Annotated in this window: 41 protein-coding genes, 4 tRNA genes and 3 pseudogenes (1 of these 48 running past the window's edge); 34 read left to right on the top strand and 14 right to left on the bottom strand. The window is 68.8% G+C overall.

Annotated elements, in window-relative coordinates; all coding sequences use genetic code 11:
• The 4 genes from B5D80_RS16445 to htpX all read left to right on the top strand — a co-directional run.
• A protein-coding gene (locus B5D80_RS16445; RefSeq protein ID WP_088644763.1) for an NADH-quinone oxidoreductase subunit 5 family protein crosses the window boundary here: on the top strand, window positions 1–1,741 show its 3' portion. Its footprint begins 161 nt before the window's first position; the window shows 1,741 of its 1,902 coding nt (coding positions 162–1,902); the start codon falls outside the window, past its left edge; it ends in the stop codon at window positions 1,739–1,741.
• Between the two features lie 55 nt (window positions 1,742–1,796).
• Window positions 1,797–3,326, top strand: coding sequence for a complex I subunit 4 family protein (locus B5D80_RS16450; RefSeq protein ID WP_088644764.1), 1,530 nt, complete (start codon window positions 1,797–1,799; stop codon window positions 3,324–3,326).
• Between the two features lie 191 nt (window positions 3,327–3,517).
• Window positions 3,518–5,008 (top strand): NADH-quinone oxidoreductase subunit N, encoded by a 1,491-nt coding sequence (locus B5D80_RS16455; RefSeq protein ID WP_088644765.1) that lies wholly within the window; start codon window positions 3,518–3,520, stop codon window positions 5,006–5,008.
• Window positions 5,009–5,206: 198 nt separating this feature from the next.
• A complete protein-coding gene (gene htpX, locus B5D80_RS16460; protein WP_088644766.1) occupies window positions 5,207–6,085 on the top strand; it encodes a zinc metalloprotease HtpX in 879 nt (292 codons plus the stop codon).
• Window positions 6,086–6,146: 61 nt separating this feature from the next.
• On the opposite strand, the gene B5D80_RS16465 is transcribed toward htpX, so the two are convergent.
• Both B5D80_RS16465 and B5D80_RS33390 read right to left on the bottom strand, forming a co-directional pair.
• Window positions 6,147–7,367 carry an MFS transporter gene (locus tag B5D80_RS16465; protein WP_088644767.1) on the bottom strand — a complete coding sequence of 407 codons (1,221 nt, stop codon included), beginning with the start codon at window positions 7,365–7,367 and terminating at the stop codon, window positions 6,147–6,149.
• Window positions 7,367–7,504 (bottom strand): hypothetical protein, encoded by a 138-nt coding sequence (locus B5D80_RS33390; RefSeq protein ID WP_158224196.1) that lies wholly within the window; start codon window positions 7,502–7,504, stop codon window positions 7,367–7,369. The genes B5D80_RS16465 and B5D80_RS33390 overlap by 1 nt, the downstream gene beginning before the upstream one ends.
• Before the next feature lie 188 nt (window positions 7,505–7,692).
• On the opposite strand from B5D80_RS33390, the gene B5D80_RS16470 reads away from it, so the two are divergent.
• Window positions 7,693–8,952: an MFS transporter gene (locus B5D80_RS16470; RefSeq protein WP_088644768.1), complete on the top strand. Its 1,260-nt coding sequence runs from the start codon at window positions 7,693–7,695 to the stop codon at window positions 8,950–8,952.
• 86 nt (window positions 8,953–9,038) lie between these two features.
• Here B5D80_RS16470 and B5D80_RS16475 read toward each other — a convergent pair whose 3' ends face one another.
• Window positions 9,039–9,533, bottom strand: coding sequence for a YajQ family cyclic di-GMP-binding protein (locus tag B5D80_RS16475; protein WP_088644769.1), 495 nt, complete (start codon window positions 9,531–9,533; stop codon window positions 9,039–9,041).
• 148 nt (window positions 9,534–9,681) lie between these two features.
• On the opposite strand from B5D80_RS16475, the gene B5D80_RS16480 reads away from it, so the two are divergent.
• The 4 genes from B5D80_RS16480 to B5D80_RS32965 all read left to right on the top strand — a co-directional run bounded on the left by B5D80_RS16480 (window position 9,682) and on the right by B5D80_RS32965 (window position 14,194).
• A tRNA-Tyr gene (locus tag B5D80_RS16480) sits at window positions 9,682–9,765 on the top strand.
• Window positions 9,766–10,606: 841 nt separating this feature from the next.
• Window positions 10,607–10,807, top strand: coding sequence for a hypothetical protein (locus tag B5D80_RS16485; protein WP_088644770.1), 201 nt, complete (start codon window positions 10,607–10,609; stop codon window positions 10,805–10,807).
• Window positions 10,808–11,501: 694 nt separating this feature from the next.
• A complete protein-coding gene (locus tag B5D80_RS32960; protein ID WP_144081690.1) occupies window positions 11,502–13,169 on the top strand; it encodes a hypothetical protein in 1,668 nt (555 codons plus the stop codon).
• Window positions 13,170–13,435: 266 nt separating this feature from the next.
• Entirely contained in the window at window positions 13,436–14,194 is a 759-nt protein-coding gene (locus B5D80_RS32965) for a hypothetical protein (RefSeq protein ID WP_158224197.1), read from the top strand.
• A gap of 19 nt (window positions 14,195–14,213) precedes the next feature.
• On the opposite strand, the gene B5D80_RS34360 is transcribed toward B5D80_RS32965, so the two are convergent.
• The 4 genes and pseudogenes from B5D80_RS34360 to B5D80_RS35125 form a co-directional block, all read right to left on the bottom strand.
• A complete protein-coding gene (locus B5D80_RS34360) occupies window positions 14,214–14,888 on the bottom strand; it encodes a hypothetical protein (RefSeq protein WP_245854649.1) in 675 nt (224 codons plus the stop codon).
• Between the two features lie 357 nt (window positions 14,889–15,245).
• A pseudogene (locus B5D80_RS35120) lies at window positions 15,246–15,488 on the bottom strand (DNA methyltransferase); the annotation flags it as partial.
• 60 nt (window positions 15,489–15,548) lie between these two features.
• Complete coding sequence (locus B5D80_RS16505; RefSeq protein WP_158224198.1) at window positions 15,549–16,916, bottom strand: protein kinase domain-containing protein; 1,368 nt, start codon at window positions 16,914–16,916, stop codon at window positions 15,549–15,551.
• 474 nt (window positions 16,917–17,390) lie between these two features.
• A complete protein-coding gene (locus B5D80_RS35125; protein WP_158224199.1) occupies window positions 17,391–17,810 on the bottom strand; it encodes a GntR family transcriptional regulator in 420 nt (139 codons plus the stop codon).
• A gap of 146 nt (window positions 17,811–17,956) precedes the next feature.
• Between B5D80_RS35125 and B5D80_RS16515 the strand changes: the two genes are divergently transcribed.
• Both B5D80_RS16515 and B5D80_RS16520 read left to right on the top strand, forming a co-directional pair.
• A complete protein-coding gene (locus B5D80_RS16515) occupies window positions 17,957–18,304 on the top strand; it encodes a site-specific integrase (protein ID WP_245854651.1) in 348 nt (115 codons plus the stop codon).
• Between the two features lie 69 nt (window positions 18,305–18,373).
• Window positions 18,374–18,892, top strand: a complete 519-nt coding sequence (locus tag B5D80_RS16520; RefSeq protein ID WP_088644776.1) for a hypothetical protein — start codon at window positions 18,374–18,376, stop codon at window positions 18,890–18,892.
• Window positions 18,893–19,322: 430 nt separating this feature from the next.
• Here B5D80_RS16520 and B5D80_RS16525 read toward each other — a convergent pair whose 3' ends face one another.
• On the bottom strand, window positions 19,323–19,634 hold the full coding sequence (locus B5D80_RS16525) for a hypothetical protein (RefSeq protein ID WP_281253466.1): 312 nt from the start codon (window positions 19,632–19,634) through the stop codon (window positions 19,323–19,325).
• Between B5D80_RS16525 and B5D80_RS16530 the strand changes: the two are divergent.
• Both B5D80_RS16530 and B5D80_RS16535 read left to right on the top strand, forming a co-directional pair.
• Window positions 19,613–20,213 (top strand): annotated as a pseudogene (locus B5D80_RS16530) (GntR family transcriptional regulator); the annotation flags it as partial. The gene B5D80_RS16525 and the pseudogene B5D80_RS16530 overlap by 22 nt on opposite strands.
• Window positions 20,183–20,887, top strand: a pseudogene (locus B5D80_RS16535) (HAD family hydrolase); the annotation flags it as partial. The pseudogenes B5D80_RS16530 and B5D80_RS16535, both read left to right, overlap by 31 nt.
• A 205-nt stretch (window positions 20,888–21,092) precedes the next feature.
• On the opposite strand, the gene B5D80_RS16540 reads toward B5D80_RS16535, so the two are convergent.
• The 3 genes from B5D80_RS16540 to B5D80_RS16550 all read right to left on the bottom strand — a co-directional run bounded on the left by B5D80_RS16540 (window position 21,093) and on the right by B5D80_RS16550 (window position 23,782).
• Window positions 21,093–21,962, bottom strand: coding sequence for a protein phosphatase 2C domain-containing protein (locus B5D80_RS16540; RefSeq protein WP_245854654.1), 870 nt, complete (start codon window positions 21,960–21,962; stop codon window positions 21,093–21,095).
• Window positions 21,963–22,116: 154 nt separating this feature from the next.
• Window positions 22,117–23,019, bottom strand: a complete 903-nt coding sequence (locus B5D80_RS16545; protein ID WP_211291530.1) for a DMT family transporter — start codon at window positions 23,017–23,019, stop codon at window positions 22,117–22,119.
• Entirely contained in the window at window positions 23,009–23,782 is a 774-nt protein-coding gene (locus B5D80_RS16550; RefSeq protein WP_088644779.1) for a GntR family transcriptional regulator, read from the bottom strand. The genes B5D80_RS16545 and B5D80_RS16550 overlap by 11 nt, the downstream gene beginning before the upstream one ends.
• Window positions 23,783–24,234: 452 nt before the next feature.
• Between B5D80_RS16550 and B5D80_RS16555 the strand changes: the two genes are divergently transcribed.
• Together B5D80_RS16555 and B5D80_RS34365 are read left to right on the top strand one after the other, a co-directional pair.
• Window positions 24,235–24,633 (top strand): hypothetical protein, encoded by a 399-nt coding sequence (locus B5D80_RS16555; RefSeq protein ID WP_144081693.1) that lies wholly within the window; start codon window positions 24,235–24,237, stop codon window positions 24,631–24,633.
• Window positions 24,634–24,691: 58 nt separating this feature from the next.
• On the top strand, window positions 24,692–25,522 hold the full coding sequence (locus tag B5D80_RS34365; protein ID WP_245854655.1) for a DapH/DapD/GlmU-related protein: 831 nt from the start codon (window positions 24,692–24,694) through the stop codon (window positions 25,520–25,522).
• 111 nt (window positions 25,523–25,633) lie between these two features.
• Here B5D80_RS34365 and B5D80_RS16565 read toward each other — a convergent pair whose 3' ends face one another.
• From B5D80_RS16565 to B5D80_RS16575, 3 genes are all read right to left on the bottom strand, one after another.
• Window positions 25,634–26,089 carry a hypothetical protein gene (locus B5D80_RS16565; RefSeq protein ID WP_088644781.1) on the bottom strand — a complete coding sequence of 152 codons (456 nt, stop codon included), beginning with the start codon at window positions 26,087–26,089 and terminating at the stop codon, window positions 25,634–25,636.
• Window positions 26,090–26,216: 127 nt separating this feature from the next.
• Entirely contained in the window at window positions 26,217–26,735 is a 519-nt protein-coding gene (locus tag B5D80_RS16570; RefSeq protein ID WP_088644782.1) for a hypothetical protein, read from the bottom strand.
• 107 nt (window positions 26,736–26,842) lie between these two features.
• Window positions 26,843–27,355: a GyrI-like domain-containing protein gene (locus tag B5D80_RS16575; RefSeq protein WP_088644783.1), complete on the bottom strand. Its 513-nt coding sequence runs from the start codon at window positions 27,353–27,355 to the stop codon at window positions 26,843–26,845.
• 480 nt (window positions 27,356–27,835) lie between these two features.
• Between B5D80_RS16575 and B5D80_RS33705 the strand changes: the two genes are divergently transcribed.
• From B5D80_RS33705 to B5D80_RS16665, 19 genes are all read left to right on the top strand, one after another.
• Entirely contained in the window at window positions 27,836–27,982 is a 147-nt protein-coding gene (locus B5D80_RS33705; RefSeq protein ID WP_169733070.1) for a hypothetical protein, read from the top strand.
• A gap of 63 nt (window positions 27,983–28,045) precedes the next feature.
• Window positions 28,046–30,565, top strand: a complete 2,520-nt coding sequence (locus B5D80_RS16580; protein ID WP_088644784.1) for a putative bifunctional diguanylate cyclase/phosphodiesterase — start codon at window positions 28,046–28,048, stop codon at window positions 30,563–30,565.
• A gap of 96 nt (window positions 30,566–30,661) precedes the next feature.
• Window positions 30,662–30,734, top strand: a tRNA-Thr gene (locus tag B5D80_RS16585).
• A 26-nt stretch (window positions 30,735–30,760) separates the two neighbouring features.
• Window positions 30,761–30,833, top strand: a tRNA-Met gene (locus B5D80_RS16590).
• Between the two features lie 132 nt (window positions 30,834–30,965).
• On the top strand, window positions 30,966–31,133 hold the full coding sequence (gene rpmG, locus B5D80_RS16595; protein WP_013288652.1) for a 50S ribosomal protein L33: 168 nt from the start codon (window positions 30,966–30,968) through the stop codon (window positions 31,131–31,133).
• 133 nt (window positions 31,134–31,266) lie between these two features.
• Complete coding sequence (locus B5D80_RS16600) at window positions 31,267–31,713, top strand: MaoC family dehydratase N-terminal domain-containing protein (protein WP_088644785.1); 447 nt, start codon at window positions 31,267–31,269, stop codon at window positions 31,711–31,713.
• 1 nt (window position 31,714) lies between these two features.
• Window positions 31,715–32,107: a MaoC family dehydratase gene (locus B5D80_RS16605; RefSeq protein WP_088644786.1), complete on the top strand. Its 393-nt coding sequence runs from the start codon at window positions 31,715–31,717 to the stop codon at window positions 32,105–32,107.
• Window positions 32,108–32,234: 127 nt separating this feature from the next.
• Window positions 32,235–32,307: transfer RNA gene (locus B5D80_RS16610), tRNA-Trp, on the top strand.
• Window positions 32,308–32,520: 213 nt separating this feature from the next.
• Window positions 32,521–32,940: a preprotein translocase subunit SecE gene (gene secE / locus B5D80_RS16615; RefSeq protein WP_088644787.1), complete on the top strand. Its 420-nt coding sequence runs from the start codon at window positions 32,521–32,523 to the stop codon at window positions 32,938–32,940.
• Window positions 32,941–32,978: 38 nt separating this feature from the next.
• The gene (gene nusG, locus B5D80_RS16620; protein WP_088644788.1) at window positions 32,979–33,701 is read left to right on the top strand and encodes a transcription termination/antitermination protein NusG; all 723 of its coding nucleotides are present in this window, start codon (window positions 32,979–32,981) and stop codon (window positions 33,699–33,701) included.
• Between the two features lie 186 nt (window positions 33,702–33,887).
• Entirely contained in the window at window positions 33,888–34,319 is a 432-nt protein-coding gene (gene rplK, locus B5D80_RS16625) for a 50S ribosomal protein L11 (protein WP_088644789.1), read from the top strand.
• 80 nt (window positions 34,320–34,399) lie between these two features.
• Window positions 34,400–35,116 (top strand): 50S ribosomal protein L1, encoded by a 717-nt coding sequence (rplA, locus tag B5D80_RS16630; protein ID WP_088644790.1) that lies wholly within the window; start codon window positions 34,400–34,402, stop codon window positions 35,114–35,116.
• Between the two features lie 82 nt (window positions 35,117–35,198).
• Window positions 35,199–36,038 carry an ABC transporter ATP-binding protein gene (locus B5D80_RS16635; RefSeq protein ID WP_088644791.1) on the top strand — a complete coding sequence of 280 codons (840 nt, stop codon included), beginning with the start codon at window positions 35,199–35,201 and terminating at the stop codon, window positions 36,036–36,038.
• Window positions 36,035–36,721 carry a hypothetical protein gene (locus B5D80_RS16640; protein ID WP_088644792.1) on the top strand — a complete coding sequence of 229 codons (687 nt, stop codon included), beginning with the start codon at window positions 36,035–36,037 and terminating at the stop codon, window positions 36,719–36,721. The genes B5D80_RS16635 and B5D80_RS16640 overlap by 4 nt, the downstream gene beginning before the upstream one ends.
• Before the next feature lie 301 nt (window positions 36,722–37,022).
• On the top strand, window positions 37,023–37,571 hold the full coding sequence (gene rplJ / locus B5D80_RS16645; RefSeq protein ID WP_088644793.1) for a 50S ribosomal protein L10: 549 nt from the start codon (window positions 37,023–37,025) through the stop codon (window positions 37,569–37,571).
• Between the two features lie 54 nt (window positions 37,572–37,625).
• Complete coding sequence (gene rplL, locus B5D80_RS16650; protein ID WP_088644794.1) at window positions 37,626–38,015, top strand: 50S ribosomal protein L7/L12; 390 nt, start codon at window positions 37,626–37,628, stop codon at window positions 38,013–38,015.
• A gap of 591 nt (window positions 38,016–38,606) precedes the next feature.
• Window positions 38,607–42,038 (top strand): DNA-directed RNA polymerase subunit beta, encoded by a 3,432-nt coding sequence (gene rpoB, locus B5D80_RS16655; protein WP_088644795.1) that lies wholly within the window; start codon window positions 38,607–38,609, stop codon window positions 42,036–42,038.
• An 81-nt stretch (window positions 42,039–42,119) separates the two neighbouring features.
• Entirely contained in the window at window positions 42,120–46,010 is a 3,891-nt protein-coding gene (locus tag B5D80_RS16660) for a DNA-directed RNA polymerase subunit beta' (RefSeq protein ID WP_088644796.1), read from the top strand.
• Window positions 46,011–46,122: 112 nt separating this feature from the next.
• The gene (locus B5D80_RS16665; RefSeq protein ID WP_088644803.1) at window positions 46,123–46,491 is read left to right on the top strand and encodes a hypothetical protein; all 369 of its coding nucleotides are present in this window, start codon (window positions 46,123–46,125) and stop codon (window positions 46,489–46,491) included.
• Window positions 46,492–46,678 lie beyond the last annotated feature (187 nt).

The raw sequence follows: 46,678 nt of genomic DNA on the forward strand, positions 1-46,678 counted from the left end.
GCTGCTGGTGCGGGTCGGCGACCCGGTGGAGACCAGCACCACCTGGATCGACCTCGGCGGGTTGCGGGTCACCCTCGGGGTGCGGCTGGACGGCGTCGCCGCGCTGGTCGCGGTCGCCGTGGCCGCGGTGGCCCTGGCGGTGCAGGTCTACTCGGTGGCCTACCTGCGGCGCGGCCCGCACGACGACGTCGACGTGGACCACCGCTATCCGCCCTACGCCGCGCAGATCAGCCTGTTCACCGCCGCGATGCTGCTGGTGGTGGTCAGCGGCGACCTGATCCTGCTGCTGGTCGGCTGGGAGGTGATGGGCCTCTGCTCGTACCTGCTGATCGCCCACGACCGCCGGCTGCCCGAGGCGCCTGCCGCCGCGATGAAGGCGTTCCTGGTCACCCGGGTGGGTGACGTCGGGTTCCTGCTCGGCATCGCGCTGCTCGGCGTCTCCGCCGGGAGTTTCCGGATCGCCGACGTGCTCGCCCACGACCACTCCACCGGTACGCTGACCGCAGCCTGCCTGCTGCTGCTCGCCGGGGTGGCCGGCAAGAGCGCCCAGTTCCCGCTGCACACCTGGCTGCCGGACGCGATGGCCGGCCCGACCCCGATCTCCGCGCTGATCCACGCCGCGACCATGGTCGCCGCCGGGGTGTACGCGGTGACCCGGCTCTACCCGCTGTTCACCCGCGCCCCGGTGGCGCTGGCGGTGCTCGGCGTGCTCGCCTCGATCACCCTGCTGCTCGGCGCGCTCGCCGCCACCGCCCAGGACGACCTGAAGCGGGTGCTCGCCTGGTCGACTGTCTCCCAGCTCGGCTACATGACCGGCGCGCTCGCCGTCGGTGCCCCGGCCGCCGCGCTGTTCCACCTGCTCACCCACGCCGCGTTCAAGGCGCTGCTGTTCCTCGCCGCCGGTGCGGTGATCCACGCCGTCGGCACCACCCTGCTGTCCCGGATGGGCGGGCTGCGGCGCAGCATGCCGGTCACCTTCTGGTGCACCCTGATCGGCCTGGGCGCGCTGGCCGGGGTGCCGCCGCTGTCCGGTTTCTGGAGCAAGGACGGCGTGCTCGCCGCCGCCGAGGCCGCCGCGCTCGACGGCACCGGTCCCGCTCCGACCTGGGTCGGCTGGCTGGTCTGGCTGTCCGGGCTGCTCGGGGTGCTGCTCACCGCCGCGTACGCCACCCGGCTGCTGCTGCGTGCCTTCTTCGGCGAGCCCCGGCTGCCGCTGCTGCACCCGCACGACCCGCCGGCGGCGATGCGCTGGCCGGTGCTGCTGCTGGCCGTCCCGGCCGCGCTGCTCGGCCTGGCGGGGTTCTGGCCGCCGTTCACCGACCGGCTGCGGGGCACCGCCGCCGACGTCGACCTGGTCCACCTGGCTCCGGCGGTGCTGTTGCCGATCGTGCTGCTGCTGGTCGGGGCGGGGCTGGCCTGGGCCGGTTGGCGGCGGGACCCGGCCGCCGATCCGGCCCGCGCGCTGGGTCCGCTGCGGCCGGTGTTCGCCCGCGCCTTCCGCCTCGACGACCTGCAACACACCCTCGTGGTACGCCCCACGACGGCGCTCGCCCGGGTGACCCGTACCGGTGACGAGGTCGGGGTGGACGGCCTGGTGGAGGGGGTCGGCCGGGGCGCGTCCACCCTCGGTGCCGGGCTTGCCGTGCTGCACCGGGCGGCGCTGCCCCGCGCGACGGCGGCGGTGCTGGCCGGTGCCCTGCTGATCGGCCTCGCCGCCGCCCTGATCGGAGTCTCCTCATGAGCGCGAGGAGTGCAGCGCAGCGGAGCCCCGCAGTCGCGAACGGAAGGTCAGTCCAGTGAGTGTGGGGCAGGTGTTGCTGGTTGCGGTGCTGGTGCTGCCGGCGGTGGGGGCGGCGCTGGTCGCCGTGCTGCCCGGTGAGCGGGCGGCCCGGGCTTTGGGCACGGCGGTCGCCGGCCTGACCCTGGTCGGGACGGCACTGCTGGTGCTCGGCGACCACGGCTGGTTCGGGTACGGCCCGGCTCCCGCCGTGCAGCCCTGGCACGAGGTCGACCTGCCCTGGGTGCCCGGCCTCGACCTGCGTTTCCACCTCGGGGTGGACGGCATCTCCTGGCCGCTGGTGGTGCTCACCGCCCTGCTCACCCTGCTCTGCTGCGGCTACACCGTGCGCCGGGTGCCCGAGGGCCGGGGGAGCGGCCGGGCCCTGGTGGCGTTGCTGCTGGTGGTCGAGGTGGGCATCCTGGGCACCTTCCTCGCCCTCGACCTGGTGCTCTTCTTCGTCTTCTTCGAGGTCGTCCTGCTGCCGATGTACGCGATCATCGCCGGCTGGGGCGGCACCGGCGATGACCTGCCGGCGCGCGACGCGGCCCGCGCGGCGGCCCGCAAGTTCGCCCTCTACACGCTCTTCGGTTCGGTGCTGCTGCTGGTCGGCGTGTTCGTGGTGGTGGCCGCCGCCGGCACCGCCGACATCGTCGCGCTGACCGGCGGGGCGGGGCTGTCCCGGGGCACCCAGTTGGCCGCGTTCGCCCTGCTCGGGTTGGCGTTCGCGGTGAAGGCCCCGCTCTGGCCGCTGCACACCTGGCTGCCCGACGCGCACACCCAGGCACCCACCGTCGGCAGCGTCATCCTCGCCGGGGTGCTGCTCAAGATGGGCACGTACGGCCTGATCCGGGTCGCCGTCGGGGTGGCCCCGGAGGGTGCCCGCTGGGCTGCGCCGATCCTGGGGGTGCTGGCCGTCGCGGCGATCCTCGTCGGTTCCCTGGTCTGCCTGGCCCAGGACGACCTGAAGCGGCTGATCGCCTACTCCAGCGTCGGGCACATGGGGTTCGTGCTGCTCGGGGTGGCGACGCTGACCGCCACCGGCATCCAGGCGGCGCTGATCGGCAACGTGGCGCACGGGGTGATCACCGGGCTGTTGTTCTTCCTCGCCGGGGCGGTCAAGGACCGGGCCCACACGGGGGCGCTGGCCGAGCTGTCCGGGCTGCGGGAGACCGCGCCCCGGCTGGCCGGTCTGCTCGGCTTCGCGGCGGTCGCCTCACTCGGCCTGCCCGGCCTGGCCGGGTTCTGGGGTGAGGCGTTCGCGGTGGTCGCGGCCGTCGAGCGGGGCGGGCCGCTGTGGACCACGCTGGCGGTGCTGGCGGCGGTCGGTGGGGCGCTCACCGCCGCGTACTTCCTGCGGTTGCTGCGCCGGGTCACCCACGGTCGGCCCAGCCCGGCGGTGGGCCGGTTCACCCCCGCCCTGGCCGGGGTGGAGCTGACCGCCTGGGTCCCGCTGGTCCTGCTCGCCCTCGCCGTCGGCCTGGCACCCACCCTGGTGCTCGGCTACGCCACCGGCCCGGTGGACGCCCTGGTGGGGATCGTCCGGTGAACGGGGGCGGCCCGGTGAGCGTGAGGAGTGCAGCGCAGCGGAGCCCCGCAGTCGCGAGCGTAAAGGTGGCGCGGTGAGCGCGAGGAGTGCAGCGCAGCGGAGCCCCGCAGTCGCGAGCGGAGGGGTGGTTCGGTGAGCGCGAGGAGTGCAGCGCAGCGGAGCCCCGCAGTCGCGAACGAAAGGTCCGACTCGTGAGTGTGGTGCAGAGCGTCCACAACGTGGCGTTGCTGCCGGCGTACCTGGCGGCCGGCACCGCCGTACTCGTGCTGTTGGCGGATCTGCTGGTCGGCCGGGCCGGCGCGACGGTGGCGGTGGCCTGCGCGGGCGTCGTCGCCACCGGGGTAGGCGCGGTGGTGGTGGGCGCGGCCGGCACCCGGCGGACGTTCTGTGTGGGTGCCGACTGCTCCTGGGTGTTCGACGGCCGGGCGGCCCTGGTCGCGGGGGTCTTCGCCCTGCTCACCCTGGGCGTGCTCGGGCTCTCCGGTCCACTGCTGCGCGGCGGCCCGACGCCCGTCGGCGAGTACTGCTTCCTGCTGGCCTGTTCGATGACCGGTGGCGTGGTGCTGGGCGCGGCCGGTGACCTGATCACCCTGATCGTCGCCCTGGAGACCCTGACCCTGCCGCTGTACGTGCTGGTGGGCCTGCGTCGGGGCAGCCTGGCCAGTGCCGAGGCGGCGGTCACCTTCTTCGTGGTGAGCGTGGTGGCCACGACGGTCACCCTGCTCGGCGCGGCCCTGCTCTACGCGGCGACCGGCGGCCTGCACCTGGACCGGCTCGGCGGGCTGGCCGACGCGCCCGACGTGCCGCTGGTCCCGGCGGCGGTGGCGCTGGTGGTGCTGGGGCTGGCCTTCAAGGTGGCGGCGGTGCCGTTCCACGCCTGGGCGCCGGCGACCTACGACGGGGCACCGCTGCCGGTGGCGGCCTACCTGTCCACCGCGTCGAAGCTGGGCGGGGTGGTGGCCCTGTTGGCGGTGGTGCAGCGGGCGCTGCCGGCCGAGGTGACCGGTCCGGTGCTGGCCCTGCTGGCGGTGCTCACCATGACCGTGGGCAACCTGGTGGCGCTGCGCCAGCGGCGTACCGTCCGGTTGCTCGCCTGGTCGTCGGTGGCGCAGGCGGGCTACATCCTGGCTCCGCTGGGGGTGCTGGTGTCGGCCGCTGGCCGGGCCGACGACGTCCGGGCCGGGGCGTACGCCGCCGCGGTGGCGTACGCGGTCTTCTTCGTGGTGGTGGAGCTGGCGGCGTTCGCGGCGCTGGTGGCGCTGCGTCCGGCCGGTGCGGACGGCGGCGCGCTGGCGGACCTGCGTGGGGCGGCCCGGCGGCGGCCCTGGGCCGGGGCGGCGTTCGCGCTGGCCCTGGTCGGGCTGGCCGGCCTGCCGCCCGGGTTGGCGGGGCTGTTCGCCAAGGTGACGGTGGTGCGGGCGGTGCTGGACGGCGGGGCCGGCTGGCTGGCCCTGGTGGTGGCGGTGAATGCGGTGATCGGCCTGGCCTACTACCTGCGCCTCGCCGCCACCCTGTACGCCGACCCGCCCGCTCCTGCCTCCGCCGGGGAGCCGGCCGCGTCCGTCAGGGTCGCGCCGGCACGGGCGGCCTGGCCGGTTTCCGTGGCGCTGGCCGGGGCGACCGCGCTGGCCGTGGTGATCGGCTTCGCCCCGCAGTTGGTGCTGGACCTCGCCTCCCGCTGACCGCCCCGCCGGAGCTTCCGCCCCGGCGGGCGGGGGCCCCTGACCTGGTGTCCCGGGCCGTCCCCGGTGTCCGGTCCGTTCAGCGGGTTCACAGCTTCTGTCAGTCAACTGCCAGTCATGAGCTGGATGGTTGACGGGTACCGGTGACGTTGTACCGGTCAGCGGGTCCCGCGCGACCCGCGCACCGAAGGAGCGATCGTGCATCACAACCGTCTGAAGACCGCAGCGCTGCTGGGCCTGCTGACCTCGCTGATCCTCGCGGTCGGCTACTGGTTCGGTGGGAGCGGCGGCCTCGTCATCGCCGTCGTCGTCTCGTTGCTGATGAACGGCGTGACCTACTTCTTCTCCGACAAGCTCGCGTTGCGCTCGATGCGGGCGCAACCGGTCAGCGAGGCCCAGTTCCCCGAGCTGTACCGGATGGTGCGTGAGCTGGCCACCGAGGCCCGGCAGCCGATGCCCAGGCTGTACGTGAGCCCCACCTCGCAGCCCAACGCGTTCGCGACCGGTCGTAACCCGGCCAACGCGGCGGTCTGCGTCACCCAGGGGATCACCGAGATCCTCGACTACCGCGAGCTGCGCGGGGTGATCGGCCACGAGCTGTCCCACGTCTACAACCGGGACATCCTGATCTCCAGCGTGGCGGCCGGGCTGGCCGGCATCATCACCATGCTGGCGAACCTGGCGTTCTTCATCCCGCTGGGCGGCAGCAACGACGAGGACGGCCCGAACCCGGCCGTGCTGCTGCTCACCATCATCCTCGGTCCGATCGCGGCCACCGTGATCCAGTTGGCGATCAGCCGGAGCCGGGAGTTCCAGGCCGACGCGTCGGGTGCGCAGCTCACCCGGGACCCGTTGGCCCTGGCCAGCGCCCTCCGCAAGATCCACCTGGGTACCCAGGCCCGGCCGCTGCCCGCTCAGGGACAGCTCACCAGCACCGCCCACCTGATGATCGACAACCCGTTCAAGCGGGGTGGCGGCATCGCCGCGCTCTTCTCCACCCACCCCCGGATGGAGGAGCGGGTGGCACGGCTGGAGCAGATGGCCCGCAACACCGGCCCGATGCAGTTCCAGCGCTGACCCCGACCGGCACCGCGCCCGCGTCCACGTTTTGGACGCGGGCGCGGTCGTGTCTGACGGGTCAGGGGGTTGGGCCGGTCGGGTGCGGCCCGGCGTCGGCGGGCAGCCGGTCGGGGCGGGTCAGCAGCACCACGACCAGCAGCAGCACCCCGGCCAGCAGGTAGGCCACGGCCGGCCCGAACAGCGCGGCGGCCGACCCGAGCAGGAAGATCCCGCAACCTGCCACCACGATGTTGGCGGCCACGATGGTCGCTTCCACCTGCCCCATCCGTTCCACCGGGGCCAGCCGGGCAAAGGTGGCCTGTGCGCCGATCAGCCACCCCCCGCCCGCGCCGATCAGCGCGTTGGCGCAGGCCAGCGCCCACACCGGGGAACGCGTGGCGACCAGCAGGGCGGCCAGCAGCAGCGCCCCGGCCAGGGCGGCGGCCACGGTGACCTGCCCGGTCAACCGGCCCAACCAGGTGCCCCGCCCCAGCACCAGCACGAAGACCGCGCCGCCCAACGCCGACGAGGCCAGCACCACGGGCCGCCAGGCCCCGTCGGCGAGGTCCGGGGTGAGGGTCTCGGGCAGCGCGCCGGAGACGACCGTGGCGAGGGTGAGCAGGGCGACGCCGCGCAGCACCGGGTGCCCGGCGATGGTCCGTATGCCGGCGGTGGCCGGTGGGCGTGGCCCGCGCCGCCGCTGCTGCCCGGTCGGCAACCCGGCCAGCACCACCGCCGCCACGAGGAACGAGACCAGGTCGATCAGGAGCGCCACCCGGGGGCCGAGGGCCACGGTGATGCTCGCCCCGGCCAGCAGCCCCACCACCTGGCCGACCTGGTTGGCGAAGGCCGACAGGCCGAACAGCGGCAGCCGCAGCGGGGCGTCCACCGACTCGGCGGCGACCGCCACGTTGACGCTGGAGTAGGCGGCCCGGACCGCACCGAGCAGGCCGGCCGCGACGATTGCCGGCACCGGCCGGGGCACCGCGAGGGGGGCCGCGATCAGCACCGCACCGGCCACCGAGAGCCAGACCAGCAGGGTACGGCGGGCCGGCACGTCCAGCCAACCGCTGAACACCGTGGCGACCAGCAGGGCGGGCAGGGCGCGGGCGGCGTACACGGCGGCCGGCCCGAGGACCGACTGCGTCTGGTCGTAGGCGAGCAGCAGCAGCGCGGCGAGCCCCACGAAGTCGCCCAGCTCGGAGATCCCCCGGGCGGTGACCAGCCGGGAGGCGACCGGATGGCGGAACAGGGCCAGGTAACCGGGGGGCGGTGAGAGCCGCTCGTCGGCGTCGGTCATCAGGTCGTCGGTTCCGCTTCCTCGACCCCGTTCTGCTGGTGACCGGGGCTCTCCCGGAGCACCGGGGCGGCTGCCCGGTGACGGCCGCCCCGGGACGCCGGGCCGGGCCGGCGGCGTTCGGTCGTCGTGCCGACCATTGGACCTCCTACGACATCGGGGGCGATCCAGCGGTGTATGTATCTGGGTCGATCAGCAAGTTACCCTCTCGCCGCCACCGGGTCAGCGACCCCGGGTGTGAGTGAATCGACCATTCCCGGAGCGACCTGCGGCGTTAGGGTCTACAGGGTTCTGAGTCGTTACCTGATCGTCTCCTGGGAGGTCCGCCGTGTCCGCACTGCGCCAGTACCTGGGCGTCTGGCGGATTCCCGGCGCCCCACTGCTGCTGCTCCTCGGTGTCGTCGGCCGGCTCGGCATCGGCATGACACCGCTGGCGTTGCTGCTGGTCGTGGAGCAGGTCACCGGCCGGTACTCCCTCGCCGCCGTGGCCGGCGGGATCTATGCGCTGTCCGGTGCCGCGCTCAGCCCGGTCGCCGGCCGGATCGCCGACCGGGTCGGACCCACCCCGGTGCTGCTGGTCACCGCCGTGGCCCACCCGCTGGCCCTGTTCGGGCTGCTCGGGGCCAGTCGCGCCGAGAACGCCGACCTGCGCCTGATCTACCTGGCGGCCGGGCTGGCCGGGGCCACCTACCCGCCGCTGACCGCCGCCATCCGGGGAGCCTGGAACGACCTGACCGCCCCGGCGACCGGCCGCTACCAGCTGCGCAACACCGCACTGGCCGCCGAGACGTCGCTGTTCGAGGTCGTCTTCGTGCTCGGCCCGCTGCTGGTGGCCGGGTTCGTCCTGGTCGCCGACGCCGCCGCCGCGCTGCTCGGTGCGGCAGTGGTGACCCTGGTCGGCACCGGCGGGGTGGCGCTGGGCCGGGTGATGCGCGCCTGGCGTCCGCACCCCCGCGAGCACCACGCCCGAGGGCTCGGCCCGCTGCGGGTGGGCGGCTTCCCGGCGCTGCTGGTCTGCGTGGCGAGCCTCGGCATCGCGTTCGGCGCGGCCGGGGTGATCGTGCCGGCGTTCGCCGGCAGCCAGCCCACCGACGACCCGCAGAGCCTGGCCGGCCTGCTGCTCGCCGTCTGGGGGGTGGGCAGCGCCGTGGGCGGTTTCTGGTTCGGGGTACGCCGCCCGGCGGCCAACATGACCCGCCAGTTCGCCTGGCTGCTCGCGGCGGTGGCCGGCACCCTGGCGATCTTCGCGGTGATGCCCGGTCCGGTGTCCCTCGGCATCGCCCTGGTGATCGGCGGGGCCACCATCGCCCCCGCGTTGACCCTGGAGAACACCCTGGTCGGGCGGATCACCCCGACGGGCATGCTCAACGAGGCGTACACCTGGGTGGTGACCATGTCGGTGGCGGCGAGCGCGGCCGGCGGTGCGGTGGCCGGCCTGATCGTCGACCACGCTGGCGGGGTGCCCTGGGCGTTCCTGTTCGCCGCCGGGGCGGTCGGCGTCGGGGCCGCCGTCGCGGCGCTGCCCGGCGGCCCCATCGCCCGCGCCGAGGCCGCCGCCGTCCGCGCCGAACACCCCGTCACGGTCTGAACGGGGTACGCGGCCCCGCTGTCTTCCGGGGTTCGTGCGGCGGGCGGCCGTCCCCGTCGGGGGACGACCGCCCGGCCGGGGCCGCTCTACCTGTAGTTGGTGAACTGGAGGGCCACCCCGAAGTCCTCGCCCTTGAGCAGCGAGATGACGGCCTGGAGGTCGTCCTTCTTCTTGCCGGTCACCCGGAGCTGGTCGCCCTGGATCTGCGCCTGGACGCCCTTCGGGCCCTCGTCGCGGATCTTCTTGCTGATCGCCTTGGCCTTCTCCGACTCGATGCCCTGGATCACCTTGGCATCGATCTTGTAGACCTTGCCCGAGGCACGGGGGTCACCGGCGTCCAGGGACTTCAACGAGATGTTCCGCTTGACCAGCTTCTCCTTGAACACGTCCAGGGCGGCGCTGACCCGCTCCTCGGTCTCGGCCTGGAGGCTGATCGCCTCCTCACCCGACCAGGAGATCTCGGCGCCGGTGCCACGGAAGTCGAACCGCTGGGCAAGCTCCTTCTCCGTCTGGCGAAGGGCGTTGTCGACCTCCTGCCGGTCGACCTTGCTCACGATGTCGAACGACGGGTTCGCTGCCATGCTGATGCTCCTGCTTGTCCGGCGGTCTGTCAGGGTCGTCGCGGTGCTGACCAGCCCCACGACCCTCTGACGGTACCCGGTTGCCACGCCCCCGGGGGCGACCGCTATCCTTGCTCCGCTGCCGCGTTACGACGCGGCGGCGTGCCCTGGCGGGTTGCCCGAGCGGCCAATGGGAGCGGACTGTAAATCCGTCGCGAAAGCTACAGAGGTTCGAATCCTCTACCCGCCACCAGGCGCAGATGCGGTCCCTGACCAGCAGGAATGCTGATCGGGGACCGTTGTCGTTTGTCTGGCCGGGTCCGGCTGAGTCCAGCCGATGACGACTGGTTGTGGGCAGATGGTGGGCAGGTCGATCTTGCCGCTGAGAGCCCTTCTGGGGCTGCGAACGCTGGTGTTTGTCCGGCCCGGTGGAGTGCGTGCGTGTAGCGATCGGCTGAGGGGTCCGCGGTGAGGTGCCGCCGGCTGCGGGAGAGGGGCCGGTGGCAAGCCAGTCCTGGGGTTGGACTGGCGCGGCAGTCGGAAGCCCTGACCGCCGATGACGCAAACCCGGTTCGGCTTCCGTTTCGCCTGGCCGTGATCGTGCCGGTGGCCGGATCAACAGACTCGGGGCGGCGGTCCGGCGGCAGTCGGTGGCTCTCCGCCCCGGCGCCGCAGGCGGCCGGGGCGGAGAGCCACCGGCCGGGTTACCGCCCGGCGCCGCGCGGCGCCTTGATCCAGAACAGAGGAAATTGGCAACGACACGTAGGCAGGACACCTGCTCAACTGCTCTGGACCGCCCTTGCCCTCTCGATTCCATGCCCTCTTGCTTCCTCCCCGCTGCACAAGTCTGCCCTTGCCGGCACTGATGTGTACGGGTAGGCGAGCGCAGCCGGTGGACCGAAGTCCAAAGCCAGGCGCCGGGGCCTACGCCGCTCAGGGTGCTTCCGTTAAGGGCGAGATTGACCGCTGCACGTCAATTGCACGACTCTGATCCGCTGATCAGCAAAGTTGACCCGCTGTCGTGGGGCAGGCGCTGCCGAGCGGGTCCCGGGTAGTATTTGGGGTCTCGGCGAGGACGACGGTTGGGTTACGGGATGACTGATCTGGGAAAACGGGCCGTTCAGGTCGTGGAGGAACTGACGGCAGTCCCCTTGGGGTCGGGCAATGACTACCTGGGCGAGGCCGAGTCTGAGTCGACTGCGATAGATGTCGAGTTGATTCGGGTGCTTGCGTCGGAGCCGTTCGAACTTTCGGACGCGGCCAAGGAGGTTGTGGCTCGTGCACATCAAAATTGACGCAGAGACCACCCGTGGACTCCGAATAATCGAAGAGATTCCCGACTTTCCAATCAGCAAGATCGAAGGGTATAACGGAATCGGTAAGACCAACGCCATAAAGCTGCTTCGCCTTTGTACAGGTGATCAGCCCTTCGAAAACGACATACCAGCGTGGCAGACATTCTGTCGACACCTCGCGTCTGCGTGCGTGCAGGTGACAGGACTGCATGGCGGTCGAACGATTGAGATAAACCTCAATCCCGAGCGATGGCCAGAAAAGCCGGAACCCCTTGGCAACCTATTAGGATCTGTCAAGATGGACGGGAAGTCTGCGCTAGCGACTGATATCCCAGACGTTCTAAGAGTCTCGCATATCCTAACGACAGAGACTCCCCTAGACATATTAGCGAACAGGGTCCTCAGGGCAGAGCGCGACCTAACGTCTTGGCTCGAACACGAGGCTGGCCGCCGCCAAGAGGAGTTGGACAAGCTGATAGGGGCAATCCAGGAAAGAATTAGCGACTGCTTTCCCTCCCAGTTGCCACAGGAGTTACATGCAGCGGACTCGGCCCGAAGGGCGCTGGACGCTGCAACGGCAGACCTCGAAGAGGGGAAGAGGCTCGCTAGCCTCCTGGAAAAGGCTGTTGAGGTTGCGGGTCGCCTAGATCAGGTCCGCGGGCGTGGGCCGGAAATCGATGCGAGGATCCGCGAAGTGCGTCGGCGACTCGACGAGCTGGACGGGCAAAAGCGCGCCATCGATGAGCAGATCGAACGGGCCAGCGCTTCGCAGACAGCTAATGAATCGGCGGAGCACAAGTTTGTTTTAGCTCAAAATCACCTTGTGCGACAGGACAAAGCTCTTCGACTGGTGCAGACGTCTTTGGAGAAGGTGGCTGCCGCCGCGGGTGTTGCCCCGGACCGGCACTCTATATCTGAATTGAAGTCGACGTTGAGTAAGCGCTTGACAGAGATGGCGGAGCTTCTCCCTCAAGTAAATGCGACGCCGATGCTCATCTCGGTATTGGCCGACATTGCCGATAGGCTGCAGGACGGAGAACGCCATGATCTCGCAGCGAACGTTCTGATCGACGAGACCGAATCTTTCCCTGCAATCACGGTATCGGAACTGCGCCGCTTGTGCCAAATCCAAGCGGAGAAGCTCGCCCGGCGTCGACCCTCTGCCCAAGCAGAAGAGCTTGAGTCAGAGATGGACAGCATTCGAAATCAGCTCGATGCTCTGTCGCAGATGGCTGAGAAGCTCGATGAGCTTGATGCGGCCACGGTCAATCTTCATCGCGCTGAGGAGCGACTGCGAAAGGCCGTCGAGAAGCTGCCGGAGCAGGCAGCGCGTACTGTCGAAGAGCTCGTTGCCACGCGCAACACGCTCGACGAAGAGAGCCGGTCGTTGCAAGGGGACGAAGCACGTCTAAGTCAAGCCCGAGACCTGCTGGGTGGAGGACTCGACGAGGCGGCGCTCGCCGCAGAGCTGCAACGGCTTTGCCAAGAGGCGCAGGTCGAACCTGGACGCGTCCGCGGACGGAGAGAGCGCCATCTCGCGGAGCTCGACGAGCTGACCCGCCGGCAGATCGCAGTACAGCAGCAGTTTGAGAAGGCGAGCCGAATAGCAGAAGCACGGGCCGCTCAGCTCCTTCAACTTGGCAAGGAGCTTGCGACCGACGAGGCACATGGGTGGCTTCGAGCAGCTCACCAAGATCTGAGTCAGCTCCATCAAAGTGATAAATTGGGGCACGCCGAGATCCTGGAGGGTCTGTCTACGAAGCTTGCAATCGCACGAAATCGGCTTGACGCCAGCTACCGTGCGACGTCTTCGATTGCCCAGGCGTTCCAGCGACTTCACGGTGTCCTTCGTGCGCCCTCTACCGGCCCAACCCGTACTTCGCGCTGGGACCTGGCTGCGCGGTCATGGCTTGCGGACCAGGTTCGCGGCTGGTTTAACAATGATTTTCTCAGCACGGCATTGTTCGATGGCGCCAGTGATATTCGGCTAGATTCAACCAGTCTTACGGTCACTTGGACTGGGACGGAAGGGCCGAAGGAGATTCCCCTCGCCGCTTTCTCTAGTGGGCAGCAGGCTTTCGCATACACGCATGCCAGGGTCGCCCAGTTGGACCAGGGGCCTGTATCCGAGAACAGACTCATTGCTCTGGACGAGTTCGGATCGTACCTCGATGCGGCGCGAATGCAAGCTTTGCTCGATTACCTCGCGGCTCGTGCTAACGCGAACCAGTCTGATCAGATCGTCGTGATTCTGCCACTCGAAAGGATGCCACAGCTTACCCCCGCCTCCAGCGAGCAGGATCGGCAGAGGGTTGTAAAGCTTCAACAGCGTGGCTACTTAGCGGAATCGGTATCGTTGTGACGTCCCAAAATAAAGGAAGCCGCTCGATCTTCGGTGTGCCGGTGGTCCTTGCCTCGTCAGAAGTCTCCGTATTGACGCGCGATCTGACACAGTTGTGGGCGCTTACCTATGGGGCATTGCCGAGCACGGTAAAGGGCGATAAAGAGCTTTGCCGACGGTTTTTTGACCCGCTTGTACGCGGTCAAAGCCTTCGAGACAGGCTGGCGGCTATTCCACCGACTCCTCAAGACTTGGTTCGGCGCCTCAGTAGGTTCGGAAGTCCTTTAGTGACCGACGTGGGAGAGGGTACGCTATTGGTAGGTGCGGAGGCGAGGATTGTGCTTGAGATCTTAATGCACGAAGATTTGTCAGACGGCCTTGTCGTTTTATCGCAGTCTGTCACCGCCGCCGCTGAACGTGAGGCTTTGGAGCTCTATCGAGAATGGAGTACCGGCCGACTCGTCCAGGTCGTTAAGCTGCGGACGGGCCAGGGGCGCGAGGTGATGCAAGCAATCGCTGTGGGCCTCACCTTATCTATTCTTGTGAACCGCTCGGATACGCCAGAGCGGGCCGTGCCCCAATGGGATAATCGGGATCCCGAAGGCGGGCCCCTTAATCGCGCGATCTTTGCTGGAGCCGAGCGATTCGCGGAGCTGATATCTGGCAACAGTCGCGGCAGATCTCAGCACCAACAACAGCTGGTGAGCGGTTACGCATTAACAGAGGCTCGTCGTCGTTTGGCGCACAGAATGGTCATCGAGAAGAGGGGCCGCGAAAAGCGAGGATGTCTGTATATTCCTCAGAGTTACCGCGACGATGTTGTAACTTTTCTAGGCCGCGACCTCGCTAGGCGTCCAAGCCTTAGCCACGACAGGCTGGCTTCGGCCTTCGATCAACTCGTTGCCGCATTCCGTGCTTCCGCGGGGCAGTTAGCCTACGAGTCTGTTGCGTTCGATCGGCCGGCAGAGACTCATTTGCTTCGCGGTAAACTGCTAAATGCATTCGACCATGCGCGAGATGAAACGCGGCCGTCGCGCGGTGAATAGCTGCCGGACTGACCACCGCTCATTCGCGACGAAGCACGATCAGCCTCTCCGAAAGCTCGACGTTGTGCCGGGCCGAATTGCCCGACCATCTCTGGCCGCGTTTACGCAACTTAACATCTTGCTCCAGGCTGAATCCGTGTTCACGCGCCAGCCTGCCGATGATTCCGGGAGTGTCGATATACACTCCGTAAGGCGCGCTATCGCCTACCAGCCACACTGCACTCGAATTTGCGCCCAAAGCTGAAGACAAGTTGGCCAGTACCTGGCTCATTGATGCGAAGTATTCAGGAACGACTCGGTCATACTCCTTCCCACGTGGACGCAGCAGGCGTTGGTCTCGGAGGTTTGCTACCAGCGCCTTGATCTCGTCCGCTACCTTTTTATGCTTCGCAAGGAAGTCCTCTGCCGATCGGGCCGCAACGACGCTACTTTGTTGGGTAGTGGCGGTGACCATGCCTGCGCGGACCGTCGAACACATCTCTGCCCAGGTCTTTACCTCTCCCCAGAAATACAGCTCCAAGCGTGTCGCGTCGGCATAGTCGAAGTTATTCAGGTAGGGTGGCGAGGAAACGCAACCAGCGGCCGACGCTGGGGCGATGCTCTGCCAGCTGGAGCGCAGGGTGGAGTCTCCGGCTACAACGGCATGGCTTTGACCGGAAGTAGTCCAGTCCCACTTCCGGATATCTTCGGCCATCCACTCAAGTCGTCGCACGAATCGCAACAGGGGATCCGAGTGTCTCGGTTTCCGTTGCATATTCGGGTTTTGATAGGGCCAACCGACTCGTACAGACGCAACGTCCCGGAGTGTACTGAGCAGTCCCCACTTTAGGTAGGTGCTCCACGGGCTGCCGCTAGCGCATATTGTTTCCCGTAGACTAATAAGCGTCGAGAGTACCTCGGAGGTAAAGCACCGCCTTACCAGATCAGGCAAATTATCGGCAGCGTAGACAAGCGGTGCTGCGCTGACCTTCTCCACCAAGAGGCGTCCTGTCTCTACGAGCAGGTTTGGCTCGCCTGGCGGCTTTTGAAGCTTGATCGAAGCGAGCTCAGCTATCGCTGGGTGCGCTTCAATCCCGATGAAGGAGTGCCCCAGACGTCGAGCTGAAGTTCCGGTTACCGCTGTGCCAGCAAACGGGTCGACGATCAGGCTGCCCTGCTTGAGGCCCAACTGTTGGAGTAGAAGCGCGACATAGTCAGACGCAAACCCAGCCGGGTAGCGAAACCACCGGTCGAACGGTTCGCTGCTGCTTGTGCCGTGGCTCCTACCCTTGCCAGAGCCAGGCTCTGGCGGCATGGCGGTGCTAGAGGCTGTCTTCTGCGTCGTTCCCGGCCCGTCGGTGGTCTGCTGCACAGCCTATTCCACCACGGCGGTTGGCTGGCTCGCCACTGGCCCCCTGTTGCCGACAGCGTCAGCAGGGCTTGGGGCTGGCGTCAGCAGGGCTTGCAGGACGACGCTGCGAGGGTGCCAGCCGGCCTCCCGGTAGTATTCCACCAGTTCAGGGCGAGGGGCCATGGTGCGGCTGATTGGACGCGCCGCGGCTTCGTCTAGTTCCGCCAGCCACTCCAACGTCCTAGCCCGTTGGCCGGCGTCGCCTCGTTGGGCATCTGCTGTGAAGTAGTAGGGCGCCGCGTCCTGTGCGAGCCCGAGAGACTGTACGTCAACCAAAGAGCGAAGCACGGTCAGGACGAACGTGAGGGGGGTGGCAGCGTATTCGGGGTCACGGTCATCCCAAGGGCCTGATATCAAGTGATTCGCCATCACGGTAGCGATATTGGCAGCCCTTTCCCGGTGCTTCGCGGTCCAGGCGGGTAGTTGGCTAGTTGGAATCCGGGCTACGTAGTCGATGTAAAGCGCGAAGTCTTCCGGGTGCGTCGCTGCAAGGGAGAGAAGGGCATCAAGGTTTTCGACGTCTCCGAATAATAACCCTTCAATCAGTCTGGCGGCCTGGACATGGAGCGGTACGTCCCGATTGTCAGAGACTTGGCGCAGCGTCTCCTCTAGGTCGTCGACTGTCTGGAGTCGAAGCCCTACCTCCTGGAAAGTGCAGGCCCGCACGAAGGGTCGCCAATGAATATATTCGTCGTCTGGAAGTGGTGGGAAGGCTGATTGCGCCGGCTTTCCCGAGACAAACCATGCTGCAATTCTTCCGAGGCTAAAGACATCAGCGGCGGGGGTGGCGGCGCTGGGATCTACATCAAGTTCCGGTGCGTCGAAGCCTGGCGTGCCCATTCGGTCACCGGTTCTTGTCAGCGGTCTCGAAGCCATCTCCGGTGGATGTTTCACCATACCCCAGTCGCCAACTAGCCATCGAAGACGGCTACCGGTTCCCGTCCGCATCCCGAAAATGTTTCCCGGAGAGATGTCTCTATGTATTAGCCGTTGCTCATGTGCCACCTTGAGGCCGGCCGCGACATCTAGGAGTATGGTCTCCAGGTCGTCCTCAGTGAGGGTCTTACGGAGATCGGCGAGGGAACCCAGCGCTAACGGCATCGCATACCAGCTGAAGGTTTCGTCATGGTCAAAAATCGGCATGACGTTTGGATGCGCTAACTGCTTTTGCGCTTCGATTTCACGCTTTATTCGATCTTTGGCTGCGGTGAAGCGCTTTGCTCGCTTGAATGCGACGGCCTCTGCGCTTTCACGATGCTCTGCCCGGAACACCTCCGCGTAACTGCCTACGCCGAGAGCACGGATTATTCGGTATCGCTCGCTGGCCGCCACGCGTGACCCTTCTTCAGCCATCCAGGTTGTGAGGGCTAACGGTACCGGTAGGTAGTTGGCGATGGGAACCAGCCAATCCGATGATCTGTCTCCATGGTCGCCGATCGCTATGTGAGCGTGCCCTAATAGTCCGCTATGTGCCAATCTTTGGCCATGGCGTCAGGAGCTTCGACCCGCAGAAGGAGCCGCTGCGGGCAGCGTCAGCGCGAACGCCAGGGAACTGCGCCGTCTACTCCGTTTGGAGTCTGACCAGGGCGATTGTCCCGCCTACTCGCTCTTTACCGACTGCTCGCGGGTGGCGGTGTCTAGTGCATCACAGCGTTTCTGGGATGACCCATCTGGGTGCTTGTGGCTCTAGTCCGGGGTCGCTCCAGCGACTTCGAGGTAAGGGACTTCAGGCAGTCTGGCTGGAGCGATGGATCCGAGTGGGTGCCTTTAATGCAACCGGGCGTGGCTCAGCATCTTCCGACGCCTCTACTGGCTCGGACGGAATAGTCGGTAAGTCCGAACGACTGCCCTAACGGTTCCATTGGTTCGCTCGATACGCTGCTGCTCGACAAGAGTCGCGCCCGCACCGATGTCGAAGAGAGCCGCAAGCTCGGCGTCCGCGGGGAGCGTTCGTTCTCGTGCGCCCGAGTCCGACCTCCGCGATTCTCTTTCATGTCGCCCGACGCTTGCGTAGGTGCCGCGCCCATGTTCGGTAGCGACGAGTTCCGCGTCCCGCAAGACCGCTATGGCCTGGCGGATCGTTCCGCGGGCTGCTTGGAATTCAGCGCTGAGGGCGCTCTCGGCGGGAAGCAGAGCCCCTGCAGGGATGAGCCCGGTCTCGATGCGCTTCCTCAGTTCGTCGGCGATGACGCGGTAGCGGGGCAGGCCGTAGTGCGGGGTGGGCACCTGCTCACCGTACCTGGCACTTGTCTTACCAAGTGCCAACCAAGCGACACGTTTCGACGTATAGACAACACGTCCACTTGTAGGTACGGCGCGGACTCAAGCACCGGGGGAGGGCCGAGACTCAGACGGTCCCGATCCCGCCCCGGTTGGTCGAGCTGCTGTGTGCGCACGTCGACAACCACGGGGTCGGCCCGGACGGGCGCTTCTTTCGGGGCCTGCACGGTGGGCCGCTCTCCGAGTCGGTCTACGACCGCTGGTGGAAGCTCGCCCGCGAGAAGGCGCTGACCGAATCTCAGATCGCCTCGCCGCTCGTCCGCCGGCCCTACGACCTGAGGCACGCAGCAGCCTCGCTCTGGCTGAACGCTGGTGTTCCGCCGACCGAGGTCGCCCGGCGCCTGGGCCACGGCGTCGCTGTCCTGCTCCGCGTCTACGCCAACTGCATCGACGGCGGAGGCGACACCATGAACGACAAGATCGGGAATGCCCTCGAATGACCGGTTGTTGACCGCAGGGCTGAGGCTGGTGAGGACAAAGAGGCATGACTGAAGGGCGACGGGCGCTTCGTGGTTGATCCGAGGAATTTCCTGCGCGACTTCGAGCGGCAGGCGCGCGAGCGTGAGCAGTGGCGTATCGAATCCGAGCGGATGATGGACGACCTTGAAGAGGCCGTGACCGCGAGGGAGGCCGAGAGGGCGGAGCGTCACGAGCGGGCTGAGCAACGTGAGACGGAGCTCCTGAAGTGGAACGCTGCCTTGGCACAGCAGTTCGCGGACTTCGTGTCGAAGGTCGAGCACGACCGGGCCGACGACCAGCAACGGCTTGAGCGTGCTGAGCAGAGAGAGCTTGAGGCTCTCGGGGTGGCCAAGGACAGTCGGCGCGTGGCTTGGATCTCAGCGGTGGTTGCGATCTTTGCTCTGCTGGTCGCGATCGTCGCGATAGTTGTGCCCCTGGTCTGGTCCTCTAACCAGTCGGGCGCTCCGGCGGTGACGCCTTCCATGTCGGTGCCTACGCCCACCAGTTCTCCCACCCCGCCGGGGGAAGTCGGCAGGCCGTCTGGTTCGCCGTTGCCCTCGGCGTCCTGAGGGATTTGGCGAACCTGGTGGGCGTGGGCAGATGGTGGGCGGCTGACCGGGTCGCCTCTGTCCGGACGAGCAAATCGCCAGTTCGCAGGCGCTGAGGCGATCAAGATCACGGGCGCCCTGTAAATCCGTCGCAAAAGCTACAGAGGTTCGAATCCTCTACCCGCCACCAGGTGCACAAAGTGGCCCCTGAACAGCGAGAACGCCGGTCAGGGGCCGCTTTCGTGAGTCTCACTCAGTCCCGCTTCAGCCCGATCGATCTCGCTGGCTGTGTCGCATACGTGTCGCCATCTGATCGTGCTTGCGAGGGCTTGCGGGCGATCGTGCTTGCCGAGGCGGGGGCACCATCCATCCGTAGGGGGAGCGTGTCGAGCGCCTTCCGTACCAAAGTAGCGTCGGTGAGTGCCGTCAGATCAACGGTGTTGGCCTTGAGTCAGCGAACAGCGGCGGCCAGGTGAGTGGGCGGATCACCAGCTTCGCGGCGAGTCTTGTTGAACACCCACCCGAAGAGCGCGGCTCGTAGCGCCTTGTCGCTGGGTACGCCCCGGTCCGTCGCCATCAGCGCCGGTGTGACGGTGGCCAGCGTCTCGGCAATGCCCTTGCGATGCTTTGCCGACGCGCGAGGCCACTTCATGTCGACGTAGGCCGCTGCGTGTTCGTACCACGAACGGGCGTTGAGAGCGCGGGCCATGGGTTCGGGCAGGCCGCTGGCCTTGTCGAACGCGAGCCGTAGATCTGCGGCCACACATCAAAGCCGCATTCGAGAGGCCGCACGTCACCATCGACTTCGCCGGATTCTCGGCGAGACGCTGCGAGTCGCGCTCGCCGAGACGCTCGACAAGGTGCGGGTAGGCAGGCTCGCGCCGGAAACGATCGCGGTACGGGTGTTGATCTCCGACATGACGGTGCCTATGGCGCTGCCCGCTCGGGCTGAGACTCAGGCGGACGATCCGGCTGTGCGAGAGCGAGCCGAGCGCATCACGCGCCGGGCGGCAGACGGCATCATCGACCAGGTAGCCGAACTAGGCGACCTCGGTTTGATTCGGTCGACCACGGTAGAGGTACGGATGCACCGAGCGTCGCCCCTGTTCAAGCAATACATCCTGAACGGGGAAGAGGTCTTCTACGGCTTCTACCCGGTCGTTGAGCGCACCGGTCTCGATCAAGGGTGAACCCATGACAATCTACGACCTCATGGGCAAAGATGTGCCGCTGTTCCACTACGCGGTGACCGACGACGCCTCGCACGGCACGCAGGGTCGTGGAAACGTCGCGCCAGCGGTTCGACTCCGTGTGGTCCACGATCGCCTATCGGTACGACGGACGAGGGCCGATCTCAACCGACTGCTCGGCAAGGTTGGCGCGGTGCTGCTCGACGTTGATGGACCGGTGTGCAACAGCTTCGCCGGGTATCCCGCGCCGCAGATCGCGGCTGAGTTGGTGGACGTACTGCGGCGGCGCAGCGTCGATGTGCCACCGGATCTCGCCAGTGAGCCGGACCCGCTTGAAGTGCTACGCCGCACCGGCGCGGCTGGCGATTATGGCGTCACTCGGGTCGTAGAGGATGCGCTCTGCGAGGCTGAGCGCCGAGCCGTGGAGACGGCGGCACCGACGCCGTACGGGCGGGAGGTCATCGTGGCGGCCCGGCAGGCCGGGATGCCGGCGGCGGCGGTAAGCAACAATTCGGCCGACGCGGTGACGGCTTACCTCGCGGCGCACCGGCTCGCCGAGCACGTGTCGCCGGTCATTGGCCGGGCGTACGCCGATCCGGCCCGCATGAAGCCCAACCCCGAACCGATCCTGCAAGCCGCCCGGACTCTCGAAATACCGCCGCGCCTCTGCGTGCTTGTTGGCGATTCTCTCTCGGACATCGAGGGTGCACAAGCTGCCGGTATTTTGGGTAATCGGATACGCGAGTCGCGTGCCAAGATCGCAACATTCCAGTTTGCTGGCGCTGACGCAGTCATCACGAGCATGGGCGATTTGGCCCAGGCTTTGCATCCTGACTGTTTGCGCAGGTCAAGCGCGTGTAAGTGGCGCTCTGAAAATCCGTCGCGAAAGCTGCAGACGTTGGAATCCTACCCGCCACCAGGTGCCTAAAGAGGCCCCTGACCAGCGAGAACGCCGGTCAGGGGCATTCTTTGTCTACCCTCGCTTCCGTCCCACTCCGATCGGTCGACCGGCCACCTGCGTCGCATACGTGTCACCGTTCGATCCTGTACACCACGGGCGTGAATCCCGATCCAGCGGGTGCCTGTCGGGCGGGGAACCGGGTGCACCAGGCCAGTGTGGCGTCGTCGTACGCCTTGGCGCGCGGCCACCGCCTACCCTGCGGGTCGCCGGCCTCCGCCGCCCGAACCCGCCGGATCACCCCGCCCGGCCCCTCCGCAGCGATGAGCGCAAGAACCTCCGGCCAGTCCGCCAGCGCGAACTGGTCCACGATGCGGCTGGCTCCGTCACTGAGCAGGACGGCACCCCTGAGTTCCGAGACAGGTCGACTCCCGGTCAGGGCTTCCGCTGCCACCCCCGGATCGTCGGCGGCGACCCAGAACCCGCCGGGCCGGTTGCGGTGGACGCGGAGGGCTTCGATGTATTTGCGGAGCGCCCGGTCGTGTTCGGGGCTCCCGTTCGGGGCGGCGTCCATCGCGGCGCGGTAGCGGCTGCCGACGGCGTCCACCCGCCCGTCGGTGATCACTTCGGGGACGTCTCCGGCGCGGTCGAGGACCAGCACGGAGTCGGCGAGCGCGAGGTAGTCGGCGCGGTCGTCGTCGGTCCGGAAGATGGTGACGGTCGCTGACGGACTGCTCGGGTCACCGATGTCGCAGGTGTCCCGGTGCGCGTCGGCAACCTCCACGATCGCCTGCCCGAGGATGGTGGTGAGGTCCTGACCGTCGTCGGCCGCCAGTTGGCCGAGCAGCGCCCCGCCGAGCCGGCGGGTGTACCAGGCGACGCCGTGGAGACAGGTGGATGTGGTGCCGGACAGGCCGGCACCGTCGAGTAGGACGACGGCATTCGGCACGGCACCGGCGAAGTCCTCGTTGGGCTGGTCGGGCTTGGCCGGGCTGGTTGCCATGATCACCTGCATTAGCGTCCTCCACGCGGTTCAGCGCCGATGATCCGATCCGACGGCGAGCGTCGGTGGCCGGCTTCGACTCGGTGACTATCAGGATGGGCCGGCCATCCCACCCACCCGGGTACGAGGATTGCTAATCGATGTGAAGTGTGGGTTATCCGATTTCGGTGGAACGTTTCCGGGTCAGGGTGACTCCGGCGAGGACCAGGGCGATACCGATCACGATCGCGGTCGTGACGGCCTCGCGGAGGATGACCCATCCGAGGACCACGGCGACGACGGGCAGCAGGTAGGTGACCACCGATGCGGCGGTCGGCCCCTCGTCGTCGATGATGCGGTAGTTCAGGACGTAGGCGACCCCGGTGCCGAGCACTCCGAGGACGAGCAGGCTCACCACCGCATCGAGCCGCCACTCCGGCGACTCCAACCCGGCGAATGGCAGCGCCGGCACCAGCAGAACGGCAGCCGCGCCGAGTTGGGTCGCCGACAGCATGAGCGGCGGGATTCCGCGCCCGGTCAGGTATCGGCCCATGTATACGTAGCCGAGCCCGTAGCTGGCGGCTGCGGCGAGGCAGGCGAGGCCACCCCAACTTGCGATCTCGCTCGCCGACTCCCACGGCGAGAAGATGACCACGACGCCGAGGAACCCGAGGGCGAACCCGGCGGCCTTCTTGACGGTGACGGTCCGGTCGACGCCGACGAGGAAGGCCAGCAGCAACGTCCACAACGGCGTGGTCGCGTTGAGCACCCCCGCCACGTTCGACCCGATCGTCTCCTCAGCGATGCTGAACAACAGGTACGGCACGGCGTTGGCGACCAGGGCGGCCACGAACAGGTGACCCCACAGTCGCCCTTGCCTCGGAATGCGGAGTCCCCGGGACAGCGCGATCGGGGTCAGGACCAGGAAGCCGAGCAGGAGCCGGGCGAACACGATCTGCACCGGGTTGAAGCCGCGCAACGCGAGCTTGATCCAGAGAAAGCCGGAACCCCACAGCAGCGCGAGACCGGCCACCCGGGCGATACCTGCCCGGCTGACCCGCTGGCGATCAGTCCTCAACGGGCATGTTGTAGTCCAGGCCGTTCACGTCGGCGCGCATGACGAACCGGGTCACCTCGAAGGCTCGTCCATCACCATCGAGGCTGGTGTGCAGCAACTCGATCACGGGTACGCCCGGCGGCATCGAGAGCCCCTTCACCTCGTCCGGCGTCGGCATCCGGGCGCTCACCTCCTCCCGGATGCGCGCGATCGGATAGCCGAGATCCTCGAACCGCTGGTAGATGCTGCCTCGGCCGAGCTTCTTCGCACTCGCCAGTGGTGATCCCTCGACCACCGCTGTCGGGATGTAGGTCACTCCGACCTGCATCGGCTCGTCGTCGGCGAAGTACCAGTTCTCTCGCCGGACGACCTCCTGGCCGGCGTCGAGTCCCAGCCGCTGGGCGACCTCGGCGGGCGGCTGCACGGTGGTCACCGACCGGCACTCCGTGTGCGGGGTCCGTCCCTGCCGCTCCACCTCGATGCGGAACGGCGAAAGTCCCGTCTCGTTCCGCGCCCGGCGGGAGTATCGGTCGCGACCCATCCTCATCAGCGGACGCCGCAGGCGTACGAACACGCCTCGGCCGTGTTGGGCCTGGGCAAGGCCCTCGGCCTGCAAGATGCCCAACGCCTCCCGGGCGGTGTTGCGAGCCGTGGCGTATCTGGCGGCCAGATCGCGTTCGGAAGGTAGTTGGTCGCCGTCGCCGAGGTCACCGCGCATGATCGCGGCCCGTAGCTCCTCGGCGATGCGGCGGCTCGGAGGTTGCCGTTCCTGCTGATCATTCATCGGATCACCACTCCTCAAGGTGGTACCCAGGCTAGCGCAACTGGCTCAAGCCAGCTGTTGACAGCCTGTTGCCCTTCGTCGAAGCTGGCTTAAGCCAGTTGGCGGCGATGGCGTTCCTGTCGTGAGCAGGTCGTCGGCCTGGAGTCACGCCGTTCGGAGGACCAGGCCACGCCGCTGGCAGCCAAGCAACCCGGGGTCCTCGCTCCGGTCACCTATGGAGGTGTGATGTCCGGCACTCATCGTCGATGTGGTTGGTTCTCGTCCTGGCGGGCTCGAAAGCGCTCACCGCCAGGCCCCGGTCGTCACAGCGCCCCGACGAACCCGCCCAGCGCCGCTGCCCTGCCCACGCCGTGGTGGTCGGTCGGGGTGACCCGCGAACTGCCCACCCTGCGGTGTGCCCCGCTGCTGACGGCGGGCCAAGCACGTCGGGGTAACGGTGGGCGGTGGCGGCGGTGACCCGTACCGGTAAGCCGACCACCACCCACCCGCCGTGGTGCACCCCCGAACGCTGCGGTTTCCTGGTCCCGCCGGTGATGCCGCACATGGCCCGTCGGCATCGTGGCCCGATGCTCCGGGTCGGTGAGAGTCGGGCGAGTGGCCTCGTCGTCACGTACCTCATCAGCGCGGAAGTCCCGGGTACGCCGCTCGTCGGGGTGCACGCGACCTGCCGGGCCGGCAACGCCTGGGCCGAGTTGTCCCTGCCCCAGGCCGCCGAACTGGCGGACCAGTTGCGTGACCTGCTGGCCCAGGCGGTCGACCAGGTCGATCCGGGCAGGGGCGACGGTGACCCGCCGAGGGCTGATCCGGCCGAGGATCAGGGTGACGGCCGTCCGGGGGTCGACGATGAGTGAGGGCGGTCGGCCGGCCGCGTGTCCGGTGTGGTGCCGGGGGTGCGGGCCGAACGACCCGATGCACCGGGGTTTCCTCGCCACCGTGGGGCGGGAGCGGACCGGCTGGGTGAGTCTGCAACTACTCGTCGACCGGTTCGTCCGACGCGAGGCGTCGATCAAGCTCGACGCGACCCGGTACGGCGCGACCCAGGCCGTGTTGCTGTCGCTCGGGCAGGTCGACCGGCTCATCGAGGAGCTGACCCAGGCACGTCGGCTGATGCGGGCCCGGTGCGCCGGCCGGGGGAGGAACGGTGAGTGTGGGCGGTCCCCGGGGTCGGGCACGGGGAGCGTCGGCGAGGATCGCGGGATGTCCGACGACCGCTTCATGCGTATCCACAGCCCCGAGTTCCAGGCGATGGCGGCGAGGGTGCTGCGGGCCACCGAGTTGACCTCCCGGCTGAACGTGCTGCCCTTCGACGACGAGGCCGGGCGGGGGGAACTGTTGGCGCAGCTTCTCGGCCGGCCGCTGCCGGCGCGGGTCACCATCTATCCGCCGTTCTTCACCGATCACGGCCTCAACCTGGAGATCGCGGAGCGGGTGTTCATCAACCAGAACTGCACGTTCCTCGACTATGCCGGTATCCGGCTCGGCGAAGGCGTCATGATCGGCCCGAAGGCCACCTTCATCACCCTCGGCCATCCGGTCGACCCCGTGCAGCGGCGGGAGTGGCTGACCGGTGCGCCCATCGACGTGGCCGAGAACGTCTGGATCGGGGCCGGCGCGACGATCCTCCCCGGCGTCAGCATCGGCCGCGACGCCGTGGTGGCGGCCGGCGCGGTGGTCGCCGACGACGTCCCGCCCGCCACCCTGGTCACCGGCCCCAAAGCAGGTGTACGCCGCCAGTGGTGACCCCCACGCCTCCCGCTCGCCTCACCGTTGGGCCGAGGTGGCGGTATCGGGGCGGGGCGAATGCCGCTACCTCGGCCCAGTTGCGTGGATCATGCGCGACGCCCGTCCCGGTCAGAGAGGCCGCGCCGACTCCGGCGTGGCCTCGTGGCCGGGTAGGCCGTGGGTACGCCGCCGCTGCTTTATCTCCGCCTCGTAGAGGTGCCGCCGGCCGCCGACCAGCTTCTCCCGGGCGTACCGTTCGATCTCCTGGAACGTGGCGTAGTAGCCGTCGTCGAACTCCTCCACGATCTGGAACGTCCACCGGCCGGGGAGCAGGTTGCGCCCCAGCAGCTCGTGTTCGACGCGGTCGGCCACCTCGTCGTGTCCGGCCCCGCGCAGCAGCTCCACCACCCGGTCCAGGGTGAGGTCCGCGCCGCCGACGAGCTGGTGCGCGGAGTAGAGGTGCCCGCGCACCCGGTGGATCGTCTCCAACGCCTCACTCAGCTTGCCCAACGCCTCCACCGTCGCGTCGTCGACGCCCTCCGGCCGCGCGTGCTCCTCGTCCACCGCACCGTTCTGACCTGCCATAACCCCCGACATACCCCCAAACCGCCCGAGCTATCCCATGGCCCCGATGCTGCCAGCAGCACAGCCGGACGGAGCCTGCGGGAACACCGCAGACGCCGGCGGCGGTCGTTCAGGTGGCGGCGGTGGCTCAGCCGTTTCCCGCTGTGCCGCCGATCAGCCGCCGCGCCTCGGCGAGCACGTCCGCATCGACTCCCGCAGCCGCATCGTCCGGGTACGGCTGCCCGTCGTGGACGACGGCCTCGACGATCTCGTACGCGTACTCAAGGTCGATGAGCCCGGCCGCCAGCGGAGTTCCGTCCCGGGTGATGAACCCGTACGCCCAGGAGGTGAGGGCGCGGGCGGTGATCGTCCGGTCGAGCAGCCGGCGGGCCATGACCCGGACGGCTTCGTCCTCACCCGCCCGGCTGCCCTCCGGGAAGAAGGTCAGTGGAAGTTCCGCCAGTGCGTCGCCGAGCCACCGACGAAGTTCGTCGCTCTCGCTGCCGGGAGTGGGGGAAATGCCCGCCAGGATGCGAAGAGTCGGGGTGTCCACGCCCGCCACCAGGCAGTCGCAGGCGGCCCCGATCACCCCGGCCGGCGTGCCCGACCCGACGCTCCACAGGACGGCGGCCTCCTGGAGGCGGGCCAGCGCATCGTCGGGTCGCATCGGTACATGGTCCGCTGTCCGGCCGGCGGTGTCTCGGGGATAACGCCCGCGGCAACCCGCCGCACCATTCGCGGCGGCGCAGTGACGTGGTGGCCGGCTGTACCCCCTCAGTCCGCCAGTCGGAACGCCAGCTGCGTCTGCCAGGTGCTGCGGTCCGGGTCGTCGTCCGGGCCGAGGTGGTAGATCTCCAGCCGGCAGCCCCAGCGCTCACCCGCGCCGGTGTCGCTGGCGTCCCAGCGCAACCCGTTGCGCTGGGCCCACTCCAGGAACGCCCCGGTCACCGCGACCAGTTCGTCGGGGTCGCCGACGTGGGTGGTGGTGAGGTAGCGGCCGGCCGGCAGCACGTCGGTGCCCAGGGGCGCTTCGATCGCGAGCTGCGTGCCGGCCGGCAGCGGCACGCCCGCCTCCACCTCCAGTTCCCGCTCCATGTCGATCACGTGGTAGCGCAGGAAGTCCGGGCCGGCCGGGGTGATTCCCCGCGCGGTCAGCCAGTCGGCCAGGTCGGCCAGGGCGGCCGCGGCGTCGCCGATGGTCGCCATGGTCACCGTGCGTCTGATCCCCAGGTATGGCTGGGCCGCCCGCTGCTCGATCACCGGCGTCACCGGTGTCTGCGATGTCATGGATTCACGACAACATCGGGGTACGACATCACGGGGTCCGACCGCCTCTGGCGGGTGTTTCGCCTGCTCGCGCCGGCTCGCCACCGTACGCGCGTTTTGTCGTTGATCTGGTGCGGAGTCCGTCGACTCCCGACAGGCCGCTTCCGTACCTGACGAAATGAGCTATGGTGATCGATGTGACGGTTCCGGGAGCAGTCGTCGCGGCCCTCGACCACGACGGCCGCCCTGCCGCCCGGAGAACGGCCCCGCGCCGTTAAGATCGGGTTTGCGTCGATAGTGACATTGGGCGATTCGTGGAGGCTGTTACCCGTCCTGGTGCCGCTGATCTGGCACGGGGAGGTGACGGTGGTGGGCCGAACGGCGGAACCTCTCCGCTGCTCGGACCAGCGCCGCTCTCCCCGCTTTTCTGGGTACCCGAGGTGTGGCACGATCGTGGAACCTCCACCATCCCCCGTGAACACTCTCTCGACAGGAGCAATCATGTCTGGTCGAAGGCTGGGCCGGCTGTTTGGCTCGCTCCTCGTGCTCGCCACCATCCTGGGTGGACTCGCCGTCGCCGGCGTCCAGTCCATCGACGGCAGCGCGCAAATGGCGGACGTCGTCTGGACGATGGGCGGCGCGCGCTAAGCCCCCGCGTCGTCCCCGCTCCCGGTGTCCTGGGGGTGACGTCTCTCAGGGAGAGGGTGGCGCATGGCCAGCCGAGATCAGCGGCGTAAGTCCACCGAACGCGCCTGGTTCATCACCGCCCCCCTGGCCCTGCTGGCCATCGTCTTCAGCACCGCGATCGGTGTCCTGCGACCCGAGTTCGGGAAGTGGGGCCTGGCGTTCGTTCTCTTCGTGGCGATGACGGGGATCAGCATCCCGGTCCTCAACGTCATAGTCCGGCGGCAGTCCGTCGGGGTGACGTTGACCGAGGTGCCCCTCGTCGTCGCGCTCTTCTTCCTGCCACCGCTGACGGTGGTGCTCATATACACGCTCTCCGTGCTGATCTGGAGCGCGTCACACCGGTTCGCCCCGGCGAAGCTGTGGTTCAACGTCGCGAAGGCGGCGGCGGCCACCTCGTTGGCCGGACTGCTCCTGCTGGCCCTGCCTCCGCTTGCGGGGGTGGGGCCGGGCACCTGGGGCATCCTGTTCCTGGCGGTCAACACCATCACCCTGGTCAGCCTGCTCTCGGTGGCCGGGGTGCACGTGCTGCTCCAGGGTTGGCAGGCCGGCCGGGAGGCGCTGCGTACCGCGCCCTCGGTCTTCCTCACCACCTCGATCAACGCCTCGGTGGGCCTGCTCGTCCTGATCGCGTTGAAGACCACCTGGTGGTCGGTGCTGCTGCTGGCCGCGCTGTTCGCGGCGTTGTTCCAGGTCTACCGCTCCTACTCGCAGTTCTTCCGGCAGCACCGCACCCTGACCGGCATGTACGACCTGACCCGGCTGCTCACCAACAGCGCCGAGGGGGCGCTCGCCGACATCCTCCTCGACCGGGTGCGGGCCCTGATGCAGGCCGAGTACGCCACCCTGTGGCTGCCCGCCCAGCGCCGGCACCCCGAGGTGCTGCTGACCGCCCGGGTCGACACCCCGGGCCTGCTGGACTTCGCGCCCACCCCGACGGTCTTCCGGGAACAGGCCCGTGAGCTGGGTAAGACGCTGTCCATCGGGCGGCTGCTCGGCGACGACACGGCACTGCGCCGGGAGGTCGGCGCGCAGCAGGTCAAGGACGCCATCGTGGTGCCGCTGCGGTCCGGCCAGGCGGTGATCGGCACCCTGGAGGTCACCAACCGGCTCAGCGACATCGGCCACTTCACCACGAGCGACATCCCCGTCTTCGAGACCGTGGCCGCGCACGCCGCCGTCGCCCTGGAGAACTCCCGACTGGTCGACCGGCTGCGCCACGACGCCTACCACGACGCGCTGACCACGCTGCCCAATCGGCGGCGGATCACCGCCGCGCTGGCCGAGGCGGTCAAGATCCGGGCACCCGGCGAGGTGGTCGCCGTCCTGCTCTTCGACGTCGACGGCCTGCGCCAGGTCAACGAGTCGCTGGGCCACGCGGCCGGGGACAAGGTCCTCGTCGAGGTGGCCGAGCGGCTGCGCGCCTGCGCCCCCTCGTCGGCCCTGGTGGGTCGGGCCGGCGGGGACGAGTTCCTGGTGACGCTGCGGCTGGAGAACGCCGAGGCGGCCCTGGAACTGGCCGCCCAGCTCCGTGAGCAGATCCGCGACGAGATGGTCTTCGACGCGCTCACCCTCGACGTGGACACCGCGGTCGGGGTGGCGGTGCACCCGGATCACGGCAGCGATGCCGCCGTCCTCCTGCAACGGGTCGACCTGGCGGCCACCGCGGCCAAGGCGGTGCCGGGCAGCGTGCAGTTGTTCAACCCGGCGCTGGAGTCGCGGTCGCTGCGCCGGCTCGGGCTCGCCGGTGACCTGCGCCGCGCCCTCGACGAGGGGGAGCTGGAGGTCTACTTCCAGCCGAAGGTGACCCTGCGGGACCGCCGTCTGCTCGGGGTGGAGTGCCTGGCCCGCTGGGAGCACCCGGCGCACGGCACGGTCTCCCCGGAGGACTTCGTCGCGGTCGCCGAGCACACCGGGCAGCTGGGCCGGCTCACCGAGTTCGTCCTCCGGGAGGGGCTGCGCCGCAGCCGGGACTGGAGCCGCACCGGGCAGCCGCTGGCGGTGGCGGTCAACATCGCCGCCCGCTCGCTGACCGACAGGCACTTCCCGGACCGGGTCGGTGAGCTGCTGACCGAGTACGGCGTCCCGCCGCAACTGCTGACCGTCGAGATCCCGGAGGCGGCGGTCCTGGACGGCACCGAGCGGCCGATCCCCACCCTGCGCCGGCTGCGGGACCTCGGCGTCCGGCTGGCGGTTGACGACTTCGGCACGGGCAACTCGTCGCTGGCCCAGCTGCGCCGGCTGCCGGTGCACGAGGTGAAGGTGGACCGGTCGTTCGTGCAGGGGATGGCGACCGACCCGGGGGACCTGGCGATCGTCAACGCGGTGGTGTCGCTGTCCCAGCAGTTCGGCCTGGCGGTGGTGGCCGAGGGGGTGGAGAGCGAGCTGACCCTCGAACTGCTCCAGGACATCGGCTGCGAGATCGGGCAGGGCTTCCTGTTCAGCCGGCCGCTGCCGTACGAGCGGCTGGAGGCCTGGTTCGGGGCCCAGACCGACCAGGAGGCGATCGACCCGGACGCGCTGCCGAGGCTCCGCGTCGTGCCCTGAGCTGCGGCGATACGGGACAGGGGGATCCCATTTCACCCCCGGCGCGGTGCCGTGTAATGTATCCCCTGCGCGACGCCCTCCGGGGTGATCGGGTAGGCCCCCTTAGCTCAGTCGGCAGAGCGTCTCCATGGTAAGGAGAAGGTCTACGGTTCGATTCCGTAAGGGGGCTCAGAGGGTCCGGCTGGACCCGCCTGCGGCGGTGTAGCTCAGATGGCAGAGCAAGCGGCTCATAATCGCTGTGTCGCCGGTTCAAGTCCGGCCACCGCTACTCTCGTCCTCCGGGCTCATCCCCGGTGGTCGGTGGGACGGGCGCCACTGGCGCCCGCTTTGCATGTCCAGGCGTTGTCCGCGTAGGCTGATGCGCTGTAGTTGATATCCGTAGCGAGGAAGGCACTCCGCCGTGGCGAAGGCGACCGATGTCCGGCCGAAGATCACTTTGGCGTGTGTGGAGTGCAAGGAGCGCAACTACATCACGCGCAAGAACCGCCGCAACGACCCGGACCGCATCGAGCTGAAGAAGTTCTGCCCCCGGGACGGCAAGCACACGGTCCACCGCGAGACCCGCTGACCCGCGGCCGGCAGTAGGCCGGCCCGGTCCGCAGCGCTTCCCCGGACGCCGATCCGCACGGCTGGCGCGGCCCCTTTCAGGGCCGCCCGCCCGTACGGGTCGGCGTTCGTGCGTCCCGTGTAGGTTCGGCGGCATGTCCCTGGACCCGTCCTTCGTCGGCCGGACGTACCCGCCGACCGCCCCCTACCAGGTGGGCCGAGAAAAGATCCGCGAGTTCGCCACCGCCATCGGCGCGACCGACCCGGCCCACCACGACCCGGCGGCGGCCCGTGCGCTCGGCCACCCGGACGTGGTCGCCCCGCCCACCTTCCCGGTCCTGATCACCATGGCCGCCAGCCAGCAGATCGTCGACGATCCGGCGCTCGGGGTCGACTACAGCCGGGTGGTGCACGGCGACCAGCGGTTCGCCTACACCCGGCCGGTGGTGGCCGGGGACGAGCTGGTCTGTGTGAACACCATCGAGGAGATCAGCTCCCGCAGCGGGCACGGCTTCCTCACCACCCGCACCGACGTGACCACCGTGGCCGGTGAACCGGTGGTCGCCGTCTGGTCCAAGCTCGTCGTCCGTGGGGAGTCCTGACGTGGAACTGTCGACCCGTACGTTCCGGGTGACCCGGGCGGACCTGGTCCGCTACGCGGGCGCCTCGGGGGACTTCAACCCGATCCACTGGAGCGACCGGACCGCCACGAAGGTGGGGCTGCCCGGGGTCATCGCCCACGGCATGTTCACCATGGCGCTGGTCGGTCGGGCGGTCACCGAGTGGGCCGGCGCGCCCGACGCGGTGGTCGAGTTCGGGGTGCGGTTCACCCGGCCGGTGGTCGTCCCGGACGACGACGAGGGCACCGAGATCACCGTCGACGCGGTGGTCAAGGAGGTCACCGAAACCGGCCTGACCAGGCTCGATGTGACCGCCCGGTGCGGCGGCGAGAAGGTCCTGTCGCAGGCGCGGGCGACCGTGCGGACGGCCGGCTGACAGTTCGTCGGCACGGACCGGGCGGGACCGGTTGGGAAAGTCGGGGCGCTACCCGTACACTGGTCCGCCGTGGGGCAAGTGACCCCTGCTCGGCCGCGCAGGTCGGGTGGGGCGAGCGTTGCCGCACAGGGGTGTAGCTCAATTGGCAGAGCAGCGGTCTCCAAAACCGCAGGCTGCAGGTTCAAGTCCTGTCACCCCTGCGCCTCAGGCCTGACCGTTCCCGTGGGTCGCGCCGCCGCAAGGCGGCGTCCGGCCCGTGGTGGTGGCATCGGCGGGGTGGCTTCGAGGCGACTCGGAGCCCTTCGTCCGGTCCGCCGGCCGCGGCCCGTCGCGGGACGGTTGGTCCGGCCGGCGTGACCAGCGCCGCGTACGCCTCCCGGCGTACGAACCGACATCCCGCGACGGAGGGCGAAGTGGCCGAGAGCAAGCGGCGCGGCGAGGACGCCGGCGACGACGGTCTGCGCGACGAGCGTGACGAGGTCGTCGACGAGGTGACCGCCGACAGCGACGCCACCGACGACGACGCCACCGACGCGGACGAGCCGGTATCCCGGGGCGGCACCGCGACCCGGTCGCGGACCCGTGCGGGTGCCGCCGACAGCAAGTCGAAGACCCGCTCCGAGACCGACCGGGTGGGGCCGTTCGGCCGCATCGCGCGTTTCTTCCGCGAGGTCGTCGCCGAACTGCGTAAGGTCATCTGGCCGACCCGCAAGGAGCTGCTGACCTACACCGCTGTGGTGGTCACCTTCGTCGCGGTGATGCTGACCATCGTGGGCCTGCTCGACTTCGCCTTCGCGAAGGGCGTGCTGTGGGTCTTCGGCAGCCCCAGCTGACCGGCCGACTGAGCCGATAGTGACGGAAGTGAGCAAGCGTGCCTGAGTACGACGAGACCGCCGAGACCACGGACGACCAGTCCACGGTCGCGACGGCGGCGAGTGACGAGTCGGTCGAGGCCGCCAGCGAGCCGGAATTCCCGACCACGGAGCCGGAGCCGGACGAGGACTACGACCCGGTCGCCGAGCTGCGCCAGAAGCTGCGCTACGCGCCCGGCGACTGGTACGTGGTGCACTCGTACGCCGGTTACGAGAACAAGGTCAAGACCAACCTCGAGACCCGGATCACCTCCCTCGACATGGAGGAGTTCATCTACCAGGTCGAGGTGCCGACCCGGGAAGAGGTCGAGGTCAAGAACGGCAAGCGTTCCCAGATCCAGGCCAAGGTCTTCCCCGGCTACATCCTGGTCCGGATGGAGCTGACCGCCGAGTCGTACTCCTGCGTTCGCAACACGCCGGGGGTCACCGGGTTCGTGGGGGCCACCGACCGGGCCGACCGGCCGGCGCCGCTGAGCCTCGACGAGGTGCTCAAGTGGCTGGCCCCGGCGGTGGAGACCGAGCAGAAGAAGGCCAAGCCCGAGATCAAGGTCCTCGACTTCGAGGTGGGCGACTCGGTCACCGTCACCGACGGCGCGTTCGCCTCGCTGCCGGCGACGATCAGCGAGATCAACGCCGACCAGCAGAAGCTCAAGGTGCTGGTGTCGATCTTCGGCCGGGAAACTCCGGTCGAGCTGAACTTCAACCAGGTCGCCAAGATCTGACGTCGTTCCCGTCGCCGGCGGTGGGCCTCGGCCCGCTGCCGGCGACGTCGTTCCGCCCCGGCGCGGACCTCGGCGCAGAGGGTCGCCGGGCGCTGCGCTACCCTTGAATGTCGTCGCTGTGGCACCGCGCTGACCGTGCGCGCCCGTGGCCGGCACCTTTCCCAGTTCCAAGCCCCAGGAAGTGACATGCCTCCGAAGAAGAAGCTCGTCAAGACGTTCACGCTTCAGCTGAAGGCGGGCCAGGCGACCCCGGCTCCGCCGGTGGGCCCCGCGCTCGGTCAGCACGGCGTGAACATCATGGAGTTCTGCAAGTCCTACAACGCGCAGACCGAGTCCCAGCGGGGCGACATTGTCCCCGCCGAGATCAGCGTCTACGAGGACCGCTCCTTCACGTTCGTCCTGAAGACCCCGCCCGCCGCCCGGCTGCTGCTCAAGGCCGCCGGTGTGGACAAGGGCTCCGGCGTGCCGCAGAGCCAGAAGGTCGGCTCGGTGAGCCAGGCCCAGGTGCGCGAGATCGCCGAGAAGAAGATGGTCGACCTCAACGCCAACGACATCGACCAGGCTGCGAAGATCATCGCCGGTACCGCCCGGTCGATGGGCATCGTCGTCAACGACTGACGCCCGTCAGTCCCCCAGACCAGTTCGTGGGAGGGCGCGCGTCGACCGCGGCCCGCCAGAGACCACAGGAGTAACCCGAGATGCAGCGCAGCAAGACGTACCGCAAGGCCGCCGAGGCGATCGACAAGTCGAAGCTCTACACCCCGGCCGAGGCGGTCAAGCTCGCCAAGGACACCACCAGCGCCAAGTTCGACGCCACGGTCGAGGTCGCCATGCGCCTCGGCGTCGACCCCCGCAAGGCGGACCAGATGGTCCGCGGCACGGTCAACCTGCCGCACGGCACCGGTAAGACCGCCCGCGTGATCGTCTTCGCCGCCGGCGCGAAGGCCGAGGAGGCCGTCGCCGCCGGTGCCGACGAGGTGGGCACGGACGAGTTGGTCGCCCGGATCCAGGGCGGCTGGCTGGACTTCGACGCGGCGATCGCCACGCCGGACCAGATGGCCAAGATCGGCCGGATCGCGCGGATCCTGGGCCCGCGCGGCCTGATGCCGAACCCGAAGACCGGCACCGTGACCATGGACGTCACCAAGGCCGTCTCGGACATCAAGGGCGGCAAGATCACCTTCCGGGTGGACAAGCACTCCAACCTCCACCTGATCATCGGCAAGGCCTCGTTCTCCGAGAACCAGTTGATCGACAACTACGCCGCGGTGCTGGACGAGGTGCTCCGCGCCAAGCCGTCCGCTGCCAAGGGCAAGTACCTCAAGAAGGTCACCCTGGCCACCACGATGGGTCCGGGCGTCCCGGTCGACCCGAACGTGGTGAAGAACCTCCAGGAGACCGCCGTCGAGGGCTGATCCCGACCGCTCCCGCGCAGGGGCCCCGCCACGCACCGTGGCGGGGCCCCTGCCGTGTGTCGGGTTGTGGCAGGCTCACCCCATGCGACTGGAGGACGTCCGGCTCCGGTACCGCCGGGGCGGCCCCTGGGTGCTGCGCGGCGTCACGGCCCGTCTCGACCCGGGCGAGGTGGCGGTGGTGCTCGGCCGCAACGGGGCCGGCAAGTCCACCCTGTTGCAACTCTGCGCCGGGGTGCTGCGCCCGGTCCGGGGCCGGGTGGTCGACCGCCCGCACCGGGTCGGCTGGGTGCCCGAGCGGTTCCCCGCCGACCAGCCGTTCACCGTGACCCGCTACCTCACCGCGATGGGCCGGGCCGCCGGCCTGGGCCGGGCCGACGCCGACCGGGCCGTCGACAGGTGGACCGACCGGCTGGGCCTGGCCCCGTTCCGCACGGTCCGGATGCCCGACCTGTCCAAGGGCACCGCGCAGAAGGTCGGCCTGGCTCAGGCGATGCTGCGGACCCCCGGCCTGCTGGTCCTCGACGAGCCCTGGGAGGGGCTGGACGCCGCCGCCCGAGGCCTGGTCCCGGAACTGGTCGACGAGGTGCTGACGGCCGGGGGAGCGGTGCTGGTCAGCGACCACCGGGGCGAGACGGTCCGGCTCCCGGGGGCCCGGCACTGGACGGTCGCCGACGGCCTGCTCACCGACGAGCCGGCCACCGGTGACGCGGCAGTCGCCGTGGTCGAGGTCGCGGTGCCGGCCGCGCGGGTGGCCGGCACCGTCGCCCGGTTGCGCGCCGACGGCCACCAGATCCTGCGGGTACGCGAACCCGCCGTCCCGCCCACACGGGCGGCTGCGCCGCCGGCACCCGTCCCGCCCGCCGGGGCCGGGCCGACCGGTGATCCGACGCGGGACGGCCGGGCGGGGGAGGTGGCCTGGTGAGCGCGCTGGTCCGGATGCGGTTGGCCGGCTTCCTGCGTACCGGACGGGCGCTGGCGCCGCTGCTGGCCGGCCTGCTGGCCCTCGGCATCCTGTACGGCGGCGGCCGGGCCCGCCCGGCGGAGGCGTACGGCGTCAGCGCGGTGGTGCTCTTCCCGGTGCTGGCCTGGCAGACCAGGATCCTGCTGGACGTCGAGCCGGACGTGCAGCGCCGGCTGGCGCAGGTGCTGGTCGGCCCGGTCCGGGAACGGCTCGCCGGGCTGCTCGCGGCGGTGCTCGCCGGGGTGGGCACGGTGCTGGTCGCGCTGGTCTTCCCGTGGCTGGTCGGCGGGGTGGCCGCGCCCGGTCCGGGTGACCCGTCGGCGGTGGCGGCGCTGGCCCTCGGCCTGTGGGCGCACCTGCTCGCCCTGCTGCCCGCGGTGGCCCTGGGTGCCCTGGCCAGCCGGGCGCTCACCCGCAGCGCCGGGTACGGCGTCGCCGTGCTCGCCGTGGGCGCGGTGGGCACCCTCGCGCTGGGCCTGCGCGGCTCGGTGGCGCCCTGGCTGGTGCCGCCGGTGCTGGCCACCGCGCGGGCGCTCGCCGGTTCGCTGCCCGCCGGCACCGCGCTGCTCCTGTCGGCCTGGGCGCTGGCCTGGGCGGGGGTGGCGCTGGCCGGCTACGCCAGGTGGCGGCGGGTCCGCCCGTGACCGGCGGGGGCGATTTGGTGATGGCCGGGCCGTCGCGTAACCTGGTGCGGTAGTTCCACCCAGAGACCGCTGGTCACCGTGCCCCGGCACGGTCGAAGGTTCCGCGATGACGGGCGACCCGCGCAGGGCGGTAAGCGTAGTTCGGTTCCTCCCCGTGGTCCGCCGACCATGGTGATCGGCCCCGCCCTCGCCCCGCGCGCCCTGCGCCGGGGCTTTTTCGTTGTCGTGACGCCTCCGGCGCCGTCACCGAGCCCCGTGCTCCCCGACGGCGACCAGCTCCGAGTAACGAGAGAGGAGGGACATGGCGGACAAGCCGATCCGGGCCGACAAGGCCACGGCCGTCGCTGAGCTGACCGAGAGCTTCCGTACCTCGGGCGCCGCGGTGCTCACCGAGTACCGTGGTCTGACGGTTTCCCAGCTCACCCAGCTGCGGCGCTCGCTCGGCAAGGAGACCACCTACACGGTCGCGAAGAACACGCTGGCCAAGCGTGCCGCGACCGAGGCGGGCATCTCCGGCCTCGACGAGCTGTTCACCGGTCCTACCGCGCTGACTTTCGTTTCGGGCGACGTCGTCGAGGCGGCGAAGGGTCTTCGCGACTTCGCGAAGGCCAACCCGAAGCTCGTCATCAAGGGCGGTGTGTTCGAGGGCAAGGCCATCTCCGCGGCCGAGGTCACGAAGCTCGCCGACCTGGAGTCCCGTGAGGTGCTGCTGGCCAAGCTGGCCGGCGCGATGAAGGGCAACCTGAGCAAGGCCGCGGCCCTGTTCCAGGCGCCGCTCTCCAAGGCCGCCCGCGCGGCGGCCGCCCTGGCGGACAAGAAGCGCGAGCAGGAGGGCGCCGAGGCGGCCTGAGGCCTCCCGGCGCACCACGTTCTTTAATTTTCATTGCGAGAAAGGACGCCAGACATGGCGAAGCTCAGCACCGACGAGCTGCTCGACGCGTTCAAGGAGATGACGCTGATCGAGCTCTCCGAGTTCGTGAAGCAGTTCGAGGAGACCTTCGAGGTCACCGCCGCCGCGCCGGTCGCGGTCGCCGCCGCGGGCGGTGCCGGTGGCGCCGCCGCCGCGCCGGTCGAGGAGGAGAAGGACGAGTTCGACGTCGTCCTGGAGGCCGACGGTGGCAAGAAGATCCAGGTCATCAAGGTCGTGCGTGAGCTGACCGGCCTGGGCCTCAAGGAGGCCAAGGACGCGGTCGAGTCCGCGCCGAAGGCGATCCTGGAGAAGGTCAACAAGGAGACCGCCGAGAAGGCGAAGGCCAAGCTCGAGGGTGAGGGCGCCAAGGTCACCCTCAAGTGACCTGTGGTCGACCCCTGCGGTCGACCGTGGCGCGTGTCCGGCTCGGGTGAGCCGCGGCACACCGCAAACTGAACGGGCGGTGATCCGACTGACGGATCACCGCCCGTCATGCTTGGTGACTCCGGGTATCAGTGGTGTGAGCAGGGTGTTCGCACTCGTGGTGCGACATGGCGGTGTCGCGGTGGGTAGCCCATCCGTGGGAAACCCGGCGAGCAGGCGCTTGGAGCCTCTTGACGTGGCCCCGGCCTGCCAGGCACGCTGACACCAGCAAGACCTTCCGCGCTTGCGACGGCCCCCTCTCGGGTAATGGCTGCGGCAGCACCAGCAGCCGCTCCGCCCGAGCGGTCCGACAGGAACGTCGTGTTCCGAGCGGCCCGGTACGACCCCGATCTCCGGGGTCCCGAGGCGCGTTCCGCGACGACCTGCGGGATGGGCTGGACAGCGGTTAGCCTCTCGGCTACACTGCTAGTTTGCGCTGCCTTCCGACTTGACCCCTGCTCGGAAATGTCCGGTTACGGATATTTCTGGTGGGGTCATTGGAGTGCACGCGTACCAGCCGTTCTGCAGCACCGGTCCTCGGAAGGACGCATCTTGGCAGCTTCCCGCCCTGCGAAGACCAGTCGTACGTCGAGCGCTTTCGCGCCCCGCCGAGTTTCTTTCGGCAGGATCACCGAACACCTCGAGGTCCCCAACCTCCTCGCCATCCAGAACGAGTCCTTCGACTGGCTCGTCGGCAACGAGGCTTGGCAGGGCCGGTCGGCGGACGACCCGCACGCACGCTCGGGTCTCGCGGAAATCCTCGACGAGATCAGTCCCATTGAGGACTTTTCCGGCACCATGTCGCTGTCCTTCTCGGCACCGCGCTTCGACGAGGTCAAGGCCTCGATCGAGGAGTGCAAGGAGAAGGACCTGACCTACTGCGCCCCGCTGTTCGTGACGGCGGAGTTCACCAACAACACCACCGGCGAGATCAAGAGCCAGACGGTGTTCATGGGTGACTTCCCGATGATGACGCCCAAGGGCACCTTCATCATCAACGGCACCGAGCGCGTCGTGGTCAGCCAGCTCGTCCGGTCCCCGGGCGTCTACTTCGACAAGCAGCCGGACAAGACCTCCGACCGCGACCTCTCCAGCGTCAAGGTCATCCCCAGCCGGGGTGCCTGGCTGGAGTTCGACATCGACAAGCGCGACACGGTCGGCGTCCGCATCGACCGCAAGCGCCGGCAGGCCGTCACGGTCCTGCTCAAGGCCATCGGTTGGTCCGCCGAGCAGATCCGCGAGAAGTTCGGCTGGTCCGAGCTGATGATGACCACGCTCGAGAAGGACCACATCGCCGGCCAGGACGAGGCCCTGCTCGACATCTACCGCAAGCTCCGCCCTGGCGAGCCGCCGACCCGCGAGAACGCCCAGACCCTGCTCGACAACCTCTTCTTCAACCCGAAGCGGTACGACGTCGCCAAGGTCGGGCGGTACAAGTTCAACAAGAAGCTCGAACTCGACGTGCCGATCACCACCGGCACGCTCACCGAGGACGACGTCGTCGCCACCGTGGAGTACCTCTGCCGGCTGCACGCCGGTGAGGAGGGCTACGAGGCCGACGACATCGACCACTTCGGCAACCGTCGCCTGCGTACCGTGGGTGAGCTGATCCAGAACCAGGTCCGGGTGGGTCTCTCCCGGATGGAGCGGGTCGTCCGCGAGCGGATGACCACGCAGGACGTCGAGGCGATCACGCCGCAGACCCTGATCAACATCCGCCCGGTGGTGGCGGCGATCAAGGAGTTCTTCGGCACGTCCCAGCTGTCCCAGTTCATGGACCAGACCAACCCGCTGGCGGGCCTGACCCACCGGCGGCGGCTGAGCGCGCTCGGCCCGGGTGGTCTGTCCCGGGAGCGGGCCGGCTTCGAGGTCCGCGACGTGCACCCGTCCCACTACGGCCGGATGTGCCCGATCGAGACGCCGGAAGGCCCGAACATCGGCCTGATCGGCGCGCTGTCCACCTTCGCCCGGGTCAACCCGTTCGGCTTCATCGAGACGCCGTACCGGAAGGTCGTCGAGGGTCGGGTCACCGACCAGATCGACTACCTGACCGCGGACGAGGAGGACCGGTTCGTCAAGGCCCAGGCCAACGCGCCGCTCAAGGCCGACGGCACGTTCGCCGAGGACCGGGTCCTGGTCCGCCGTAAGGGCGGCGAGACCGAGGACGTCGCGCCCGGCGCGGTCGACTACATGGACGTGTCGCCGCGGCAGATGACCTCGGTCGCGACCGCGATGATCCCGTTCCTGGAGCACGACGACGCCAACCGCGCGCTCATGGGCGCGAACATGCAGCGTCAGGCGGTGCCGCTGGTCAAGGCGGAGTCGCCGCTGGTCGGCACCGGCATGGAGTACCGCGCCGCGGTCGACGCCGGTGACGTGGTGGTGGCCGAGGTCGGCGGCGTGATCGAGGATCTCTGCGCCGACTACATCACCATCCACCAGGACGACGGCCACCGCCGGACGTACCTGCTGCACAAGTTCCGCCGCTCCAACGCCGGCTCCTGCGTCAACCAGAAGCCTGTCGTCTTCGAGGGCGACCGCGTCGAGGCCGGCCAGGTCATCGCCGACGGTCCGTGCACCGACGAGGGCGAGATGGCGCTCGGACGCAACCTGCTTGTCGCGTTCATGTGCTGGGAGGGCCACAACTACGAGGACGCGATCATCCTGTCGCAGCGCCTCGTGCAGCAGGACGTGCTCACCTCGATCCACATCGAGGAGCACGAGGTCGACGCCCGGGACACCAAGCTCGGCCCGGAGGAGATCACCCGGGACATCCCGAACGTCAGCGAGGAGATGCTCGCCGACCTCGACGAGCGCGGCATCATCCGGATCGGCGCCGAGGTCGTCCCCGGCGACATCCTGGTCGGCAAGGTGACACCCAAGGGCGAGACCGAGCTGACCCCGGAGGAGCGGCTGCTGCGCGCGATCTTCGGCGAGAAGGCCCGGGAGGTCCGGGACACCTCGCTGAAGGTGCCGCACGGCGAGACCGGCACGGTCATCGGGGTGCGGACCTTCTCCCGCGAGGACGGCGACGAACTGCCGCCGGGCGTCAACGAGCTGGTCCGGGTGTACGTCGCCCAGAAGCGCAAGATCCAGGACGGCGACAAGCTCGCCGGCCGGCACGGCAACAAGGGTGTCATCTCGAAGATCCTGCCGATCGAGGACATGCCGTTCCTGGAGGACGGCACCCCGGTCGACATCGTGCTGAACCCGCTGGGTGTGCCGTCCCGGATGAACATCGGCCAGGTGCTGGAGACCCACCTCGGGTGGGTGGCCAAGACCGGCTGGAGCGTGGACGGCGACGACACCGAGTGGAAGCGTCAGCTCCGCTCGATCGAGGCGCACGAGTCCGAGCCGGACACCAACGTGGCCACGCCGGTCTTCGACGGTGCCCGCGAGGAGGAGATCTCCGGTCTGCTCGCGTCGACCCTGCCCAACCGGGACGGCAAGCAGCTGATCGGTTCCTCCGGCAAGGCGCAGCTGTTCGACGGTCGTTCCGGCGAGCCGCTGCCCGACCCGATCGCGGTCGGCTACATCTACATCCTGAAGCTCAACCACCTGGTCGACGACAAGATCCACGCCCGGTCGACCGGACCGTACTCGATGATCACGCAGCAGCCGCTGGGTGGTAAGGCGCAGTTCGGTGGCCAGCGCTTCGGTGAGATGGAGTGCTGGGCCATGCAGGCGTACGGCGCCGCCTACGCCCTGCAGGAACTGCTGACCATCAAGTCCGACGACGTCCTGGGCCGGGTCAAGGTCTACGAGGCGATCGTCAAGGGCGAGAACATCCCGGAGCCGGGCATCCCGGAGTCGTTCAAGGTGCTGCTCAAGGAACTCCAGTCGCTGTGCCTGAACGTCGAGGTGCTCAGCAGCGACGGGGTGGCCCTGGAGATGCGCGAGACCGACGACGAGGTGTTCCGGGCCGCGGAGGAGCTGGGCATCGACCTGTCCCGGCGCGAGCCGAGCTCGGTCGAAGAGGTGTAAGTGGTGCGGGTCGGGGGCCGGCTGTCCGGCTCCCGACCCCGCCCGTGATCTAGCTGTAAAGACGACGACATAGGGGACATAGTGCTCGACGTCAACTTCTTCGACGAGCTGCGCATCGGCCTCGCGACCGCGGACGACATCCGTCAGTGGTCGCACGGTGAGGTCAAGAAGCCCGAGACGATCAACTACCGCACCCTCAAGCCGGAGAAGGACGGGCTCTTCTGCGAGAAGATCTTCGGTCCTCAGCGGGACTGGGAGTGCTACTGCGGCAAGTACAAGCGGGTCCGGTTCAAGGGCATCATCTGTGAGCGCTGCGGCGTCGAGGTGACCCGCTCCAAGGTCCGTCGTGAGCGGATGGGGCACATCGAGCTGGCTGCTCCGGTGACCCACATCTGGTACTTCAAGGGCGTGCCGAGCCGGCTGGGCTACCTGCTGGACCTCGCCCCCAAGGACCTCGAAAAGATCATCTACTTCGCCTCGTACGTCGTGACGAGCGTGGACGCCGAGGCGCGTCACCGTGACCTCTCGACGATCGAGAACGAGATCCTGGCCGAGAAGCGGCAGTCCGAGAACAGCCGCGACTCGGAGATCGAGAAGCGGGCCGCCAAGCTCGAGGCCGACCTGGCCGAGCTGGAGGCCGAGGGTGCCAAGGCGGACGTCCGGCGCAAGGTCAAGGAGGGCGGAGAGCGCGAGATGCGCCAGATCCGCGACCGGGCCCAGCGCGAGATCGACCGCCTCGACGAGGTCCTCGACACGTTCCGCAAGCTCGACTCCAAGCAGCTGGTCACCGACGAGCTGCTCTACCGCGAGCTGCGTGACCGGTTCGGCGAGTACTTCACCGGTGGCATGGGCGCCGAGGCGATCAAGGCGCTGGTCCAGAACATGGACCTCGACGCCGAGGCCGAGAACCTGCGCGAGACCATCCGCTCCGGCAAGGGCCAGCGCAAGATCCGTGCGCTCAAGCGGCTGAAGGTCGTCGCGGCGTTCCTGAACACCCGCAACTCGCCGCTGGGCATGGTGCTGGACTGCGTCCCGGTAATCCCGCCGGACCTGCGCCCGATGGTGCAGCTCGACGGTGGCCGCTTCGCGACCTCCGACCTGAACGACCTGTACCGCCGTGTGATCAACCGGAACAACCGGCTCAAGCGGCTGATCGACCTCGGCGCGCCCGAGATCATCGTCAACAACGAGAAGCGGATGCTCCAGGAGGCCGTCGACGCGCTGTTCGACAACGGCCGTCGTGGCCGGCCGGTCACCGGCCCGGGTAACCGCCCGCTCAAGTCGCTGTCCGACATGCTCAAGGGCAAGCAGGGCCGGTTCCGGCAGAACCTGCTCGGCAAGCGCGTCGACTACTCCGGCCGTTCGGTCATCGTGGTCGGCCCGAAGCTGAAGCTGCACCAGTGCGGCCTGCCCAAGCAGATGGCGCTGGAGCTGTTCAAGCCGTTCGTGATGAAGCGGCTGGTCGACCTCAACCACGCGCAGAACATCAAGTCCGCCAAGCGGATGGTCGAGCGGCAGCGCCCGGTCGTGTGGGACGTGCTGGAAGAGGTCATCGGCGAGCACCCGGTGCTGCTCAACCGCGCGCCGACGCTGCACCGCCTGGGCATCCAGGCCTTCGAGCCGCAGCTGGTCGAGGGCAAGGCGATCCAGATCCACCCGCTGGTCTGCACCGCGTTCAACGCCGACTTCGACGGTGACCAGATGGCGGTGCACGTGCCGCTGTCGGCCGAGGCCCAGGCCGAGGCGCGGATCCTGATGCTGTCGTCGAACAACATCCTCAAGCCGGCCGACGGCAAGCCCGTCACCATGCCCACCCAGGACATGGTCATCGGCCTCTACCACCTCACCCACCTGACCCCGGGTGGCATCGGCGAGGGCCGGGCGTTCAGCTCGGACGCCGAGGCGCGGATGGCCTTCGACGCGGGCGAGCTGCACCTGCAGACCCCGGTCAAGATCCGGCTGCGGGACGTGATCGGTGTCGACAACGGCAACGGCGCGGAGCCCTGGGTCGCCCCGGAGGGCTGGGTCGAGGGTGAGCCGCTGACCGTGGAGACCACGCTCGGCCGGGTCCTGTTCAACGAGACGCTGCCGCAGGGCTACCGCTTCGTGAACTACGAGATCCGCAAGGGCCAGCTCTCCGCGATCGTCAACGACCTCGCCGAGCGCTTCCCCAAGGTGGCGCTGGCCGCCACCCTGGACGGGCTCAAGGAGGCCGGCTTCCACTGGGCCACCTGGTCCGGCGTGACCATCGGCATGGAGGACGTCATCGCTCCGCCGCGCAAGCGGGAGATCCTGGAGCGGTACGAGAAGGAAGCCGACCGGATCGACAAGCAGTACCAGCGTGGTCTGATGACCGCCGAGGAGCGTCGCGGCGAACTCATCGAGATCTGGACCAAGGCGACCAACGAGGTCGCCAAGGAGATGGACACCGCGCTGCCGCAGGAGAACCCGCTGTGGAAGATGATCAACTCGGGCGCCCGCGGTAACCTGCTCCAGCTCCGGCAGATCGCGGCGATCCGTGGTCTGGTGGCCAACCCGAAGGGCGAGATCATCCCGCGACCCATCAAGGCGTCGTACCGGGAGGGTCTGTCCGTGCTGGAGTACTTCATCTCCACGCACGGTGCCCGTAAGGGTCTGGCGGACACCGCGCTGCGTACCGCCGACTCGGGTTACCTGACCCGTCGTCTGGTGGACGTCTCGCAGGACGTCATCATCCGCGAGGAGGACTGCGGCACCGACCGGGCGATCCCGATGCAGATCGGCGAGCGTCTGGAGGGCGGCCGGCTGGTCGTCCACGAGCACGCCGAGACCAGCGTGCACGCCCGTACCCTGGCCGACGACATCAAGGGGCCGGACGGCACCGTGGTGGCCCACCGGGGTCAGGACATCAACTCCATCGGGGTCGACAAGATCGTCGCCGCCGGGGTGGAGACGGTCCGGGTGCGCAGCGTGCTCACCTGCGAGTCGAAGCTGGGCGTCTGCGGTGCGTGCTACGGCCGTTCGCTGCCGACCGGCAAGACCGTGGACGTCGGCGAGGCGGTCGGCATCATCGCCGCCCAGTCGATCGGTGAGCCGGGTACCCAGCTGACGATGCGTACCTTCCACACCGGCGGTGTCGCGGGTGAGGACATCACCCAGGGTCTGCCGCGTGTCCAGGAGATCTTCGAGGCCCGGATCCCGAAGGGCAAGGCGCCCATCGCCGACACCCCGGGCCGGATCCGGATCGAGGACGGCGAGCGGTCCCGGAAGATCATCGTGGTGCCGGACGACGGCAGCGACGAGATCGTCTACGACAAGATCTCCAAGCGGGTCCGGCTGCGGACCCACGACGGGGACCACGTCGAGGTCGGCGAGAAGCTCACCGAGGGCACCATCGACCCGCACGAGCTGCTGCGCATCCTCGGCCCGCGCGCGGTCCAGGTCCACCTGACCCAGGAGGTCCAGGAGGTCTACCGCTCGCAGGGTGTGCTCATCCACGACAAGCACATCGAGATCATCATCCGCCAGATGCTCAAGCGGGTGACGGTCATCGACTCCGGCTCGACCGAGTTCCTGCCGGGTGTGCTGGTCGACCGGGCGCTGTTCGAGTCGGAGAACCGCCGGCTCGTCGGCGAGGGTGGCGAGCCCGCCGCCGGTCGTCCGGTGCTGATGGGTATCACCAAGGCCTCGCTGGCCACCGACTCCTGGCTCTCGGCGGCCTCCTTCCAGGAGACCACCCGGGTGCTGACCGACGCGGCGATCAACTCGCGCAGCGACTCGCTGGTCGGCCTCAAGGAGAACGTGATCATCGGTAAGCTCATCCCGGCCGGTACCGGCATCAGCAAGTACCGCAACGTCCGGGTCGAGCCGACCGAGGAGGCGAAGGCCAAGGTCTACTCGATGACCGGCTACCCGGAGACCGACTACGGCTTCGGGCCGGCCAGCGGCCAGGCGGTTCCGCTGGACGACTTCGACTTCGGGTCGTACCGCTGAGCACCAGCTGACGAGGAAGGCCCCCGGCATCGCGCCGGGGGCCTTCCTCGTTTCGGGGCGGTGCCCGTCGGCACGTGTCCGGTACGGCCGGTGGCCGGGCATGATGGTGGGCATGACGACCGCTGCGGGGCAGGTGCCGTTGGCGCACCAGCCACCACGTCATCCGCTCGACCCCGACCCGGTACGCGCCACCAAGGCACGGGCCGTCTTCGCGCTCGGGTTGATCGGGGCGTTGACCGGGATCTTCGTCGGCGGGGTGGTGCCCGCCACGATCGCCCTCCAGTTGGCCCGGCAGGCCCGCCGGGAGGCGTACGCCTCGGGTGGGTTCCTCACCGGCGCGGCCTGGCTGCGGCGGGGGGAGCGGCTGGCCCGGGTGGGCCTGGTGCTGGTCGCGGTCGCGGTGGTGACGCTGGTGGTGATCGGGGTGGTCCGGCTGGCCGGCTCCCCGTACGGGCAGGACTTCGCCCCGAACGTCGACTGACCCGTCGGGGTGATGATCCGGCAGGGGGCACCCGCGGTGCGCGGCGGCGGTAGCCTGGCCGGTGTCCGTCGCGTGACGGTGGACCCACATCGCGACAGGAGGACCCCGTGACGGAACCGGCGCCGCCGTCGGGAGGCGACCCGGGCGGACCGCCCGCCGGCTCCCCGGAGCCGGCCGCGCCCGGCAC

The organism is Micromonospora wenchangensis (assembly GCF_002210435.1).
Taxonomy (GTDB): Bacteria; Actinomycetota; Actinomycetes; order Mycobacteriales; family Micromonosporaceae; genus Micromonospora; species Micromonospora wenchangensis.

Excerpts from the sequence above, each read along its gene's own strand:
- B5D80_RS16465 (WP_088644767.1), bottom strand. The coding sequence starts at position 7,367 with ATGACCGACGCCGACGAGCGGCTCTCACCGCCCCCCGGTTACCTGGCC.
- B5D80_RS33390 (WP_158224196.1), bottom strand. The coding sequence starts at position 7,504 with ATGGTCGGCACGACGACCGAACGCCGCCGGCCCGGCCCGGCGTCCCGG.
- B5D80_RS16475 (WP_088644769.1), bottom strand. The coding sequence starts at position 9,533 with ATGGCAGCGAACCCGTCGTTCGACATCGTGAGCAAGGTCGACCGGCAG.
- B5D80_RS16485 (WP_088644770.1), top strand. The coding sequence starts at position 10,607 with ATGACTGATCTGGGAAAACGGGCCGTTCAGGTCGTGGAGGAACTGACG.
- B5D80_RS34360 (WP_245854649.1), bottom strand. The coding sequence starts at position 14,888 with ATGGCCGAAGATATCCGGAAGTGGGACTGGACTACTTCCGGTCAAAGC.
- B5D80_RS16540 (WP_245854654.1), bottom strand. The coding sequence starts at position 21,962 with ATGGCAACCAGCCCGGCCAAGCCCGACCAGCCCAACGAGGACTTCGCC.
- B5D80_RS16550 (WP_088644779.1), bottom strand. The coding sequence starts at position 23,782 with ATGAATGATCAGCAGGAACGGCAACCTCCGAGCCGCCGCATCGCCGAG.
- B5D80_RS34365 (WP_245854655.1), top strand. The coding sequence starts at position 24,692 with ATGCACCGGGGTTTCCTCGCCACCGTGGGGCGGGAGCGGACCGGCTGG.
- B5D80_RS16565 (WP_088644781.1), bottom strand. The coding sequence starts at position 26,089 with ATGGCAGGTCAGAACGGTGCGGTGGACGAGGAGCACGCGCGGCCGGAG.
- B5D80_RS16570 (WP_088644782.1), bottom strand. The coding sequence starts at position 26,735 with ATGCGACCCGACGATGCGCTGGCCCGCCTCCAGGAGGCCGCCGTCCTG.
- B5D80_RS16575 (WP_088644783.1), bottom strand. The coding sequence starts at position 27,355 with ATGACATCGCAGACACCGGTGACGCCGGTGATCGAGCAGCGGGCGGCC.
- B5D80_RS33705 (WP_169733070.1), top strand. The coding sequence starts at position 27,836 with ATGTCTGGTCGAAGGCTGGGCCGGCTGTTTGGCTCGCTCCTCGTGCTC.
- B5D80_RS16580 (WP_088644784.1), top strand. The coding sequence starts at position 28,046 with ATGGCCAGCCGAGATCAGCGGCGTAAGTCCACCGAACGCGCCTGGTTC.
- B5D80_RS16600 (WP_088644785.1), top strand. The coding sequence starts at position 31,267 with ATGTCCCTGGACCCGTCCTTCGTCGGCCGGACGTACCCGCCGACCGCC.
- rplK (WP_088644789.1), top strand. The coding sequence starts at position 33,888 with ATGCCTCCGAAGAAGAAGCTCGTCAAGACGTTCACGCTTCAGCTGAAG.
- rplA (WP_088644790.1), top strand. The coding sequence starts at position 34,400 with ATGCAGCGCAGCAAGACGTACCGCAAGGCCGCCGAGGCGATCGACAAG.
- B5D80_RS16635 (WP_088644791.1), top strand. The coding sequence starts at position 35,199 with ATGCGACTGGAGGACGTCCGGCTCCGGTACCGCCGGGGCGGCCCCTGG.
- rplJ (WP_088644793.1), top strand. The coding sequence starts at position 37,023 with ATGGCGGACAAGCCGATCCGGGCCGACAAGGCCACGGCCGTCGCTGAG.
- rplL (WP_088644794.1), top strand. The coding sequence starts at position 37,626 with ATGGCGAAGCTCAGCACCGACGAGCTGCTCGACGCGTTCAAGGAGATG.
- B5D80_RS16665 (WP_088644803.1), top strand. The coding sequence starts at position 46,123 with ATGACGACCGCTGCGGGGCAGGTGCCGTTGGCGCACCAGCCACCACGT.